Here is a 55,015-nt window from a genome sequence, read left to right on the forward strand (position 1 = left end):
GGAGGAGACGTCGTTGCGCACGTCGAGGCCGAGCGCGTCGCGGTAGAAGGCGAGCGAGTCGTCGAGGTCGTTCACGGTGATGTGGCAGTAGCGCAGTGCGATGGTCATGCCGCCAACGTTAGGCCGCGGCTCTGGGGCCCGCTTCTCGGATCCTGTTCGGCTCGCCCGGTCCCTCCCGTGCCGTCCGCATGCGCACCGGGCGGGTGTTCACCTTGGCCACGCAGGCCGGCATGGCCGCGACGGCCCGGTGCTCCCGGGCACGGTAGGCGCTCGGCGGCTCGCCGACGAGCTCGGTGAAGCGCGAGCTGAACGACCCGAGGGAGGTGCAGCCGACCGTCATGCACGCGTCGACGCTCACGCCCGAGCGCAGCAGTGCCATCGCCCGCTCCATCCGGCGGGTCATGAGGTAGGTGTAGGGCGTCTCCCCGTAGGCGGCCCGGAACCGCCGCGAGAAGTGTGCCGGCGACATCAGCGCCCGGCGGGCCATCGCCGGCACGTCGAGCGGTCGTGCGTACTCCCGGTCGATCAAGTCCCGCGCGCGGCGCAGGTGCGCGAGGTCGGCGAGCTCCTCGGGGGTCATGGTTCGACGCTACCACCGGCCCCTGAAGCGGCCCCCACCTGCGGAAGGGGGCCGCATGCGGGGGCGGTGGCGAGCGGGGCGGTCACGCGCAGTGCAGCACCACCCGGGCGCAGTGGGCGTCGATCCGGGCGCCGCGCCGGCGCAGGCGGGCCTCCTGGCTCCCGGCGCGGACGGCGGCGGTGGCGATGGCCGTCGGGACGGTGGCGGCCCGGACGGCGAAGGTCTGGCTGCCGGTGGTCCCGTCGGCGGTCCTGGTCGGCATGGTGACCAGCCAGAGCGGCAGCACGGGTGTGTAGACGCCGTTGCCTTCGGCGGTACAGACGGGGTCGGCGGGCGGTGCGTCCGACGCGGGCGAACCGGCGGCCGCGAAGACGGCGGCCGGTGAGGCGGCGGCCGGGGCGGCGGCCGAGGGTACGGCGGCGGGGGCCGTGTGCGCGTCGGTACGCGCGTAGCAGGGGTCGAGTGCCATGGAGGCGGCTCCTGGTGCAACGGATCGGCCGGCCCGGTGGGGGGACCGGGCCGTGTGGCCGGGCTGCCGGGGCCGCGGTCGTAGGCGCGCCGGTGGGGAACGGCGGGCCTGCCCGGGCGCGGGCAGAGGCCTTGCGGGGTTCGGCCGTCGGAGGCGATCGGAGGGTCGCTCGTGCCGCTGCGGGCCGTCCGGCCCGAGGGTGGCGGGCCTGCTCCGGCGGTCCCGGGCCGTTGGCCGGGGGCGACCGAAGTCTCTGCAGGGCACGATAACCCGATTCGACGGCCTGAGCCCGCAAGCCGCCGCGGCGCGGACCATTCCGTGACCGCGCGCAGCGGGGACCTCACCGGGCGCGTTCGGCGGCGCGTCGCGGCGGCGCGGTGGCCGCCCCGGACGTCGGCCCGCTCCTGAGCCGAAAACGGCGAGGCCCCCCGCCCGGCCCTTGCGGATCTCGAAGGTCATTGCACTTCCCGGCAGGGGTGTTGCAACGATCCCTGGACCTCAAGGTTCTCCCGGGCGGGGGGCCTCGCCGCGTTCGCGGCTCAGCAGCGGACGCTGCGCTCGCAGGCGAGGTAGTGCTTGGTCTGCGTCTCGATCGCGTTGGCGCGGGCGTCCACCTTGTCAGCCTCGCGGTAGAGGCCCACGTGGCGCAGCGTGGCGGCCTGCTGGCGCAGCTCGGCGACCTGGCTCCGCAGTTCCTGGATGTTCACCGTGACGGCGCCGCCGGCGGCCATGGCCTGGACGCCGGACCGGGTGACGGCCGGGGCGGCCTGGGCCGGTGCGGCGGCGAGGAGCAGGCCCCCGCGACCACGGTGGAGACGGCGAGTGCGGACATGCGACGAAGCATGTTTCCCCCTCGTTCTCTTGCTGTTCTTCCCTGCGATGGCCATCCGTCGAACCGATGACCGGTCAGTAGTGTGCGGGGTCGTGTCCGATGGTCGGACACTGCGATCCGGATCGCGGTCGTGAAGGCCCGCGCGACGGTGGCGGGCCCCGCGCCGAGCCCTCCTCCGACCCCGCCCACCCCGTCGAGGGCGGATCATCGGCGCACGTCGTCGGCGCGGACCTCTACGATGTCCGCCATGAACCCTGGGGGGCCGCAGCCGCGGCTGATCGACGGCCGCTTCGAACTGCTGGAACGCCTCGGCGGCGGCGGGATGGGCCTGGTCTGGCGCGCCCGCGACAATGCGCTGTACCGCGAGGTCGCGCTGAAGGAGGTGCGGCCGCCGGACCCGGCGATGGCCGCGGCCGACCCCGACGGAGCCGACGAGCTCCGCGAACGCGTGCTGCGCGAGGCCCGCGCACTCGCCCGACTCCAGCACCCGAACGTTGCCGTCATCCACCACATCGTCGACACGCCCGAGCACCCGCACCCCTGGCTGGTGATGGAGCTGGTCAGTGGCGGCAGCCTCGCCGACCGGATCGCCCGCGGCCCGCTCACGGTCCCCGAGGCGGCCCGGATCGGCCGGGGCGTCCTGGCCGCGCTGCGCGCCGCCCACGCGGCCGGCATCCAGCACCGCGACGTCAAGCCCGGCAACGTCCTGCTCCGCCCCGACGGCACCCCGGTCCTCACCGACTTCGGCATCGCCGCCATGCAGGACGCCACCGCCCTCACCGCGACCGGCGCGTTGATCGGCTCGCCCGAGTACATCGCCCCCGAGCGCATCCGCGGGGAGGAGGGCAACCCGTCCTCCGACCTGTGGTCGCTCGGCATGATGCTCTACGTCGCCGTCGAGGGTCACCACCCGCTGCGCCGCGCCACCACGCTGGCGACCCTGGCGGCCGTCCTGGACGAGCCGCTGCCGCCGCCCAGCCGCTCGGGCGGGCTCGGCCCGGTCCTGGCCGCAGTCCTGGCCCGCGACCCGAAGCTGCGCCCGGACGCGGACCAGCTCGACCGGGCGCTCGCCGCCGCCGAACAGGGCGCGGCCCCGGTCGCCCAGGCCGGCCCGGCCTGGGCGCCGACCTTCCTGGACACCCCGCGCCCGGGCGGTGCCGCGCCCGCCGTGCCCGGCGTCTTCGGCCCGCCGGTCGACGGCGCTCCGTCCGGGCCGTGGACGGCCCAGGGGCCGACCGGCGCGCCCGGCCCGGCGCACCCGGCCGGCGCGACGTACCCGATCGGTTCGGTCGGGTCCGCCGACCCGATCGGCCCGACCCGTGCCGGCGGTCCTGCCGCACCCCGTCCGGCGAAGCGCGGTCGCGCGGTCGCCGCGGTCGCCCTCGGCGTCGCCACCGTGGCGGTGGCCGGTGTGCTCGCCTGGTCGCTGAGCCCGGACGACGACGTGAAGCACGGCGGGGCCGCCCAGGTCGCCGGCGGCCCGGCCGGGTCCGCCTCCGTCGCACCGGGAGGGTCGGCCGACACAGCCGCCCCCTCGGCCGGCCCGGTCACCGCGTCACCGGCCAAGTCGGCCGCGGGCGGATCGGGAGGCGGCGCCGACACCCCGGCCCCTGCGGACCTCCTCACACCGGACGGCGTCCGTGCAGTGGTCGCCGCGGTGACCGCCGCGGCCGGCAAGTCGACGGTCAAGGACCTCACCGTCTACCCGGGCTACGCGATGGCCCAGGTGCCGACCGCGGACCCCCGTGCCTACGAGTGGTTCGACTACCGGGACGGCAAGGCCACCCGCCGCACCCCGGGCGGCCCGATGGGCACCAGCAAGACCGCCGACCTCGCGAAGTACGACTGGAGCGTCATCCCCGCCCTGCTGAAGAAGGCCGAGGAGACCCTCAACGTTCCCGCCCCGACCAGTAGATATCTGATCATCGGGCCGGACATTCTGGACGGCACACCGACCATCCGCGTCTACCTCGCCAGTGCCAACGGGATCTCCGGCTACCTCTCGGCCGACGTCGCCGGCAAGATCAAGCGGAGCTTCCCCGCCTAGGTCCCGCCTGCACTCCAGTCACACCCCGCGATCCGGTGCGATGACCCTGCGAGGTCGGCAGCGAGGTGTGTCGTGGAGGTGGCGTACGGCGGCAGGCCATCGGTTCGTCGGTGGTCAGCCGATGTCGTCGGCGGGGCAGGCGAGGCCGTCGCCCTCGGCCCGGCGGTCGGGGACGCCGGCCGGGGCGACCTCGTGGGCGCGCGCACCGAGGCCGGGCCGGGCGGCGCGCTGCTGGTGAGTGCGGCCGTCAACGCCACTGGTCTCCGGGCGGTTCAAGCGGTGAGCAGGCGGAGGCCGAGATCTGCCGCGTCGAGGTCGGTGAGGTCGCTGTTGCGCTCGGCCCACCGGCCGGAGTCGAGGTCGTCGCCGAGGCTTCGCACCGCCCGCTGCTCGGCCTCCGGCCCGACCCTCGTCCACACCGACATCGCACGGCGCACGCGATCCTCCAGATACGCCCCCGGCCGGCGCCAGTACGCCTCGAACAGGCCGTCAGCGCAGTCCCAGGGGATCGGCACCGGCTCAGCGCGTGCGCCGATCGCGTCGGCCATCCCAGCAAGCGGGGGGAAGCCTGCCAGGACGGCGGCGAACTCGGGCAGGTAGTCGCGGGCAAGCCAGAACCGGTCCTGCCATCCGGGCTCGTCGGTGTCGAACGTGAGCACCACCACGCGGCGGGCCACGCGCCGCATCTCGCGCAGCCCCGCTATCGGGTCCCCCCAGTGGTGGACGGTGGAGACGGCCATCGCGACGTCGAAGGACTGGTCCTCGAACGGCAGGCTCTCCGCGGCGGCGGCCACGCACGGCGCCGAGCCGGCAGGCCGCTGCTCCCGCATGACCGCCGACGGCTCCACCGCGGTCACGTCGCGATCAGCAGGCTCGTAGGAGCCGGTGCCGGCCCCGACGTTCAGCACCGTCTGCGCGTCCCCGAGCGCGTCCCAGATCTGCGCCGCGATCCGCGGCTCGGTACGCCGTGTCGCGGTGTAGGCGCCGCCGATCGCGTCGTAGAGCCGTGCACCGAGCATCTCCAGTTGCTCCTCCGGTGTCACGTTCAGTCCCTTCGCTCGTGCCTCAAGTTCCCTGTCGATGGCCGACACCATGGCGTCAGCGCGATCACGCCGCTCCAGCAGCAGGCCTCGCAGCCGGCGCAGGTGCGCGACCGCGTCGGTGGACGGGTCGCCGACCAGTTCCGCAACCTCTCGCAGTCCGAAGCCCAGCCGCCGATAGGCCAGCACCTCCCGCAGCCGCTCCACGTCGCCCGCCGAGTAGGCCCGGTACCCGGCCGCGGTCCGCGCCGACGGCCGAACGAGCCCGATCTCGTCGTAGTGATGCAGCGTGCGGACGCTCACGCCGGCCAGCGCGGCCACGCGTCCCACAGTCCAGTGATCTTCCACGGCACCGACTATGCAGCCTGACGCCACGTCAGAGTCAAGAGCGTCCTTCGCAGGAGCAGGAGCAGGAGCCGGACGCGAAGCGGCGGTCCGGGGCGACTCCTGCAAGCCGAGCGACGGTCCGGTCCGGAGAAGGTCCCCGAAGCCGACGCACCGGCGGAGCTGCACGAGCGGATCGAGATCACCGAGGCGCTGGAGGACAACTGCCGGCGGCCCGCCCCGGCCGTCATCGGTCCGCGTCGAGGGCGAGGTGCAGGTCGAGACGGGAGCCGGACCGGGAGTTCGGCATGGAACTGGATCCCACGTCCGGTCCGGTCGCCTTCTACGCTCGCTCCTAGCGCAGACGGACCGGAGCGCAAGCCGCTCCGGGCACAGACCGCTCCGAGTACAGGCCGATCCGAGCCGGACCGAGACGAAGGGACCTCCGCGGTGATCGTCATCGCCCACCTCAGCGACATCCACATCGACAGCGGGCAGCGCAGTCTGGACCGCACCCAGGCGGTCATGGACCACCTCGAAGCCCTCCCCTACGACCTGGACGCCGTCCTGGTCACCGGGGACATCGCCGACCACGGCCTCCCCGCCGAGTACGAGCGGGCGCGTGTGGTGCTGACCTCCCGTCACCCGGTCCTGGTCTGCCCCGGCAACCACGACGAACGCGCCGCCTTCCGCCGGCACCTGCTCGGTGAGCGGGAGCCCGTGGGAGCGGCGGCGCCGATCGACCGGTTGCACCGAGCGGACGGCTTCGCGCTCGCCCTGTGCGACTCCTCGGTGCCCGGCAAGGACGAGGGCTTCCTCGCGGACGAGACGCTGGCCTGGCTGGAGGGGGCCCTCGCCGACACACCCGGCGACGTGCCCGTGCTGGTCGCCTTCCACCACCCGCCGGCCCTGTTGCACCAGCCGTTCATCGACGGCCTGCGCCAGTCGGGGCGGAGCGGCTCGCGGCGCTCGCGGACCGTCACCCCCGCATCGCGGCCTTCCTGTGCGGGCACGCCCACACCCCGGCGGCGTCCACGTTCGCCGGTCGGCCGCTGCTGGTGGCGCCGGGCGTGGCTTCCACCCTCCGGCTGCCCTGGGAGCACCGCGCCCACCCCGAGGACCACGTCCACCTCGACCAGCCGCCCGCGCTCGCCTTCCACGTCCTCGACGACGAGGGCCGGCTGACCACCCACTACCGCTGCGTCGTCCCGGACGGCCGGGCACAGGGCTGACGAGCCACGCCGGCCGCGCGTCTGCGCCCGGAGGCCTCCTGCCCGGGCCGCCGGGCCGCCGGGACCTCGAAAGCCCGGTGTCCGAGGGCGACCGCCCCCGGACACCGGGCCGTGCGCTCAGACGCCGGCCGGCACCCGGACCACCGTGGCCTCGCCGAGCCGGTTGTGCCGCTCCTCCCAGGACTCCAGCGCACTCCGGCAGGCGTGGTCGAGGTGGCGGAGCCCGGTCAGGTCGAGGTGGACGATCCGGTCGGTCGGCAGCCGTTCCAGCGCGTCCAGGAGCCGGGGCAGCCGCAGGAAGGTGGCGTTGCCGGTCAGGGTGACCAGGACCGTCCCGTCGGAGCGCTCGTCGACGCCGACGTGCAGGTGCGAGGTGTCCCAGGCGCTCTTCAGCACCGACAGCAGCAGGCCGAGCAGCACCCCTTCGAAGAGGTTGGTCGTCACGATGGCGAGCGCCGTGACCGAGAGGATCAGCGCCTCCCCGCGGTGGGCCCGCCAGAGCGGCACGAGGGCCTTGACCGGCACCAGCTTGGCGCCCGCGTGCACCAGGACGCCGGCCAGCGCGGCGAGCGGGATGACCGAGAGCGCGGCGGGGAAGAGCGCGGCGAACAGCAGCAGCCAGAGACCGTGCAGCACGCGCGACGCCTTGGTCCGCGCCCCGGCCTGGACGTTGGCCGCGCTGCGGACGATGACGGCGGTCATCGGCAGCGCGCCGAGGACGCCGCAGACGGTGTTGCCGACGCCCTGGGCGACCAGTTCCTTGTCGTAGTGCGTGCGCGGGCCGTCGTGCAGCCGGTCCACGGCCGCGGCGCTGAACAGGCTCTCGGCGGAGGCGATCAGGGCGAAGGCGACGATCGTCCCGAGGACGCCGAGGCTGCCGAGCGCCGCGAGTTCGGAGCCGCCCGGGAGGCTGACCACCCCGGCCAGACCGGCGACCTCGACCTTGGCCACCGACAGGTCGCACAGGGCGGTGACGGCGGTCGCAGCGGCGACCGCGGCCAGCGGCGCGGGCACCAGCCGCACGCGCGCCGGCAGCCGGGGCCAGAGCACCAGGACGGCCACGGTGCCGGTGCCGATCGCGGCGGCGGTGATCCCCTGAGGCGAGGTCGCGGTGTCGAGGAGCAGTCGCGGCAGGCCGGCGAGCTTGCCGGGGCCGTCCTTGGGTGCCTTGGCGTCGGCCATCGCGTAGAGCTGACCGGCGATCAGGACCAGGCCGATCCCGGCCAGCATGCCCTGGACGACCGAGACGGAGATGGCGCGGAACAGGCGGCCAAGCCGCAGTGCGCCCATCGCTATCTGGAGCAGCCCGGCAGCGGCGGTGATGACGCCGAGGACGGCCAGGCCGTGCTCCTGGACTGCGGCGAACACCAGGACGGTCAGCCCGGCGGCCGGCCCGGAGACCTGGAGGCTGCTGCCCGGCATCAGGCCGGTGAGCAGGCCGCCCACGATCCCGGTGACCAGGCCGAGTTCGGCCGGAACACCCGAGGCGACGGCCACGCCGACACAGAGCGGCAGCGCGACCAGGAAGACGACGAGGGAGGCGGCGAGGTCGGTCCGCAGGGCGGAGAGTCCGGGCGTGCGGGGGCGGCCCGGCGGGCCGGGGGAGAGGTCGGCGGTGGGCCGGAGGGCAGGACGGTGAAGCATCTGGTCCTCGGTCGGGTGACGGAGTGGGCGGGCGGTCGACGGGGGCCCGCTCGGAGCGGGGAGGAACACCCCGCCCCGAGCGGCAGGAGGGTGCCCGCTCAGAGCGGGAGGAAGAGGCCGGAGTCGGCCCGGTGCGCCAGCACCAGCCCCGTGTGGATCTCGTAGAACCAGCCGTGGAGCCTGACCTGGCCGTCGATCAGCCGCCGGGCGATGCCGGGGTAGCCGCGCAGTCGGTGCAGCTGCGCCAGAACGTGCCGCTGCACCGGTCCGGCGACGGTCGGGTCGAAGACGTCGGCCTCCTCGGTGCGGAGCTCGCCGGGGTCCGCGTTGCGCAGCCAGGCGCGGACGGCGGGCGCGGTGCTGAGGTCGTCGCCGCGGACGACGGCCCCGACGGCCCCGCAGTGCGAGTGGCCGCAGACGACGATGTCGCGCACTCCGAGCACGTCGACGGCGTACTCGATCGTGGCGGTCTCGCCGGAGGCGGCGTCCGCGCGGTACGCCGGGACGATGTTGCCGGCGGTGCGCAGTTCGAACAGGTCGCCGGGGTCGGCCCCGGTGATCAGGCTGGGCACCACCCGGGAGTCCGAGCAGGTGATGAAGAGCGCCTGCGGCGACTGGCCGGCAGCGAGGCCGGTGAGCTCGCGTCCGGCGAGGCCGGCGCGCTGCGGGAAGGCGCGGGCGCGGTCGATCAACGGTTCCATGAGGGCGTGCCTCCTTCTGCCCCCTCGCCGTGGTTCGGCCGGGGCGGGCGGTCGGGTTGGGCGGGGGACCGTCAGAACAGGCCGGCGGTCCGGGGCGCCGGCCGCGGCGGCCGGGCACGGCGGATCCGCGCGCCGCCTGACCGTCGGTGACCCCCCGGTGACCTGATGCTGCGTCAAGAGTCAGTAAAACACGGGTATGGGGCAGGCAAAAGCCGTGCCTGGGGGGAATCTGTGCCGGTCCGGTTAACATCCTGTTACCGCGTCGTGCTGGTGTGTCGCTGCGGGACGGACGTTCGACGGGCCGGGTGCTCCGCTGGGTCCTCGCCGCCGCAAGGGCGGGAACCGTCGCTCGCGTGCAGCGATCCCTCGGGTGTGGGGCCGGGCCCGCGTCCGTTCTTCCGGCGGGTTCCCGAAGGGCGAGGCCGGCAGGAGCCCTGTACATCTCGACGCGCGGGGCGCCGCCGGGCTCCTGGGTGCGGAGTTCCTGGCCGTGCCGGAGGCCGGATGTGCGCGTCTGGTCGGGTTCGGCGCGGCGTGCGGGCGACGGCGGCGAACACCGACGACGGGAACGAGTCGTGCATCGTGACGCAGGGTGCCGAGCGCAAGCAGTTCCGTCCCGCCTGAGCGCCCTTCGCGGCGGCCGCGGGCCTCGGCTCGGCGGACCGGCGGCGGGAGGGGCCTGGTCGCGCTCGGGGGTTCGCGGCCAGGCCACCTGTTCCCAGCATGCGGTCGGGTGGCCTGGCGGTCCACCGGATCGCGCCCGTCGGGGGACGCGGCGACCCCGGGTGGGGCGAAGCGGGGTCGCCACCCGGGGCCGGGGTCGGGGTCGCTGTGTCTGTGCGTGGGGGGCGGATCAGGCCTTCAGGAGGCGACCCGAGACGGCCAGCGTGACGCGGCGCGGGGTCAGGCTGCTGGCGATCGTCGAGATCCGGTTGCCGAGGCCCGCGACGACGCTGGGCGGCGTCTTGCCGCGCTCCAGGGCGCGCCGGGTGGCCGTGACGACCTGTTGGGCCGTGGCCATCCGGCCCACGGCGGCGTTCATGCTGCCCGCGACGTCGAAGAACTCGGTCCGGGTCGCTCCGGGCGAGACGGCGAGGACGCGAAGCGCCGAGGCGCGGGTCTCGTAGGCCACGGCCTCGGTGAAGCTGAGCACGAAGGCCTTGCTCGCCCCGTAGACCGCCATCGCGGGGGTCGGCTGGTAGGCGGCGGCGCTCGCCACGGTGACCAGGGCGCCCCGGCCGTCGGCCGCCATCTCCGGGAGGAAGGCTCGGGTCAGCTCGGCGACGGCCGTGATGTTGAGCTGGATCATCTGGTTGATCTGCGCCGGGTCCTGCTCGGCGAACGGGCCGTAGCTGCCGAAGCCGGCGTTGTTGATCAGCGTGTGGACGGTGATCCCCCGGGCGTCGAGTTCCGCGCGCAGGCCGGTGCCCGCGCCGGGCAGGGCGAGGTCGGCGGCCACGGCGGTGGCGCGGACGCCGTAGCGCTTCTCCAGCAGCTCGGCCAGCTCCTCCAGCCGGTCGAGCCGCCGGGCGACCAGCACCACGTCGGCGCCCCGCTCGGCCCACTGATGGGCGAACTCCACGCCGAGACCGGCGCTGGCGCCGGTGATCAGGGCCACAGTGCCCCGGTAGGTCATAGGCATGATCGGCTGCTCCACTTCCACGAGACTGTCTCCGCGGGGCTGTGTACGGGCGCACTCCGGGCGGCCGCTTCGAGCGGTCTGCTCCGAGCGGGTCCGTGCGGACTGCCCCGCCATCAATGTAGGCAGTGACATCATTGTAGTCAACGACAACATCGGGAGAGGGAGATCGCCTTGGCCGACGGGTCCTACCATCACGGCAACCTCCGGACCGCCCTGCTGGAACGCGCGGAGGCCGTCCTCGCCGAGTCGGGCGCCGACGGACTGTCCCTGCGGAGCCTGGCCCGCGACCTCGGCGTGAGCCACGCGGCCCCGTCGCGCCACTTCCGGGACCGCCGGGCCCTGCTGGACGCGCTCGCCGTCAGCGGCTTCGCCACCCTCAACGGATCCATGCGCGCCGCCGCCGAGGCCCCCGACCGACCGGTCACGGCGCGCCTGGCCGAACTCGGCCGTGCCTACCTCGGCTTCGCCGTCCAGCACGCGGCCCTGCTCGACCTGATGTTCACCGCCAAGCACGCCGAGGACTCCAGCAACGAGCTGCGCGAACTCGGGCACGACTGCCTGGGGATCGTGGCCCGGCTGATCGCGGAGGCGCAGCAGGCCGGGGCCGTCCGCACCGGGGACCCGGTCCGCCTGGCCCTGGTGGCCTTCTCGGCCACCCACGGCCTCGCCATGCTGGCCGTCGGCTCGCTCCTCGACGACACCCCGCTCGCCGACGCCACCGACCTCACCCTGGACGTCCTCCTGGCCGGGCTGCGCCCCGACCCCGCCGCCACGCCCTGACCGGAGGGCCACGCGGGACCTCGGTTCCGGTTCGCGCCGGGTGGAGCGCCCTGAGGGCGGGGGTTGCCTCCGGGGGAGTGCGGGTCGAGGCTGGAGGGGTGGGACGGCCCGCGCGGCGCGGTCGGGCGGGCCGGGCAGGAGACCTGACGGGAGTCGTCGCCGGTGAGCGGGCGGCAGCAGCAACCAAGTGGCCACCGGGCCGTGGCGCACACGGCGGACCTGCGCGTCGAGGCGTGGTCGCCGACGGCCGAGGGGTGCATCCGGGAGGTGGTGCGCGCCGCGGTCGAGGCCTTCGCCGACACCTCCGCGGCCCGGGCGACCGGCGAGTACGCGTGCACGGTCACGGCGGAGACCGACGAGGACCTGCTGGTGTCCGTCCTGGAGGAGGTCGTCTACCGGATGGACGTGGCCGGGGAGATCCCGCTCGACACGGAGCCGGGACCCATCCGGGTCGCCGGCGGCCGCCGGTCGCTGGCCGTCCGGTTCCGGATGGCGGACGCCGGCACCGCCGAACCGGTCGGCGCGGTGCCCAAGGCCGTGTCGCTGCACGGCCTCCGCCTGCGCGCGGGCCCCGGCGGGTGGACCTGCCAGGTGACGCTCGACGTCTGAGCCCCGACGAGCCGGCCCGCGCCGGACGGGCCCGCGCCGGACGGGCTCACGCCGGACGGGCTCACGACGAAGCAACCGGAAGCGGATCGGGAGGATGGCACTCACCCTGGCGCTGGCCGGCGACACGATGCTCGGACGCTCCGTCGCGGTCGAGCTGCGCCGCTCGCCGACGCCGCAGACCCTGTTGGCCCCCGAGGCGCGGGAGGCCCTGGCCCGGGCCGACCTCGTCCTGCTCAACCTGGAGTGCTGCCTCTCCGCCCGCGGCGCGCGCCGGCCGAGCCCGTTCAAGGCGTTCTTCTTCCGTGCCCCGCCGGTGGCGGCCGAGGTCCTGGCCGAGCTCGGGGTGGACTGCGTGACCCTCGCCAACAACCACGCCCTGGACTACGGCTACGACGCGCTCGCCGACACCCGCGCCCTGCTGGAGCAGGCCGGCGTACAGGCGGTCGGCGCGGGCCGGGACGCCACGGCGGCCCGGGAGCCCGCCGTACTGGAGTCGGGCGGGGTACGGCTCGCCGTGGTCGCCGCCACGGACCACCCGAAGGACTGCGCGGCCGCCGCGGACCGCCCCGGCGTGGCCTTCGCCGACCTTCGACGGCACGTGCCGGACTGGCTCACCGACCGTGTCGCCGGCGCCGCCCGGGACGCCGACGCCGTGCTGGTCACCGTCCACTGGGGCCCGAACATGACCACCCGGCCGCCGGCCCACGTCCGCCGGGCGGCGCCGGAGCTGCTGGCCGCAGGGGCCACCCTGATCGCCGGCCACTCCGCCCACGTGTTCCACGGGGTCGCCGACCGGGTCCTGTACGACCTGGGCGACTTCGTCGACGACTACGCCGTCGACCCGGTGCTGCGCAACGACCTCGGCCTGCTGTTCCTGGTGACGCTGGACGGGCCGGACCGCGCGCACCTCGCACCGGTCGGGCTGGAGGCGGTGCCGCTGTTCCTGGACTTCTGCCACACCCGGCTCGCCCGTGGCGAGGAGCGGGAGTGGATCCGCGAGCGGTTCACCGCCGCCTGCGCCGAGTTCGGCACGGAGGTGGGCGAGCGGGCCGGGCGGCTCACGGTCGACTGGAGCTGACGGAGAGGTGAGGACGATGGAGATCGCGCTGGTCCAGGAGAGCCCCTACCGCTTCCGCATCGAGCGGCGGGAGCCGATGCACGTGCCGGGCGTGGTGTTCGCGTCCCGCGAGCTGCTGCCGCAGGCCGCGGGCGACAAGGCGCTGGAGCAGGTGGCCAACGTGGCGACCCTGCCCGGCATCGTCCGGGCGTCCTTCGCCATGCCGGACGTCCACTGGGGCTACGGCTTCCCGATCGGCGGCGTGGCCGCCACGGACGCCGACGACGGCGGGGTCGTCTCACCCGGCGGCGTCGGCTTCGACATCTCCTGCGGCGTACGGCTGCTCGCCGCCGGCATCGACCGCGCGGAGCTCGGACACGACCGGCTCCGGCGCCTGATGGACATCCTCGACCGCACCACCCCGCGCGGCCTGGGCGGCGGCGGACTGTGGAAGCTGACGGGCACCGAGGAACTGGACGACCTGCTGGTCGGCGGCGCCCGCTACGCCGTCGAGCACGGCCACGGCGTGCCGCGCGATCTGGACCGCTGCGAGGACCGCGGCGTCCTGGTGGGAGCCGCCCCGGGACAGGTCAGCAGCCGGGCCGTGGAACGCGGCCTCCACCAGGTCGGCAGCCTGGGGAGCGGCAACCACTTCCTTTGAGGTGCAGGCCGTCGACCACGTCCACGACCCCGCCACGGCGGCCGCGTTCGGGCTGCACACCGGCCAGGTCTGCGTCATGATCCACTGCGGCTCGCGCGGCCTCGGCCACCAGGTCTGCACCGACCACGTCCGTGCCATGGACCGGGCCCTGCACCGCTACCGGATCTCCGTCCCCGACCGCCAGCTCGCCTGTACGCCCGTCGACTCCCCGGCCGGGCGGGACTACCTCGGCGCGATGGCCGCCGCCGCGAACTACGGCCGGGCGAACCGGCAGCTGCTGTCCGAGGCCGCCCGCCGGGCGTTCGCCGATGCCGCGGAGGCGGGCCTCTCGCTCGTCTACGACATCTCCCACAACATGGCCAAGATCGAGACCCACGAGATCGACGGGGAGCCGCGCCGGCTCTGCGTCCACCGCAAGGGCGCCACCCGGGCCCTGCCACCGGGCGACCCGGAGTTGCCGCCCGGCCTCGCCGCGGCCGGCCAGCCGGTGCTGGTCCCCGGCACGATGGGGACCGTCTCCTACGTGATGGTCGGCCTGCCGGGCAACGGCGCCTTCCACTCCGCGTGCCACGGCGCCGGCCGGGTCTGGAGCCGCCACCACGCACTGAAGACGGTCCGCGGCGAACGGTTGCGCGACGACCTGGAGGCGCACGGCATCGCCGTCCGCCCGTCGTCCTGGCGGGGGCTGGCGGAGGAGGCACCCGAGGCGTACAAGGACGTCGATGCGGTCGCCGTCGCCACCGAGGGCGCCGGCCTCGCCCGGCCGGTCGCCCGGCTGGTGCCGCTGGGTGTCGTCAAGGGGTGAGCGGGCGGCCGATCCGGCTCCCCGCCAGGCTCCGTCCCGGTTGCGTCCGGCCCGGTGCCCGCGGCGGCCGGCTACCCGGCCCGCGGGGGGCGCCGGGCGGCGGCGATCCGCTCCGCGACGACGGCAGCGTCCTCGGCGACCCCGAGGAAGGTGGCGGACTTCCTGGTCCGTTGCCAGGGCACGCCCATGAAGTGCAGCCCCGGCACCACGGTGCTGGAGCCGTCCCGCTGGAGTGGGAAGCCCACACCGTCGAAGGCGCCCGGGAAGCCCGTCCAGCTCGCGAAGTCGGGGCGGTAGCCAGAGGTGAACAGCACCGTCCCGACGCCGGCCAGGTCGAGTTCGGTGACCGGATCGGCCCGGAACGGCGCCGGTTCCGGCAACCGGGGAACGCGGCGGCCGGCGCTGGTCAGGCAGTCGGTGATCATCGCGCGGATGTCGTTCCACCGCGCGTCCGCGAAGGCGACGGACGCGGGGAGATCGTCGGCGAAGTGCGCGACGCCGTCCCGGGCGCCGAGGAAGTGCCCGGCCAGGGTGACGCCGAGCCCCTGCAAGGTCCGGTAGTTGAGGTCGTGCCCGCCGTCCCGGCCGCTGCACTGCGGATTGGCCAGCAGCCGCATGCTCCGGTCGGGCAGGTCGGAGAGCCGGGTGGTGAAGAACGGCGTTTCCACCAGCCAGGCGACGATGTCCCGGCCCTCGACCCGGCGCGGCATCCACGGTGCCCGCCCGCAGGCCAGGTGGACACGCCGACCGGCCTCGGCCAGCTCCTCGGCGATCTGGCAACCGCTCTGCCCGCTGCCGACCACGAGGACCCCGCCGGCCGGCAGCCGGTCGGGGCGGACGTACTCCTCGGCGTCGATGACGTGGGTGGATGCGGGGAGGGTCGTCCAGGAGGGCGGGCGGTAGGGCCGCTGGTAACCGCCGGAGGCGAGGACGAGCTGGCGTGCCCGGACCGGGCCGGCCGAGGTGGCGAGCCGGAACCCGCCGCCGGTACCCGGGCCGCCGTCGGCGCGGGTGACCTCCACCCCCTCGCGTACCGGCGCCCGGAAGCCCGCCGCGTAGTCGGCGAGACGGCGCACGATCGCGTCCCGCGGCAGGAATCCGTCCGGATCGTCGCCGGCGTACGGGGAGCCCGGCAGCCGCATCGTCCAGTTGGGGATCACCAGGCAGAAGCTGTCCCAGCGGCGGCGCCAGCTCTGGCCGACACGGCCGCGCTCCAGGACGACGTGTTCGACGCCGGCCCCGCCGAGCTCGTGGCTGAGCGCGAGCCCGGCCTGGCCGGCACCCACGATCACCACGTCGTGTTCCTCGGGACGAGCGCGGCTCTCCTCGCCGCGGGGTGCCGCGGTCAGGTTCGGGGCAGTGGTTCGGCTCGGGGCGTCCATGGCGGTTCCGGCGGTTCCGGCGGTCCGGTCCGCGGCAGGCCGCGGACCTGTCGTGACCCCTCCGATTCTTCCCGGCCCGGGTACCCGCCGCCACCCGGCTCCGGGCTACGGCGGACGCGGCGTCCGCTCGTCGCGGGGCCCGCCCGGCGCCGCCGTCAGCCGCCGACGGACAGCTCGTAGTAGCGCCCGACCGTCGTGAACCCGAGCGACGTGTAGAGCGCCAACGCCGAGCCGTTGTCCGCCCTGACGTTGAGCGCGACCTCGTCGACCGTCTCCATCAGCCGCCGGCAGACCTCCGCGACCACGGCCTTGCCGACGCCCTGCCCCCGGACCCGCGGGTGCGTCGTGATGTTGCCCAGGGCGGCGATCCGCTGCGCGGGCGACCACACGTGCACGCCCGCGACCGCCACCAGCTCCCCCTTGTCCCGGACGCCGACGTACTGGCCGGTGTCGAGCATGCGCGGGTCGAACCAGTTGCCCGGATAGGCCGTCTCGTAGAGCCCCAGTAGCTCGGGCAGGTCGGCGCGGGTCAGCAGCTCGCCGCGCGCGTCCTGGCGCAGCAGTCGAGCCCGGTCGGTGAGTGCCATCTTGAGGTGCAGCCCGCGCGACTCGGCGCCCAGCCCGGCGACCAGCAGCTCCTCCGCCCCCTCGGTGACGTGTGCGTAGAAGCGCCGGGGCAACAGACCCGTCAGACCGTCGAGCAACTCCCGGAGCGCGCCCACGGCTTCGGGCCGCTCGAAGGCGAGCACCGTCGGCGGGCCGCTCGCGCCGTGGTAGACCAGCGCGACGCTGTCGCCGAGGCGGTACCAGCCCGTCCAGGGCCAGAAGAAGTCGTCGAGGTCGCCCAACTCGTAGGCGTGCAGTGCCGGGTCGCGGCGCAGCAGGTCGGCGAGCTCGGCACGGTCGTGAACGGCGGTGGGTATCACCCGGTCGATCATAGTGCCGCCGTTGTGCCGGTCGGGCGGCCGCCGAGCAGCCCCGATCGGGTACCGGGCAGGGCCGCACGGGCCTGCGGGCGGGAGCGGCAGGTCGACGCGAGGGTCATGGCGGCTCTCCAGCGGTGGCGGTGCGGGCCGGGGCAGGCGTCGGCCCCGGTCCGCTGCCGGAGGTCGCACGCGCAGGCCCGCCGATGCCTCCTCCGCCGGACCGAACCACCCCTCCCGCGCGGGGGCCTCACCCTGATCCGGCCTCCCCTTCGTGGCGGATCCCCTTCCGCAGGAGATCCGTGATCCCGAGGATCTGGGAGGTCCGGGCGGAGCCGAGGTCGATGAGGTAGGCGCCGGTCAACCGTCCGTACTCCCAGTCGACTTCGACAGAGGGGAGGATGGCGCCGCCGAGCGCGAGGACGGCGGGCAGGTCCTCGACGGCGAGGGCGGCCTCGCGGCGCTGCTCGGCGGTCGCGCGGTCGAGGGTGGGGCCCATCACACCACCCTCTGGGGACGGGCCGGCTCGAAGGAGCGCCAGGCCCGGTCGGCTGCGGTGAAGGAGGAGAAGCCCTGGAGGGCACCGGAGTCGTCGCGGAGCCACACGCCTGTGTGCTCGTTGCGCACCCGGTAGAGCCCGGCGGCCCGGTCCCAGCGGATCCCGTATCCGGGCAGCCCGGTGGACGGCTCGGGCGAGCAGTCGTCATGAGCACTCTCCGGGGTCGGAACTTCACTTTCCGTGCTCATGCCGACGCGTGGGCGGTTAGCATCGGAAGTGGTAGTCGACTTGACCTCGGAGTCGAGGAACGTTGGGGGAACGGCCGTGAACAAGAAGCAACTTGACCCGTCGTCCGGCCCATGGGCCCCCTTCGGCGTCCAACTCCGCAGGTCGCGGGAGGGACGTGGCCTGACGCAGGCCCAGCTGGCGCGCAAGTGCAAGTACGACCCGTCGTACGTGTCGTTCGTCGAACTTGCGCAACGCCCCCCGAGTGAGCGGTTCGCCGCCCGGCGGACACCGTCCTGGAGACCGGCGGCACGCTGTCGCTGATGTACTGGCAGCACCGGCACACGGCCCTGGTCCCGGGCTTCCCCGAGTACGCCAACTACGAGTCGCGGGCCACAGAGATCAGGCAGTTCGAGATCAACGTCATTCCCGGACTGCTCCAGATGCCGGAATACGCTGCGGCGCTGGAAGCCGGGCACGTGCGGCAGGGGAGCGCGACCCAGGAGCAGGCCGAGGAGCGCGTGAACTTCCTGATGACCCGGCAGCAGTGCTTCGAGCGGACACCGCCTCCTCTCTTCCATGCGGTCTTGGACGAGAGCTGCATTCGGCGGCCGATCGGAGGCCGAGAAGTGATGATCGCCCAGCTCCTGCACCTGGAGGAACTGTCTCAACAGCCGAACGTCGCCATTCAGGTGGCCCCCTTCAACCTTGGTGAGGACCGGCCGTTCATGCGTATGGTCTTCCTCCTTACCATGCCTGACCGCAGGGTGCTCGGATACTCGGAGAATGAACACCGTGGGTTCCTCGATCGTGACGCTGAAGCCGTCCTCCCGCTGGTCAAGGGCTACGATCGGCTTCAGATCGAGGCCATGAACCAGGCCGACTCGATGGCGATGATCCGATCGGTACGGAGGGATTTCGAATGGACGTCGATCTGACGGAAACGCGCTGGAGGAAGAGCTCCTACAGCGGGGGCGGCGGGGCGTGCATCGAGGTGGCCGACGGCTTCGCGGGTGTGATGCCGGTCCGTGACTCCAAGGACCCCGAGGGCCCGGCCCTGTTCTTCGCCGCCTCCTCCTGGCAGTCCTTCGTCGGGGCCGTCCGCGCCGGCGAGTTCGGCGCGGTCTGAGCTTCCGCAGGCCGTCCCCGCCGCCCGGAGCCCCGGCGGCGGGGCGGTGTGCAGCACGGGCTATCGGAGCCGGCGGACCGTTCTGAGCGTCCCCGCCGCACACACAGCCGTGGTCAGCGCCAGGCCCAACGGCGGTGCCTGCGCCGCTGCCCAGGGCGCCGGACCGTGCTCCGGGACGACGTGGGAACCCCGCGGCGCTCGGGCTCCGGCGGCTGCGCGCGGCGACTTCGAGGAAGGTGACGGGGCGGGCGGGCGACCGCAACTCGTCGGCATCGGACGACCGCTCCACTCGTCCGGAACGCGATGTCGCACTTCCGCCAGCGTCGGTGGTGGGGTCCGCGAGAGAGTCGGCGACGGTTCGCGTTCCCGATCGCGGGCCCGTCCGTCCGGCACTCCGCGAAAGGCTCAGCGCATGCACGTCGTCCCCGGGCTCAAGGTCCTCTACTTCGGAACGCCGGTGGTGCTGATCAGCTCACTCAACGAGGACGGCACAGCGAACCTCGCGCCGATGTCCTCGGCGTGGTGGCTGGGCCAGTCCTGCATGCTCGGTCTCGGCAACAGCGCCCAGACCACGGCGAACCTGTTGCGGGAGGGCGAGTGCGTGCTCAACCTGCCGTCGTCGACGATGGTCGATGCAGTCGACCGGATCGCGCTCACCACGGGGAAGCCGGCCGTGCCGGACCACAAGGCGAAGCAGGGCTACCGGTACGTGCCGGACAAGTTCTCGACCGCACAGCTGACCGCACAGGCGTCGGATCTGGTCCGGGCGCCCAGGGTTGCGGAATGCCCGGTCCAGCTGGAGTGCAGGGTCGTCTCGGCCCATCCTTTCGGCGGTCCCGAGCCGCGGGCCACCGCCTTCGAGGTGGAGGTCCTCCGCGCCCATGTCGAGGAGGACCTGGTCATTCCGGGGACGCACTACGTGGACCCGCTGGGCTGGGACCCGCTGATCATGAAGTTCTGCGAGTTCTTCGGCGGGGGACGCAACGTTCACCCGTCGAGGCTCGCCGAGGGCTGGAACATGCCCCACCAGCTCCGGTCGACGCCCGTCTGAGGTCGAGCCGGTCGAGAGGGATCGGCCGCGGATGCGCGCCTGGTCCGGCCCCCACCGGAGCCCCACAGGCCCCGACGGGGTCACCGCGACCGGTCCGCCGGCCGCAGGAGCCCGAGCCGCCTTGTCGTCACTGACCCACGCTCCCGTCCGAAGGAGGCTAGGCCCCGTCGGGAAGCGGGGCAGCGGCGGGCCGGCCGGGTGTTGCGGGGGCCGGGTCGTGGCTCGGGCGGCGGGTGCGCTCCGCCCAGGCGGCCACCGGCGGTCCTGCCGCGCCCACGGCCGCGAAGAACGCGCCGAGCAGCAGCCAGCCGGTGTGCCCGAGTCCGAGGACCGCGGTCGTGAGGACGACCGGGGCGAGGGCCTGCCCGGCGTCGAAGCCGACGCCGAAGAAGCCCTGGTACTGCCCCTGGGCGTGGTCGGGGGCGAGACCGAAGCCGATCGCGTAGCCGCCCGAGGACTCCCACACCTCTCCGAGACTGTGCACGACGACGGCGAGGACGGCGAGCGCCGGCGCGGTCCAGACCGGGACGTCCGCGGTCAGGGCCATCAAGGGACAGCTGACCAGGAAGAGCAGCCCCGCGATGCGGAACGCCCGGCCGCCCTGGCGCGGGGTCTCCACCCGGGAGCCGATCCTGCTCTGGAACAGCACGCACACCCCGCTGTTGACCGCGTAGACGGCTGCGACGGTCCAGCGGGGCGCGTCGGTGTGGGCGGAGAGCCAGACCGGCAGCAGCAGGGAGACCGTCTGGTACTGCAGGCCCATCGCGCCGTAGAGCGCGACGAACGACACGTACGGCCGGTCGGTCAGCACGGCCCAGCGGTGGTGCTCCTCGGGCCGGGGCAGGGGCGGGTAGTCGGGGACGCCGACCAGTGCGAGCAGGCCGGCGCAGGCGAAGCTGGCGGCATTGGCGACGATGAGAGCGGTGTATGCCGTGCGGGTGTCGGCCGCGAGGGCGAAGGCCGCACCGAGGGTGCCCAGCACCACGCCGAGATTGACGAAGGTGCGGAGCTTCGCCCTGAAGGCGGCCGGGCGTTCACCGCCGGCGCGGGCGATGAGCGCGCCGCCCGCGGCGCCGGCCGCCGTCGCCGCCAGCCGGTCCAGGGTGGCGAGGAGCGTGAACGTGACCCAGTCGTCGATGAGCACGAAGGCGGTCATCGTCACGGCCTGCACCGTGAGGGCCGTCAGCCAGACCGTGCGCGGCCCGTACCGGTCGGCCAGGTTTCCGGCCGGGATCCCGGCCAGCAGCCCGACCAGCCCGGCGATCGTGAGGCCGACACCGACGCGTGCGGCGGGCAGGTGCACCACGAGCGTGAAGTAGAGCACCGAAGCGGTGTTGAACAGCCCGTTGCCCACCCGATTGACGAAGGTCGCGGCGATGAGGGCACGTTGCGGGTCACTCGGCGTCAGTAAGCCGGACATCCGCCGTGCGGGGCTCTTCCTGATCATGAGGAGCAGGCTAACAACGCCCTCCACGCGCTCTCCGCACGGCCTTCGCACGGCCCGGGCCGTGCGCCGCACCACCCCCACGGACCCGCTCCGGGTGATGCGGTGGCTCAGGTCTGGCCGGCGTCATGCGGTGAGGATGATCTTGCCCGTGACGGTGCCGGACTCCGCCAGACGCAGGGCCTCGGCGGCCTGGGTGAGCGGGAGCCGGGCGGCGATGGGCGCGGTGATGTCGCCGCGGCGGAGGGCGGCGAACACCTCGGTGAGGTCGGCGTCGAGCCGGGCGCGGAAACGCTCCTTGGCGAGGGCGCGGCCGGCCCAGACGTTGTAGAAGGAGGCGCTGCGACCGTTGGGCAGGGTGTTCCAGAGCCAGGTGCGGGCGAGGATCTTCAGGACCGGCCACTGCTTGGACCCCGTGTCGTCGCGGGTGGAGGCGCTGCCGTAGGCGACGAGCGAGCCGCCGGGGGCGAGCAGGTGCCAGGAGTCGACGACGCTGCGCCCGCCGACGTGGTCGAAGACGGCGTCGACGCCGCCGGGCGCCAGCTCCCGTACCCGGGCCGCGACGTTCCCGGCACGGTAGTCGACCGGGATCACGTCGAGCTCGCGCAGGGTGTCGTGGTGGCGGGCGGACGCCGTGCCGATGACGGTCGCGCCCGCGGCCCGGGCGAGCTGGGCGAGGATGGAACCCACCCCGCCGCTCGCGCCGTGCACCAGGACGGTCTGGCCGGCCCGCACCCGGGCCCGGCGGTGCAGCATCTGCCAGGCGGTGATGCCGTTGACCACGACGGTCTCCGCCTCGGCCGCGGTGAGGCCTTCGGGGACCTCCACCGCGTCCGCCGCGTCCAGCACCACGTGGCTCGACCAGCCGCCGACCTTCACCAGCGCGGCCACCCGCCGGCCGGTCAGGCCGGCGTCGACGCCCGCGCCGGTGGCGAGCACCCGGCCCACCAGGTCGTAGCCGGGGACGAACGGGAAGGGCGGCTGGTCGTAGTACCGGCCGCGACGCATCTGCTGCTCGGCGAACGAGACGCCGCTCGCCTCCATCGCGATCACGATCTGCCCGGGGCCGGCCTGCGGCACGCGGCCGTGACGGATCTCCAGGCCCTCCGGCGCCACGACACCGGGAAGTACGACCTGGACCATGTGGTCGGTCTCCATGACCGCCCCCTTTCGTAGAGGTTGTTCTGTTCGTTAGAAGTTATAACTTCGATCTCCGGTGAGAGTCAAGAGGGAGAGTGATAGCGTCTAACGGGAGCGTGGATGGGATGGTCGAGAGGTCTGGAGGCGCAGTGCCCGAGTCGGATGCGAGGACCCCCCGGGAGCGCTACCGCGCCCAGGTGCGGGACGAGGTCAAGCGGCATGCGTGGGAGCAGATCGCCACGGCCGGGGCCTCGGCCCTGTCCCTGAACGCCATCGCCAAACGGATGGGCATGAGTGGCCCGGCCCTCTACCGGTACTTCGCCAACCGCGACGAGCTGATCACCGAGCTCGTCCGCGACGCCTACCGCAGCCTGGCCGACACCTTCCAGGCCCGCGCCCAAGCCGGTGCGGATCTGGCCGACCTCGCGCGCGCCCTGCGTGGCTGGGCCCTCGACGACCCCCAGCGGTACCTCCTCGTCTACGGCACGCCCGTGCCCGGCTACCAGGCTCCGCCGGACACCGCGCAGATCGCGTCCGAGATGATGGCGATCCTGCTCGACGCCGCGGCCGCGGTCGAGGTGTCGGCTGCGGATGCGGTCGCGACGCCCCTGGGCGAACACCTCGCCGACCGTCGTGCCTGGGCCGGTGGGCACCCTGCTCCGGTGCCGGCCCTCCGTCGGGCCCTGGCCTTCTGGACGCGACTGCACGGCGTGCTGTCGCTGGAGCTCGCCGGCCACTTCACGGGCATGGGATTCGACCCGGCCCGGCTCTACGCCGCCGAGGTCGACACCCTCACCGGTCGCTGACCGGGCGTCGGGCGCCGGGCCGGACGGCTGTGCGGCCCGGCTTCGGTGTGCGTCGAATCGATGCGGAAATGCATTTCTGGAGCGGAGGATTCCTCCTCTCTGTACGGTTCATCGGTGTACGAAGTTGGCCGAGAATGCTCTCCCGCCGCCCCTGTCATGAACGCATAGATTTGGGGCTGCCCTGCTGAGCAGTGGGGTTCGGGTTTCATGTTTGACCACGTAGCAAGGGAGAGCAGATGAACCTGTCCATGCGCCGTTCCCTCGGTGTCGCCGTCGCTGCCGCGGCCGCGCTGGTCGCCACGATCACGCCCGCCCTGGCCGCCACCACCACGGCCGAGAGGGTGGCGATCAACCGTACGGACTGCAACCGGAACGACTACCTCGAAATCCACAACAATGGCGGCCGCGACACCCTCTGCTTCGCGAACGCCGGCGAGGTTCCCGTCGCCATCTACGGTGCGAACTGGGTCGAGTCCGGAAACAATGCGGTGACCTTCCAGTTCCAGCGGAATCTCAACGACCCGCGGCTGGAAACCGTGACGCTCAACAAGTGGGCCCAGTGGAGCCCGGGCCAGGCCTCCATCCACAAGATCATCTGGATCAAGATCCACTGACGGTCCGTACCGGAGCACACACCTGAGCGGAGCGGGACGGCCGCCGCCGTCCCGCTCCGCCCCGCCGGCCGATCGCCGAACTCCTGTGGCGCTGCCCGGACCCTCGCCCGGCGAACCGGCCGACCGCCGCGGACCTGGCCGGAGTCTTCGATCCCGCCACCCCGGGGCCGTCCCGCCCGACTCCGCCTCCATCCTCGACAACCTCGCCGTCCGCCTGGGCGGCCTGGGCCGGCTCGAAGAGGCCCGCGCGGCCCACGCGGAGAGCACGGAGATCTGGCGGGCGCTTCCCGAACCGCTGCGCCGCCGGTACGAGGGGGACCTCGTCCTGTCCAACGCCGTCGGCTCCTGGCCGGAGCGCCCGGGCGGAGGCGACGCCTGACGGCGGCATCCGGCCTCCCGGCCCGGCTCAGGCCTCCGCCGGGCGGTGGACGCGCCGGGCCACCAGGAGGGCGGCGAGAGCGCAGGCCGCGGCAGGGAGGAGCATCGCCACGGCCGGCGAGCCGTCGTCGGCGTGGGCGCCGCTGCCGATGAAGGCGCCCGTGGCCGCGACGCCGAGGCTCGCGCCGACCTGGCGGACGGCGTTGAGCAGGCCTCCGGCCGCTCCGGCGGTGCCCTCGGGGGCCGTGTTCACCACGGCGGTGACCAGAGCGGGCAGGGCGAACGAGACGCCGAAGCCGGCGAGCAGCAGGCCCACCGCCAGCAGCGGGTACGGCGTGCCGGCCGACACCGCCGCGGCGAACACCGCGCAGCCCGCGGAGAGCAGCGCCAGCCCGCCCAGGACCGGCCGCCACGGGCCGACCTTGGCGACGATGCGCCCGGTGAGCAGCGGGTTGAAGCCGGGCGGCAGGGTCATCGGCAGGAACGCCACCCCGGCCATGGTCGGCGACAGCCCCAGCGTCTGCTGCAGGAGCAGCGGCAGCACGAAGAGCACCCCGAGCATCGCGAAGTTGACCGCGGCCCCGGCGAGCAGGAGCGTCGGCATCCCCCGGGTGCGCAGCAGGACGGACTGCAGCACCGGGGCCGGGCTGCGGCGCTCGCGGGCGGAGAAGGCGATCCCCGCAGCCGCCGTGCCGGTGGCGGCGCAGCCCGCGTGCGTCCACGCGCCGGAGCCCAGGGCGATCAGCGCGTCGGTGAGGAGCGCGAGCGTCGCGCACGCCGCCAGCTGGGTCCACCAGTCGATGCGCCGCGCGCCCTGCGGGCAGCGCACGGCCGGCCCGGCCACCAGGGCCAGTACCAGGACCGCCAGCGGGACGTTCACGAGGAAGACGGCCCGCCAGCCGGAGAGGTCGACCAGGACTCCGCCGGCCATCGGCCCGAAGGCCATCGCGCAGCCGCTGACCGCGGCCCAGACGGCGACCGCGCGGGCGCGCTCCCGGGGCACCGGGTAGAGGCGGGCGACCAGCGCCGTGCCGGCCGGGACGGAGGCCGCGGCGGCGGCGCCCAGGACGGCGCGCAGCAGTACCAGCGTCCAGAGGTCGGGCGCGAACGCGGCGAGCAGCGAGCCGGCGCCGAACGCGGCGATCCCGAACCGGAAGGCCCGGTGTGCGCCGAACCGGTCGGCCGCGGCGCCGGCCGAGAGCAGCAGCGCGCCGAAGGCGACGCTGTAGCCGGTGACGGCCCACTGGAGGCCGGCCGTCGAGCCGCCGAGCGATGCGGCGAGGTCGGGTTCGGCCACGGAGAGCACGGTGGTGTCGAGCAGGACCATGAAGTAGCCGAGGGCGACGCCGAGCAGGGCACGGGCGCGCCCCGGGGCCCGGGGTGGCGAGAGCGGCGGGGTGGGGGCAACGGTCGTGGTCATCGGGGATCTCCGGGTGGGGGAAGGGACGGGGGGTGGATCGGCGGCCCACTCTGCTCCGCCACCACCGCCCGCTCCACCGCCCCGGCCTCACGCACCGTTCGGGATATCCGAATGCGCTTACGATGGGCCGGTCGAGGAGGAGGGGAACGTGGAGCTTCGCCAGTTGCGCGTGTTCGAGGCGGTGGTGGTCCATCGCACGGTCACTGCCGCGGCCGCCGCCGTCGACCTCGCGCCGTCCTCGGTGTCGGAACAGATCCGCGTGCTGGAGCGGAGCCTGGGCGTAGCCCTGTTCGACCGGGCACCGCGCGGGATGACCCTGACCCCGGCGGGCGAGCGGCTGCTGCCGTGGTCCCGGAGCCTGCTCGACCAGGCCGAACAGGCCCGCCGGGAGGTCTCCGCCGCCCGCTTCGTGCTGCGCCTCGGAGCGCTGGAGACCATCGCGGTCACCCACGTACCCGCGGTCCTGGCCCGCCTCGCCGAACGCCGGCCCGACCTGGACGTCGCCCTCCACACCGACGGCGCGCGTGACGGCCTGCTCGGCGGGGTCGCGGCCGGCGCGCTGGAGGCGGCACTGATCCTGGACACGGCGGGCCCGCTCGGCGAACTCGGCTTCCACCTGCCGCCCGCGCCGCTGGATCACCTCGACCTGGAGGACGTTCCGCTGCTCCTCGTCGCCGCCCCCACGCACCCGCTCGTCGTCGCCTGCGCCGAACCCGGGGCGGGCCCGCTCAACCGCGCCGACCTCCGCGGCCAGCGGCTCCTGGTGAACACCCCCGCCTGCTCCTTCTGGCTCGCCGGCGAGCGCCTGCTCGGCCAGGCGGTGGAGCGCGTCCGGACCGGCGGGGTCGCCGTCACCCGTGCCTGCGCCGAGCAGGGGCTCGGCATCGCGCTGCTCCCGGAGTTCGCCGTCCGGGCCGAGCTCGCGGCCGGATCCCTGGTCCGACTCCCCATGGTGTCAAAGGAGTTGCAGCTCCATCTGCGCCTGGTCTGGCGGTCGGACCGGGAGTCCGTCCCGGGCCTGCGCGAGGTCCTCTACGCCGCGGCGGTGTGACGACGCGTGGTCGGCGGCGCTTGCCGGACGCCGTGCCGGGCGTCAGACCCGAATCCGCAGGTAGTGATCGGCGGCCAGCCAGTTGATCTCTGTGCTGGCCGTCGGCGCGGGTCCGGCGCGTGCGGGCAGGACGATGTCCCGGCTGGCGCGTCGGGTGGGCGGCTTTCCAGGGCTGGTGCGGGTGGTTCGGGCCCGGTCGGGCGGGCCGGTCAGACGGCTGGGAGGTGCCGGTGAGCGCGGATCCGGGCGAGCGTGTTGGCGATCAACTCACCTGCCGTGGCGGTGAAGTGGAGTTCGTGGCGACGGGCGGTGATCGTGCAGCGGGCGGCCCGGCGGATCAACAGGCGACGCACGGTCGCGATGCGGCGCCGGGCCGTGTCCAGCGGGCTGAGCATCTGCAGCCACGCGGTGAGGTTGTAGGCCAGCAGCGCGCCCCACATCCACATGCTGTTGACCGCGTGGGAGCCGGACGGCAGATGGTTCAGGCCGGCGCCGTGGGCAGTGTCGCGGAACAACTCCTCGATCCGGGTGCGGCGGCGAAACTCCCACTCCGCCACCGCGATCTCCTCGTCCAGGTCCAGGTTCTCGTTGGTGGCGATGAACGAGTAGGCATACGCGGTGTCGGCGATGCCGTCCAACACGAGGGCGAGCTGGTCCTTGCCGACGGTGCGCGAGCGGCGCGAGCGCGGGTCGGCGGACAGTACGGCGGCGTCGTAACGCACCCGGCGCGCGATCACCCGGGTGCCGTCGGGCCATCCGGTGGGCACGTAGTCCAGCAGTGCGACCTGCGCGCCCGGGTAGTCCAGAGCGTCGGTCCAGTCGTCCTCGTGCACGCGGGCCACCGCCCGCCACAGTGGCTGGCTGCGCGGGACGCCGAGTCGGAACAGGCATCCGCGGACGGCGATCTTCTCGGCGACCCTGCCCGCGTAGTAGCCCGAGTCGCCCTGGAACAGGACCGGGCCCGTCGCGCCGGCCGCGCGCACCGCGTCCACCGCCCGGTCGACCTGGCCCGGTGCGTGGGTGCGTCCGTCGGAGCGGCCGTCGAGCAGGTCGGCGGCCAGCACGGTGCCGGTCTGGGCCCAGTGCGCGGCGTGTACCCGCCCGGCGATCTCGCCCTTGTAGGAGCGTACGACCTGCTCCTTGCGCACCGAGTAGACCTCGACGTCCTTGGCGTCCATGTCGATCGTCACCCGCCCGGCTAGCACCCGGGCCCGCTCGCCGACCGGCAGCGCGGACAACGCGCTCGCGGTGACCTGCGCACACCCCGCCTCGATGCCCTCGCGCCGGGCCTGGTCGAACCGGGTGGCCAGCGTGGCGGCCGTCGTGGACGGCGGAACGGGCGCGGGCAGCAGAGCCTCACCGACCCGATCGGCCCGCAGCCGGTCGAAGCCGACCAGATGGTCCTCGCCGGTCAGCTGCACCACAGCCATGGCCAGCGCGAACTCCCCGCCCGAAAGTCCCCGATCACGTGCTTTGACCGGCCCGATCCCCGCGTCCAGCGCGGCGGTGACACCCAACGCCCGGTCCAGCTCGGCCACCAGCACCAAGCCGCCGTTCTCCGTCAGCGACCCGTCCGGCACACCCACCCGCGCCCGCAACCGGCTCCAGCGACGGCCGGGGGTGCGGGAGGTGGTACGGCGGCGCGATATCGTCTTCACTCGACAGGTGCACTTTCACGTTTGAGCTGGTCACGGCGTAGGAACCTTGATCTTCTCAAACCGGCAGTGCACCTGTCGTCGTATCAGCTACCAACCGCTTCCACTACCTGCGGATTCGGGTCAGAGGACCCGCCACAGTGCACACGCGAAGACCGCCGTCACCCACGTCCACAGCACCGAGAGGCCGACGTGGCCCAGGGTGCGGAGGGTGTCGCCGCGCCAGAGCCGGGGCGAGAACACGGTGAACTGGAAGAGCCAGCGGGCGCCCCAGAACACCGTCTGGCCGGTCAGCAGGGCGGTGCCGAGCGGGGTTCCCGCGAGGAGTTCGCGGCCCAGGAGGAGCGGCAACAGGCCCAGCAGGACGCAGGTCAGGCCGATGAAGAAGAGATGCGCATAGGACACTTGACGGGTCATCAGACTCGTCCCGGCCAGATCGGAAGGCCAGTCGATCACCCGGGGCAGCAGTGCGTGGAACAGCCCGAGGCCAACCAGCGCAGCGCCGACCAGCCGCAGTTGGAACTCCACGTCGAGGAGGTCGAGGAATCCGTTCACGCCCCGGACCTCCGGAAGACGAAGGCGGTGACCAGACCGGCGATCCGGCGCTCCGCGGCCGGCCGTAGGCCCGCCTCGGCCGCGTGCGCCAGCCAGGTGGCACGCGGCAGGAAGTGCCAGGCGCCCGGTCCGAAGACGGCGGTGTTGGCGGCGTTGCGTAGGTGCTCGACCAGAACGAGCGAACCGCCCGGCCGCAGCACCCGGGCCACCTCGGCGAACAGCGCGGCGCGGTCCGCGGGCCGGCGCAGCTCGTGTGCGGCGAACACGGCGAGCACCGAGTCCTGCGATCCGGACGGCGCGGGCAGCGCCCCGGGCCGGGCGGGCAGGCTGCCGGGTGTCGGCGGGACCCGGCGGCGGGCACGGCGGATCGAGCCCGTGGTGGTCAGGGCCGGGTCGTAGAGGTCCGCGATCCGCTGCGGGGCGGCGGGGTGGCGCGCGGCGATCGGGCGGCTCGCCTCGTCGAGACCGGTGGAGACCACGAGGTGGCGTCCGGGGCCGTCCGGAAGGAGCTCGTCGAGCCAGGCGTAGCCGTGGAGTTCGGAGCGGTCGTAGACGCACCACGTCGCGGCGGTGCTGGCGACGAGCAGCCCGCCCGCGGCGACCACCCCGGCCCGCGCGAGCAGGGCGGCGGGCGGCGGCAACCGTCGGGCCAGCGCCCAGCCGCCGGCGGCGGTGAGCGCACCGGCGGCGTAGAGCGGCCAGTTGTAGCGGATCACCTCGGCCACGCCGGAGGGTCGGGGGTCGGGGGCGGCCACGGTGACCGCGGCTCCGGACGGGGCGGTCGGCTCGGCCGGGGCTGTGGCGCCGCCATCGGCCCGAGCGCCGGCCGGTCCGGGGGTGCTGATCATCGGAGGCTCCCGTCGAGGGCGCGTCGGCTGCCCGCCTGCCAGCCGTAGTCGAGGTCGGCGACGTGGAACGCATTGGCGAGCACCGGCCGGCTGCCGGCCAGCGGTCCGTGGTCGAAGAAGGTCAGCCGCGGCACCTCCACCGCGACCGGCACCGGCTCCCAGTGCGCGCGCTCGGCCTTGACGACGATCATCGAGCGGGTCTGCGGCTCGTACTCGAAGGTGTAGGGCAGCGGGCCGGCGAACCGGCGCGCGGCCCTGGCGTCGGCGAACGGACTGCCGGGCGGCAGCGGCGCCGGACCGTCGGCGAGGTCGGCCCGCACGTGCAGATCGGCCCGGCCGTCGACACTGACCACCTTGAACTCCAGGGTCCGCCCGACCACCCGGCTGCCGATCCGGGCGAGCCGGTAGTGGTAGCGGGAGAACAGGTTTCCGCCCGCCGCCATCACCCGGCTGCCGGTGTCGCTGCGCAGTATGCGCAGGCCGCGCATGGTGCGGCCGCCGGGGGTGGGGAAGCGTGTGAAGACCCGGTAGCCGGTGAGGACGGTGTCCACACCGATCGCGGCCGGCAGCCCGGTCGGGCGCAGGCTGCGGGTGTCCACCAGGGCGGCCGCGACGAAGCCGTGCTCGGTTCCCTCCGGGTCGGTGTAGGTGTCCAGCCGGAGCCCGGGCGGGACGAGCGGCGCGAGCTGCTCGGGCGGCAGCGCGTAGGTGAGCACGAGCGAGTGCGCGAAGTGGGTGCGCATCGGGAAGGGGTGGCGTTGCAGCAGGTGTCGCATGGTCAGGACCTCCGGGTCGCGGTACGGGAGACGGCGGGCGCGGCGTCGGGGGTGGCGCGGCGCCCGGCGCCGGGGGTGCGGCCGGGGGCGTTCGGCCCGGTGTTCACAGGTGGACCACCCGGACCACGCCCCAGAGCAGCGAGCGGTCCTCGGCGGCGGCGCCCGGGCCGGCCGGCCCCGGCTCGCGGATGCTGCGGAGCACGGCGACCCCGCCGGGCCGCACGGCACGGCGGACGGCGGCGCGCAGCCGGCGCGCGAAGGCGGGCCCGGGCCCGTCCAGCACGTTGGAGAGCGTGACGGCGTCGTAGTGTCCGGCGGGGGAGCGCTCCAGGTGCTCGACCACGTCCGCGAGGAGCAGCCGCACGATCGGGACGGCTCCGGCGACGTCGACCTCCTGCCCGGGGGCGGGAAGATCCGTCCCGGGCAGCTCGCGGCCGAGCAGAAGTCGCCACGCCCAGGGGTTGGCGGCGTTCGGATGCCGGGCGAACCCGCGGGCGAGCCGGGCCCGCAGCACGGCGTCGAAGCGGTGCGGAACGACGCAGCGGAACGCCGGCCGGAGTCCCACGGCCAGCGCCCCGGCCGGTCGCAGCGCGGCGGTGAGCAGCAGCCGGATGCCGGGCCCGTCGAGGCTGCGCCGCCAGTGCTCGTCCTGCGCGGCCGGGTCGTCGAGACGCACGAAGCGTTCCACCTCGGACTTGCGCCAGGCGGGCAGCAGCGCTCCGGCGGTGGCGCGTCCGGCGGAGAGGAGCCGCTCGGCCGTCCCGGCGGCGGCCGGGGCGCCGTAGTGGAGGCGGGCGCGGGCGTAGTCGAGCTGGGCGGGGTTGATGTCGACGGCCGTCACCTGGTGGCCGGCGGCGGCCAGGGCGGCGGCGGTGTCCCCGGCCGAGGCGATGCAGAGCACCCGGGCACCGGTGCGGGGCGGGGGGAAGGCGGCCAGTTCGACCGCCGGGTCCTCGTACATCCGGCCGAACAGGATGCGCGGACCGCGGGGTCGGACGGCCAGCAGGCGGCCCTCGCTCCACGGGGTGGCCGGCCGGGCGGTGTCGGTGGCGCTCATACGGCGGCCGCCCCGGCGCGCGTGGCGGGGGAGGTGCCGGCGCCGCGGGCGTCGGCCGGTACACGGTGCGAGGCGGCGACCGTCCAGACCAGGGCGAGGAACACGAGATCCTGGACGACCAGTCGGCCAGGCTCGGGGATCTGATCGGCGCCGACGAGCAGCCCGCCGGTGTTGAAGGCGAGCACCAGCGTGGTCTGCACCAACGCCGCGACCCGCGGCCGGTAGCCGCTCAGCACCCAGGCTCCGAGGGCCAGTTCCGCGAGCCCGATGCCGATCAGCAGCGCGTGGGCGGCACGGTCCGGCAACAGAGGCAGGCCCTCGACGATGGCCCGCTGGTCGGCGCGGCCGGGGACGATCTTGCACCAGAGGCCCTCGTACCCCCACATGAGCGCAACGGCGAGGGTGGCGCAGCGGGTCTGCCAGGGTGTCGGCACGGCGGACGGTCCTTTCTGCCGCCGCCCGGACGGGACGTCGCCTGGGCGCGGCGGGGCACGACGGAGCAGGCCGGAGCCCGTGATCGGGGCCGGTCGTCTCCGTTCGTGCCCATCATGGCGCACGACTTTGAACATGTTCAACTCTGGGTCGCGTGTCGCGGGACCGGCCGTCGGCCCCCAGGGGACGGGCGCCTGGTGCGCCACCGCCGGGGCGGCGGTACTACGCTGGCGGCGCCGTCTACTGGGGAGCGTCCGGGAACGTGTTCGTGAAGATCTGCGGTCTGAGCACCGCTGCCGATGTCGCCGCGGCCGTGGCAGCCGGTGCCGACGCGGTCGGGTTCGTCCTCACCGACAGCCCGCGCCGGGTGGAGGCCGGGCTGGCGCGGGAACTGGTGACCGCGGTGCCCGAGAACGTCCTGACGGTGGCCGTCTTCCGGGAGGAGCCGGCCGCGTACGTGAGGGCGGCCGTGGGGGCGGCCGGGGTGCGGGCCGTGCAGCTGCACGGAAACCATCCGGCGGCCGCGTTCGCCGAGCTGTCCGACCTGGGACTGCCGCTGATCCGCGCCACGTCGGCGGCGAAGGCGGCCGGGGCGGACTGCGGGGATCTCGGCGAGGAGCTGCTGCTGATCGACGCACCGGTGCCGGGGGCCGGGGAGCCGTGGGACTGGGCGGAGCTCGGCGCGAAGCCGCCGGCCGGCAAGTGGCTGCTGGCGGGCGGGCTGAGCCCGGCGAACGTCGCTGCGGCCATCACGGCCGCAAGCCCGTGGGGCGTGGACGTCTCCAGCGGGGTCGAGATCCGGCGCGGGGTCAAGGGCCCGGCGCTGATCGCGGAGTTCGTCCGCGCCGCCAAGTCCGCCTGAAGGCCAGGGGCCCGCGGGCGTGGGCCATGCGGACCACCGCCGTCCGGGCCCGCCCCCGAGATTCCGCGGTGGAACGGCGCCGTCAGGCGGGGCCGCGCCGACAGGCTGTTGCCGAGCCGAGCCGAACTACGCAGGGGCGGCGGCGACTCAGTCGAACCGGATGTGCTTGGCCCCTGTCCAGGCCCGGCGAAGGCGCCCGCGAAGCGCGCTTTCGGTGTTCGGGGCGAGCGTCAACCCGGAAGAGCCGGCGACGCGCTCGGCGACCTGAGGGATCGTGAGCCGATCGGTCCACAGGTGCTCGGCGAATTCGGCCTCGCGCAGGCGCTCCAGGCACACGTCGAGTCTCGACAGGGCGAAGCTCTCCCGGCGCAACGGGGCGTCCCTTCCGGCGACGAACCGCACGGCGTGCCCGAAGCCACGCTCGTGCAGCCGGCGCAGCACCGTCCCGCGCTCGGCCAGCAAGGCGAAGTGTCGAACGTCATGGCCGCGCTCCCGCAGCCGGCCGACCGTCTCGCGGAAGTACGCCGGCTCCACCACCGTCATCGGCGCGATCACCACGCCGTCGTGCTCGGCGAGGGTACGGTCCAGCACCTCGAAGACACCCTGCCGCCACGCGGGGAGGTCCTGGAAGTCCCCGCGCAGCGACGGGGGCGTCATCCGGTGCAGACCGAAACCGACGTGTTCGGGGTCGCAGATCACGCTGCCGGCAAGCCGCCGCTGGATCTCGTGCGCAGTCTGTGTCTTCCCGCCCCCGAAGGGGCCGTTGATCCACAAGAGCATGCACGGAATCTACCGCGTCGATGCGGCAACGGAGCCGGGCCCTCCCGGGCCGGGTCCGTCAGCGACCCCGCCCGGGGAGGGCCGCCCTCCGTGCTGTTGCGAACGGACGCAGTGCCTCTCCGTCGTGCGGAGAAGTCTGGACACCCGATCTGCCGACGCAGGGCCACTTGAGTGCGCCTCGCCCGACCGGAGCGCTCCGGTCGGGCGAGGTTCGGGCACCCTGCGGCCGAGTCCCGGCTCGTTCCGAGGCGAACCCCGGTCGCGCGGCCGGTGGGCGTCAGGCGTCCGGGTTCGTGCCCTGCTGGACCTTCTTGATCCGGTCCGCCTCCAGCGCGGTGAACTGCTGCAGCGTCTTGTGGTCGCGCTCGTCCTCGTCCAGCTCGATCAGGGCCACGACCGTGCCGACCCGCATCGCCATGACCGAGGCGACGGCCCCGCCCGGGGCGTCGCTCGACTCGGTTGGCCGCTCGAAGCCCTGCGACTGCTCGGCGGCCGCCTTCAGGGTGATCCGGCGCGCGTTGCTGTCGTCCTTCTCCAGCGAGGTCACCATCGCTTCGAAGACGGGGCCTGCATGCTCCGTGGTGTCGAAGGTCAGCAGGGTGAACCGGATGTCGTTGTCGGGGTTGGAGGCCAGCTCGTACCGGACGGTCCCACCCAACTCGACACCGGAGCAGCTGATGGACAGCTTTCGCCGGCAGTCGCTGGAGATCTCGGTGTGCTCGATGACCTTCGGCGGCTTCGCACCGGGGGCGAGCCGCCACCCCGAGGGGAGCGAGGCCGGGCTCGGCAGCGCGTCCAGCACCTGGTCCGGCTGTGACAGCGCCACGTTGGCCCGGAACGCCGCCCCGCCGTCGCCCGAACTGCACGCAGCCGTCCCCAGGACGAGCGCGGCGGCCGCCCCCGCCAGTGCGAGACTCCGCCCGTGCCGCATCAGCCTGTCCATCAGGGTGCCCCCGTTTCGTTCTTCACCTTGAAGATCAGCAGCGGATATCAAATCACATGATCATCGGGCGTTCTGGCTGGCCATCAGCGCCGAGGCCGTGGTCGGGACGGGCCGGATGCGCGATCCAGGGCGTGAACCGCTTCCGGGTGGCCGGTGGCCCGCGGATGCGCCGCCACCACGCCGCCACCACGCCGCCACCGACGGCGACCGCCTGCGGCCCACCCGACGTCGCGCCCTGCCGGACGTCAGGCCCTGCCCCTCAGTGACCGCTCCCGGCTCCGTCTTCGACGTCGCAGCCCTCCACACCGCTCCGGCCGGCCGCTTGGGCACCCTCCCCCGGGACCGGGGACCCATGGATCGGCGGGAGCCGCGGCTGTCTCCGATGCCGAAGGCGCGGTGGGGAACGTTCGCTCGATCCCCCCGTTCGGGGTGGTCATCGCGTCACCGCCGAGCTCGGGCCGAAGGTGTCGGCAAGGCTGGTCAGGACGGAGCCGGACCAGCTGCTCTTCCCGAAGACGCCGACCGGCACGGCGAGCACGCCGTACTCGCGCCGGAGCGTCTCCGCCGGAATGTCAACCGGGAAGAAGTAGTTGCCGGGACAGGTCCGGGTGGCCGTGGGAACCGCCGCGAGCACCTCGTCCGGCAGTCGCTCGAACAACCGCTCGGCCCGCGTGGCCAGTTCGTCGGCGACCTGCCGGGGCACGTCGCCGTGCTCGGTCAGCAGGCGGTCGGCGAGGTTCAGCTGTGCCGGTGACGGCGGATCCGCCCGGAACGCATCGGCCAGTTCGGCCAGTTCGGCCTGTGCCGGTCCCAGCAGGACCACACCGAAGGTGCGTGGCCACAGCCACCCCTTGGTGACCGAATGCAGCAGGACCGCACAACCGGTGTCCAGCAATCGCCGTGTGCCGGCGTCGAACGGCGCTCCCAGGTCGTAGACGCTGTCGATCAGCAGGCGGCGGTGCGGCGATTCCTGCAGCCACGAAACCACCGCGTCGCACTCGCTGTCGGACAGGTATCGGCCGAGCGGCTTGCTGGGGTTGGCGAGCAGCAGGTATTCGGGCCGGTCGTCCGCCGGCGACCTCGGCAGGGTCGGCGCCGGAAGCGTCGGATAGGACGCGGGAGCCAGTCCCGCAGCGCGGGCCAGCTCGAAGTAGACCGGGTACACGTCGCCGGGCAGCCACAGCCGCGCCTGCACGGCGCGCAGCCAGTGGAACACCACGCCGAGCCCGTGCCGGACCCCTCGGCAGACCATGGCGTGGCCGGACCGGTCTTCCGGCAGTTCGAAGCGCCGCAGCCAGGCACGGGCTAGATCGCACCGGTGCACCGTGCTCATGCCGGTCGGTGGTTCCGGTCGGATCGGAGCAAGCGCCCGGTACACGTTGGTCTCGGCGGCGTCCAGAAGCGACGAGGAGGCGTCGAGTTGCCGCTGCCGGTGTCCCTGGAACTCGTCGAACCTCATGCCGTCGCACCTTCCGGCACGATCTCGCTGGCCCGGTCCTCCAGGGAGGCGTAGCAGCGTCCGTCGGCCAGGACGTTCCAGCTGCGTGCGACGCCGTTCGTGCGTTCCCAGAGCAGGCTCGGCTCGGTGTAGGCGGCGATCCGCATCGGCCGGCCGTCCCAGCTGCCGTGGTAGACGGGCGCGCCCCAGGGCAGGCGGCTCTCCAGTTCGAAGCCGTTCTGCTCGGCGAACTCCGTGACGACGGACAGCGATATCTGGTGCTCCCGGCTCCAGACATTGGCGGCCCGGTCGAAGTAGAGCGACTCGGTGCTGGTGGAGACGTAGAGCTCCTTGAAACAGACCTCCTCGACACCGAGAGCCACGGCCCACGAAAGGTAGTCGGCGACGCCGGCCGCGTCGGCCACGCCACCGTGCTGGAGCACGCAGATCAGCCGCATCCGCAGCCCCGGCCAGCGGTCACGTTCCGTGCGCCAGGTGTCGACCACGGAGCTCACCGGCGTGCGCAGCATCATCAACCGCTCGCTGACGGCGTCGTCCTGATGGTGGCGGGAGACCGCCAGCACGCTCAGGCCTGCGGAGCTCAGGGCTGCCAGTCGGCCGGCCCGGTCGGCGTGCTGCCCCTTCGCCAGGCTGTGCGCGTTGGTGATCAGGACGACCTTCGGGAAGGCCGCCGAGCAGGCGGACACCAGGCGCAGCTGCTGTTCGAAGGGTATGAGCGTGGGCTCCCCGCCGCCGGTGATCACCACACGCTCGGCACCCGCCGCACGGGCGCGCTCCAGCCAGTGGGCGACCGTGTCCCACGGGACTCGTGCCGGCGCCTGGTCGCTGGAGATCGAAGCCGAGGAGAAGCAGAACGAACACCGGGCTTGGCAGGCGGAGGCGACGGGCAGAACCGAAAGCGAGCGCGGTCGCAGGTCGGCGTAGCGATGCAGTGCCGATCCGTGCAGGTGCAGGGAGGCCGCCATCGCATCCTCGACGGTTGTCGGGCGCAGGGTGAACTCGTCGCCCACCTGGTCGAGCTCGTGGACCGCTGACAGCCGGATGCGAGCCTCGTGCCATTCCATGCCGAGGCCGGTCGACGCGTTGGGCACCAGTCTGTCGGGGTCCACCATGGTTTCCAGCACCAGGAGCCGGTCACCCGGGACGGCGAGACGGTCGAGCAGACGTCGCGCCTTGCCGATACCGATTCCCAGCTCCGCACGGGTCAGCAGATGGAACCGGTCGGGATGGGTACTCTCCGGAATTCCCGCCTTGCCGTAAGCGAATGCGTACTTGTCGAAGCCCCTGGCGAAGTTCGACAGCACGATGACGTGGAAACGCTGGTCGCGGTGGTTCATCCCGTCATCATGCATGAACGAGCCCGACGGTCGCCCGGGATGAGGGGCCGTGACCTCCCCTGGCATCCGACCGTCGAAACGGTGGTGCGGCCTTCTGGCCTCCGGCAGCGGCAGACCCGTACCTGCCGAGCGTGGTGCGCAGCTCGTGCGGGTCACCGGCAAGCCTGGGGCGATGCGCTCCCCGATCCGCTCCCGTAGACCCTCAGGGGCCGGTCAGCGGCCGCGAGGCGGCGGGAGGCGGGACGGACCTCGGCCGCCATCGGACAGGCCGGCAACGCGGCGACCTCCCGCACCCCTGTCGCCCCGTCAGCGCATCCACCCGGATGCGCGCCGCTCGACCCCCATCCTGCTCGCCCCGCGCGCGGGCGGACCTGCCGGCCCTGCTGGCCGCCACGGATGATCCGTGGTGGGACGTGCGGTGCGGCGACATGCGAAGTCTCGCCCGGAGATAGAGTGGTGCCGCTTCGACTCCTCCGCGGCCACCGAGGTCACGGACGCCGAAGAGCCTGCCGAATGAGATGCGAGGGAAGCTTGTGACGGGGCGACGCACCGAGTCGGTGGACTTGCCGATCTCCTTCGACCGACCGCTGCGCCTGTTTGCCTACATCATCGGACACGGTCAACTCCTGCTGCGTGGCGAGCAGGACGTCGAGGCCGGGCTGCCGACCACGGTGGAGGTCCTCTTCAAGGACGTCGGCGCACTCTCGGTCCGCGATCACTACCGGGCGCTGACCGTGCGACTCGCCTCCCCTGCGGAGGAGGAACGGCTGCGGGCCGCGGATCCTCGTCCCTGGCACGACTGGCGCGCGTTCATCCTGGAAGCCGAGTCCGGTGGCAACGGCCATGTAGTGGCCGGTGCGATGTACTGGGCGGAGAGTTCCTCGCCCGTCGGCTACAGCAGCTTCCTCATCCCTGAGTACGACCTGCCCCGGTTTCGACCGGACCGTCCTGCGCCGGCCGAACCGGCCACCGTCTACACCGCGTCTCCGTGCGGTTGAGGCGCGTCAGGCAACTGATCTCGTAGTAGGTCGAGGCGGCTGACGGACGTGGCACGGGAACGGGTGGAGTGGCGGTCCCGGGGCGGACCGGCCGCCACGGTCCACCTCGCCGTCGACGGCCGGAGCCGGTAGCCGCCGATCGTGGGTGCTGTTCTCCGGCCGAGCGGTGTTCGCCTGCCGAGGGGCCCGTGTGACGCCCGCGCAGCCGGCCGGCCGCCGGCTACTCGGGGGCGTCGGCGCGAAGGGTCAGGTCGAGGAGGCCGGGGAAGCGGGCGTCGAACTCCTCGCGGCGCAGCCGGTTGAGCCGCTTGGGGCCTTGGTCGCGCTGTTCGACCAGGCCGGCCCCGCGCAGGACCGAGAAGTGGTGGCTCTTCGCGGCCCGGCCTACCGGCACGTCGAAGTTGCTGCAGCTGAGCGCCCAGTCGGGATGGCCGGCCAGGTCGCGGATCAGCTGGAGGCGCACCGGATCCGCGAGTGCGGACAGGGCCGTGAGCAGCGGGACGTCGTCGGGGTGCGTGTGCACGGGCGCCGTGCGGTGACTCGCGCCTTCGGTCTGCTCCGGCATTCCGATTGCCCTCCTCCGGTCAGTGTTCGACAAGCATCATACAGTGCTAGTGTTCGCTGCTGGTTGAACACTCATGGAGGGGTGGTTCTGCACATGCGTGCGATCGAGTTCCAGGAGTACGGCGGTCCCGAGGTGCTGCGGCTCGTGCAGGCCGCGGCACCCGAGCCGGGCCCCGGCCAGGTGGCCATCGAAGCCGTCTGGGCGGGGGTGAACTTCGCGGACGTCAAGGCGCGTGCCGACGGGTACCGGGTCGCGTCGCTGCCCTACCGCCCGGGTCTGGAGGTCTCCGGGCGCATCCGGGCGGTCGGAGCGGGCGTCGAGGGTCTGCGGGCGGGGCAGGAGGTCGCCGCGCTCCTCGACGGCGGCGGCTACGCCGAGGTGGTGCTCGCGGAGGCCGCGGGGGTCTTCGCGTTGCCCGAAGGGCTGGACCTGCGGACCGCGGCCACGCTGCCCACCGTGCTGCCGACCGCGCACGCCCTGGTCCACGAGGTGGGGCGGTTGCAGGCCGGGGAGAGCGTGCTGGTGCACGGTGCGGCGGGGGGAATCGGCACGGCGGTCGGCCAGTTGGCCCGGGCGGCCGGCGCCGGTGCGGTGTACGGGGTGGCCTCCGGCGAGGCCAAGGCCGACTACGCGCGCAAGCACGGCTACGACGAGGTCTTCCGGCCCGACACGTTCGAGACGGAGGTTCGCCGGGCGACCGGCGGCAGGGGCGTCGACCTGGTCCTGGACCCGGTGGGCGGGGACACCCTGCGCCGCGGCCTGGAGGCCTTGGCCGTCTTCGGGCGCCTGGTCTCCTTCGGCAACGCCGGCGGCGCCGAGCCCTGGAAGGCCGGGCAGGGGGAGTTGTACGCCGAGGGCCGCTCCGTCGGGGGCTTCTCCGTGCTCGGTCTCGCCCAGTCCGCCCCGGACGCCCTGCGTGCGCTCACCGACCGTGCCCTGCGCACCGTCTGCGACGGCACGGTCGTCCTTCCCGTCACCGCCGAGTTCCCCCTGGAGGACGCCGCCGGCGCACACCGGCTCATCGGCGGACGCGGTTCCACGGGCAAGCTGCTGCTGCGCATCACCGGGTGACCGCGGACTCCCGCATACGACGGTCCCCGGCGCCTCGGCCCGAAGTCGAGGCGCCGGCCTGGCCGGGTCGTGGTCGCCGGCGCGGGCGGCAGGGCAACCCGGAGACCTCCGACTCGGGACACCGGGACAGCGTCCAGAGGTGGTCGCCGGTGCCGCCGTAAGCCCAGCCGGATCCACAGCAGTCGTACACGGTCAGCGGCAGACCGTTGCGCTCGCCGCCCCAGTTGGCGACGGCCAGGCACGGCGTCGGAGTGGTGGGCACCAGGGTCTGTACGTTCATCAGCACCCCGTGGCCGGGGTAGTCCGAGGACGGCTGGAAGACCCATTCCTGGTTGTCCCCGCTGCCCGGGGAGCAGGTGTACATCCCGACCTGGGTGCCGGGTCGACCACCCCGTGGTTCGGCACGTCCGTGCACTGGCCGCTCTTGATGTTGCGGATCGTGAAGGCCGGCATGCTGTGGTAGACGTTGCCGTCGTGGTCGAAGCTCCACTGCTGATTGTCGTTGCTCGACCCGTCGCACCGGTACTGGTACACCTTGGTGCCTACTCCGCGCCGTGGTTGGGCAGGTCGGCGCACCACCCCGAGGCCGGGTTGTGCAGCGCCCCGGGGCTGTTGGCCTGAGCAGGAGCCGAACTGGCCGCCACAGCTGCCGGCACCGCCACTGCCGCGGCTGCGACCCGAGCCGATCGCTTCGTCGTGCCTCCGGCTGCGTGAGGGATCGGAGCGTCAGTTCGTTATCCATGCACGTGACTTGGTTATGCCATGAGCCGTCCGGGGGTGGCGGAGTGTCCGATTCTCCCGGCCGCCTTCGCCGATCTCCGGCGGGCTGTGGCCGGCCCGTCCGGGCTGAATGGGTGCGCAGCCGGTCCCTGCCGTAGAGCGCCATCCGCTGACGGGAAGTGATCCGGCGCAGTGTCTTCGTCGGGGCGGGGTGACGGCCCTCGCGGGCGGCCCGGGCCGGTTCGGCGTTCGTGCAGTGCAGGTCGCACGGGCGCGCGCCCCGTGCCGGGCCGCCGAGGAAGTGTGCACCGACCGCCGGGTGTCAGTCGGTCTATATATTCAGTCTGTCGACATATGCAGAGAGATGGCCTATGTTGATCCGCGTGGCGGGCCGCCGGCTCCGGAGGGACGGACGAGCCGTTGGGGGCGCCCGTCGTTCACGCATGGTCCGGCATCCGCAGGGCCGTCCGCTTTCCGTGGGAGGACAACAGTGCAACACCGTTCCCGTACGCCCGGACCCAAGCTGCTCGGTGTCGCGATCGCCGCCGTGCTCGGCCTCGGCGCCGGCGCGCCGCCGGCATTCGCCGGCCCCGCCGCGCAGCCCGCCGCCGGACCGGCCGGGGGGCCGTCCGCGGACGCCGACCCGCTGCCCGAGCTGGTCGCCGGGTCGGGGACCGCTGCACCGCGGCTGGTCACCGGACTGGCCGACGCGGCCCCCGGCGACAACCCGGCCGAGGCCGCCCGTACTCACCTGGCCGCCCATCGGGACCGGTACCGGGTCGACCCCGCGCAGCTCGCGGAGGCCGGTACCGAGCGTGCGGCGGACGGTCGACGCACCGTCAAGTTCGAGCAGCGGCACGGCGGCATACCGGTCTTCGGCGCCAGGTACCTGGTCCACTTGGTCGGCGAGGGCGCCGGACAGCGGGTCGAGTCGGTCGGTGGAAGGTTCTTCACCGGCCTCACCGCCCCGACCGCGCAGACGGTGCCGGACGAGGTGGTGCGCCGACTCGCGATCGGCGCGATCCAGGACCCGGCGACGCGCGAGGGCGCCGCCGCCGAGGACCACGGCCTGGTGGTGCTGCCCGGTGGAACCGGCCGGCTCGCCCGCCACTTCACCGTTCGCGGTGCCGACCCGGCGCTCTGGGCGGCCAGAGCTCGCGAGGTGTTCGTGGACGCCACCGCCGGCCAGGTGCTCCTCACCTACGAGGTCCGCGCCCCTTACCCGCTCGGCGTCCCGGCTGCCGAGGCCGCCAAGGCCTCAGCGGCCCCCGGCGCCCCCGTCGCCGGTGTCGAACCCGCTACCGGCACCGCTCCGGACGCGTTCGGCCGCCCTGCCCAGGTGAACATCGGTCGCCTCCCGGACGGCACCTACCAGCTCGTCGACCTCACCCGCCCCGCCGCCGTCACCACCTACGACGCGGCCGGGCGGGACGTCATGGACTTCGACCGCAGCCTCCCCGCCGACGCCCGCCCGGCCGCCTCGGCGAGCCCCGACTTCCCGGCCTCCACCGGCACCAGCGGCGCCACCGACGCCCACCTCAATGCCGCCGCCGTGTACGACTTCTACCGTGACCGCCTGGGCCGCGACGGGATCGACGGCAAGGCCGGGCCGATCACCTCCGTCGTCAACGTCACCAGCTTCGGTGAGCCGTTGGAGAACGCCTACTGGGACGGCGAGAAGATGATCTACAGTGGTGGCAGCGGGAAGCGCCACCCGTTCTCCGTGGCGCGCGACGTCGCCGGACACGAGATGACCCACGGCGTCGTCAAGCACACGGCGGGGCTGGTCAACCTGGGCCAGTCCGGCGCACTCGACGAGGCCGTCGCGGACTACTTCGGCAACGCGATCGAGGTGACCAGCCGAGGCATCCCGATGACCGACCCGAGGGCCGCGCTGCTCGGCGAGGACCTCTGCCGCACCGGCACTCCGGAGGCCTGCGCCGACCGCCGACTGGACGACCGCCGCACCACCGTCGCCGACTACGTCGGTGCACCGGCCGGTGTGGACAGCGGCGGAGTGCACCTCAACTCCACCATCGCCTCCGGGGCGTTGTGGGACATCCGGCGGACCCTCGACCCGCTCCTCGCCGACCGCCTGGTCTACCGCGCACTCACCGAGTACCTCACCCCGCTGGACGACTTCGTCGACGCCCGCAACGCGGTGCTCGCCGCCGGTCGCGCGCTCGGTCTCAGCCGCGCCCAACTCCGTACCGTGGCCAATGCGTTCGATGCGCACGGGATCAAGGACGGCTGGCAGCGGCGGATCGGCGTGGACAGTCGCCCGCTGCTGCGCGAGCTCTCCACCGAGGGTGTGGCGCCCGATGTCGCCGCCGGTCGCTGGGTGGCGGCCACCGCGGGGAAGGGCGCCGAGGGCAGCATGGCCGTGTACGCGGGAGCCGTCAGAGGCTCAGCCGAGCCCGCCCGGCTCAGTCCGGAGGACGGCCGCTCGCACGGCTGGCCCGCGACTGACGGTACGACCGCCGCGTGGGTGGCCATGGGCGTGGGTGCCGACGGCGCCTGGGGCATGGAGGTGTTGGCGCGACCGCTGGACGGAGGCCCGGTGCGCAGCGTCCACCGCGCGGTGAACCAGTTCGTCGGCGATGTGCGGGTCTCCGGGGGCGACGTGGCCTTCGTGGCGAACGGCCCCGGCACCGGGCAGGCGGGGCCCGTGCTGTCCCGCGACGGCGCCCCGGCGGTGCGGATACCGCTGCCCGACGGCCACCGTGCCTCGGACCTCTCGCTCAAGGACGGCCTGCTCGCCTGGACGGAGAGCTGGCAGGCCGGCGAGCGGACGGTGAGCGCGCCGACCGCCTACTCGATCGCCGCCGGCAGGGTCGTCGCCCAGTACGTGGCGGACGACGCGGCGTCCGCCGACCCCGGGACCGCGGTCGGCAGCACCCGTCTCGCCGGCGGCCGGCTGCTCTGGGTGGAGACGCCCGGTGACCCGGCGAAGAGCAGTACGATCCGCTCCGGCGCCCTGGACGGTTCCGGCGTGACCGACCTCCTGCCGGGCGGCACCGCCGAGCCGCGCCGGATCACCACCCTCACCGCCTCCGAGCGGGTGGTCACCTTCGGTGCCGCCGGTGGCCGGGTCACCGGTGGCACGAAGAACGCCGATCTGCCCAAGCTCTGGCAGCTGCCCCTCGCCGGCGGTGCTCCGGAGCGGGTCTCCTGCAACCGGGGCGGCCAGTACGCCCCGGCGGCCGACCGGGGCGCTCGGGTGGTCTGGCTGGACGCCACGGCGGGTCGCACCGATCTGGTCGTGCGCGAGCGCGCGGCCGGGACCTGCTGACTGGGGGACGGCTGTTCCCGGGCCCACGGTGCCCGTCCCCGAGCCCTCGACACCCCGTCCGCTGCCGTGGCGCTGCGTCAGGCCACCGCCGTGGCGCAGTGCTGCCGGCTCGGGGACGACCAGTACCGTCTGCACCGGGTCGCCGCGCCGGCCGCCCGACGCCGGATCGACGTACTGGCACCGGCACCCGCCCACTTCGGCCACCACGCACGAGCTGGCCGTCGGGCTCGGCATGGCCGCCGGCACCGCCCTCGGCGTCGGCGGACCTGACGATCGGGCCCCACCGTCCTCCCGGAGACCGGGAGGACGGTGGGGGCACCACGGCGGCGGGCCGCATCCCGGCGGTGCTACAGGGTGTGGGCCAGGTGGGTGGTCAGCAGGCGGGTGAACCGGGCCGGGTCGGGCAGGTCGCCGCCCTCGGCGAGAAGCGCGCCGCCGTACACCAGCTCGGCGATCTCCGTGAGGGAGGGGTTGTCGGGGTTGGCCGCGTGCGCCGTCCGCAGGGCGGTGATCAAGGGGTGGCCGGGGTTGAGTTCCAGGGTCCGCTTGACCGGGGGCATCTGCTGCCCCGTCGCCCGGTACATCTTCTCCAGGGTCGGCGAGATGTCGTGGGCGTCACCGACGATGCACGCGGCGGAGGTGGTCAGCCGCGAGGACAGGCGGACCTGCTTCACCTGCTCGGACAGGGCCGTGGTCAGCCACGGCAGCAGGGCGGCGAAGTCGGCCTCGCGCTGCGTCTTCTCGGGGTCGGCCTCCTGGTCGCCGTCGGCCGGCTCGTCGAGGTCGACCTGGCCCTTGGCGATCGACTGCAGCCGGTGCCCGTCGAAGTCGGGGATCTGGTCGGCCCAGATCTCGTCGATGGGGTCGGTGAGGATCAGGACCTCGTAGCCCTTGGCGGTGAAGGCCTCCATGTGGGGGGAGTTCTCCACCGTCGCGCGGGTCTCGCCGGTCAGGTAGTAGATCGCGTCCTGACCGTCCTTCATCCGCTCGACGTACCCGCGCAGGGTGGTGGGCTTCTCCGGGTCGTGGGTGGAGGAGGCCGACACCAGCTCCAGCAGCGCCTGCGCGTTGTCGGTGTCCTCGACCAGGCCTTCCTTCAGCACCCGGCCGAACTGGTCCCACAGCTTGCCGTAGCGCTCGGAGTCCTTGGCCTGCATGTCCTTGATCGCGCCGAGGACCTTCTTGACCAGACGCCGGCGCACCGCGCGGATCTGGCGGTCGTGCTGCAGGATCTCGCGGGAGATGTTCAGCGACAGGTCGTGGGCGTCCACCACGCCCTTGACGAAGCGCAGGTAGTTCGGCATCAGCGCTTCGCAGTCGTCCATGATGAACACCCGCTTGACGTACAGCTGCACGCCGCGCTTGGTCTCGCGGGAGAACAGGTCGAACGGCGCCTGCGAGGGGATGAACAGCAGCGCCTCGTACTCGAAGGTGCCCTCGGCGCGCATGTGGATGGTCTCGGCGGGGGCGAGCCAGTCGTGGCTGATCTGCTGGTAGAACTCGTGGTACTCGGTCTCGGTCACCTCGGTGCGCGGCCGGGCCCACAGCGCCTTCATCGAGTTGAGCGTGTCGACCGCGGGTGCGGTGTCCCCCTCGGCGTCGGTGCGCTCCGCGGCCATCCGGATCGGCCAGCGGATGAAGTCCGAGTACTGCTTGACGATCTGGCGGATCTTCCACGGGGCCAGGTAGTCGGCCAGGCCGTCCTCGCCGTCGGCGGGCTTGAGGTGCAGGGTGACCGAGGTGCCCACCGGCAGGCCGTCGACGGCCTGGATCTCGTAGGTGCCCTCGCCGTCGGACTCCCACTGGGTGCCGGAGTCGGTACCGGCCCGCCGGGTGCGCAGGGTCACCTTGTCGGCGACCATGAACGCGGAGTAGAAGCCGACGCCGAACTGGCCGATCAGGCTCTGCGCCGTGGCGGCGTCCCGGGATTCCTTGATCTTCTCCAGGAGGCCGGCGGTGCCGGACTTGGCGATGGTGCCGATCAGGTCCACGAGGTCGTCCCGGCTCATGCCGATCCCGTTGTCACGGACGGTCAGCGTGCGGGCCTCCTTGTCGACCTCCAGGGCGATGTGCAGGTCGGAGGTGTCGGCCTGAACGCTGGAGTCGGCCAGCGATTCGAGCCGCAGCTTGTCCAGTGCATCGGAGGCGTTCGAGATCAGCTCGCGCAGGAAGATGTCCTTGTTCGAGTAGATCGAGTGGATCACCAACCGGAGCAACTGGCGGGTCTCGGCCTGGAATTCCAGCGTCTCGACACTACTGGTCACTCTGGGGTCCCCCTTCGGGACGAAAACGACGGTTGACGGGTGCGGCACGCGGTCCGGGCGGACCCGTGCGCACAGGGAGATGGTAGGCGGCCGGACGGATCGCCTGCTGAGGCCGCGTCGGTCCGCGGGCCGCCGGGGCGGCGGGGCTCACTCGCCGCGCAGCTCCTCGATGACCGGGGCGAACGCCTCCATGGCGGGCTCCACGACGGTGATGTACGTGAAGCCGTACCGCTCCCGCTGCGCTCGCAGCTGGTCGGCCATCTGCCGTACCGTGCCGATGAGGAAGGTCGGCAGTTCGAGGGCCGCGTCCTCGGCGAGGTCCGGGATGGTGAGGTAGGGGATGCTGCGGAGGGCCGGCCACAGGGCGGCCCGGCGGTCGTTGGTGGCCACGACCGTGTAGATCAGGAGGTTCAGCTCGGCCGGCTCGGCGCGGTCGGCGGCGAAGCGCCGGTACGCGCCGACGCGTTCCTCCAACTGCGCTGCGGTGAGCATGATCGGCCTGCCGTCGGTGTCCGCGCGGCCCCCGGTGAACGCGGCGATCTCGGCATGCCGGGCGGTCAGCTTCAGGACGCGGTCTCCGTTGCCGCCGACCAGGAGCGGCGGGCGAGGTCGCTGCAGCGGCTGCGGCGCGTAGTCGCCGGAGCCGTACAGCTTGTCCAACTCCTCGATCGTGCGCCGGAGGTGGTCCACGCGCTCGCCGGGCGTGCCGAAGGGCAGGCCCGCCGCATCGTGCTCCGCCTTCATGTAGCCGGTGCCGAGCCCCAGTTCGAGGCGGCCGCCGGTGAGCTGGTCCGTGGTGGCGACCTCGCGCGCGAGCAGCGCCGGGTTCCAGAAGCCCGAGTCGAGCACGAACGTACCGAGCCGGGGCCGCTCGGTGGCCTCGGCTGCGGCGACCAGGGAGGGGAACGGTGCGGGCCTGCCCAGGTGGTCGGAGACCGTGATCACGTCGTATCCGAGCAGCTCCGCCCTGCGGCACTTCTTGCGCCACCGGTCTCTCGCCGCGGGGGTGAGCAGAGTGACGCCGAAGCGGAACGAGCGGGCCATGACGGCTCCTCGGGTGTCGATGAAGGTGAACTGGACTGGCTGCGCCCGCGCCCGATCGGCAAGCACCGCCCGTCAGTCCATCACCTGCGCATGATCGCCGCCACAGCTTTGGTGCGAGACGGATGCAGCGCGGGTTCGCCGATCCCGCGGGCTCCACCGCGCGGCGGCTCCTGCCCGCCGTGCCGTGGAATCCGGTGCGGAGTGCGGTACGGAGCGGAGCGCGGGGTTCGGTGGCGTCAGGCCAGTGCGACGACCAGCAGGGCGAACGCGGTGACGATGACGGCGACCCGCAGGTAGTGGAGACGGTCCCAGCGGCCGAGCTGCTGCCGCCAGTCCGCGGGGGCGGTGTCGCGGGTCCACCGGGCCGCGCGGGAGTTGATCGGGACGAGCAGGGCGATCGACATCACCACGCTCAGGACCAGGAGTCCGGCGGCCGTGACGACGAGCCCGGTCCCTGCGTCGCCCCGGGCGGTCGCCGTCCAGGTGGCGCCGAGCAGGACCGAGCCGATGTACCAGAAGGGCATCACCCGGCCGAGGATGCGGGCCCCGTCGCTGCGGGCGGCGAGCCCGCCATTGTCCGGCAGCCGGTCGAGGATCGGGTTGACGAAGACCGCCACCGCGAACTCCACGCCGACCATCAGACCGACGACCACCACGGTGACGACGGACAGTGCGTTCTGCATGTTCCCTCCTGAGCCTGACAGTGGACCTAGCGGCGCTAGGTGGTGAGCCGATGCTAGGTGCTTGGATGATCGAATGTCTAGCGGCGCTAGGTCTCCGAGCCGGGGTCACAGGTCACCCGGTCGCCGCTCGGCCCCCTGGGGAGGGGAGCATGGGCGGGGACCGGTCACGTCCACCGGGGGCCTCCACCCGGCTGCCGTCAGGCGTTCCCGCCGGGACCGGGCCCCGCCCCCCGCTCCCAGGCGTGGTAAGCCTCGACCGCCGTCGGCAGCGTGGGGAAGATCCGGTCTCGGCCGACCGACCCGGTCAGCCCGTACGCGTCGAGGTCGTCCAGCAGGTCCTGCTTGACCCGGGCCAGCGCGAACACGATCCCGCGGTCGGCCAGCTCGCGCCGCAGGGCGTCCACCGAGTCCAGTGCGGTGATGTCCACCTCGACGTTGGCCTCGGTGTTGAGCACGAACCACCGCACGGGAGCGGGCTGCTCGGCCACGGCGGCCAGGGCCCGGCGCCGGAAGTCCTCGGCGTTGGCGAAGAACAGCGGCGAGTCGTACCGGTAGACCACGAGCCCCGGGACGGTCCGGGCACGCGGATGGTCGTCGACGTCGTGCATCCCGGCGAGACCCGGCACGACGCCCAGTACGGCGTCGTGCGGCCGGGCCACCCGGCTGAGCAACTCGGCCACCGAGAGGCCGACCGCCACCAGCACGCCGTACAGGATGTCCAGCGCCAGCACGCCGGCGAGGCAGCCGACCGCGAGCAGCAGTTCGCGGCGGCGGAAGTGCGCCAGCCGGCGGAACCCGGTGACGTCGATCATCCGGATCGCGGCGTACACCACCAGGGCACCCAGCACGGCGTCCGGGGTGTCGCGCAGCAGCGGGCCCACGAAGAGGAGCACGGCGACCACCGCCAGGCCGGCCGACAGACTGTAGACCTGGCTCCGCCCGCCCGCCGACCGGGCCAGCGCCGTCCGGCTCGCGCTGCTGCTCACCGGGAATCCCTGGAAGAACCCGGCGCCGAGGTTGACCGCGCCGAGGGCCAGCAGCTCCTGGTTGGCGTCCAGCCGCGCCTCGCCGCCTGCGCGCCCGGTTCCCGTCGGCCCGGTGCCCGTGGGTTCGGTGCCCGTGGGTTCGAAGTCCGGGGGTTCGAAGGCGCGCGCGGTGAGGATGACGTCGGTGTAGCCGACCAGCAGGATGCCCAGGGCGGGCAGGGCCAGCCCGCGCAGGTCGGCGAGGTCCGGCACCTTCGGGTGGGGCAGCCCGGCCGGGATCTCGCCGATCACGGCGAGGCCGTGCTCGCCGAGCGATGCCGCCGCCGAGACCGCCGTGCCGAGGATGACGGTCAGTAGCGGGCCGGGCAGCCGCGGGGCGAAGCGGGCGACCAGGAGGAGCAGCAGCAGGGTGGCGGCACTGAAGCCGAGCGTGGGCAGGTCGACGTCGGAGAGCTTCGACAGGAACGACGACAACTGAGGGAGGAAGCCTTCGCCCTTCACGTCCACGCCGGTGAGCTTGGACAGCTGGTCCACCATCATGATCAGCGCCACGCCGGCCAGGTAGCCGATCAGCACCGGCTGGGAGAGCAGGTCTGCGACGAAGCCCAGCCGGGCCAGCCGCGCCAGTACGCAGAGCAGGCCGACCGCGATGGCGAGCGCGGCGGCCAGCTCGGCGTAGCGGACGGCGTCGCCGTGGGCCATCGGCGCCACCACGGTGGCGGTCATCAGCGCGGTCGTCGATTCGGGTCCCACCGACAGCAGGCGGGAGGAGCCGGCCAGGGCGTAGAGGGCGATCGCGGGCAGGATCGCCCAGAGCCCGGCGACCGGCGGCAGCCCGGCCACAGTGGCGTACGCCATGACCTGCGGCACGAGGTAGGCCGCGACGGTGGCCCCGGCCACCAGGTCGCCCCGCAGCCAGTCCCTCCGGTAGCGGCGGAGCCGTGAGAGTCCCGGCAGGGTCGGTACCACGCGGCGTCACCACTGTCCGGGGTCATCGGCAGCCATCAGGCCTCCTCTCCGTCGCCCGCCCGGCCCGGCCGCCGGAGACCGGCCCGGGGCGCGAAGCCGCGAGCCGGGAGCCGCGAGCCGGGAGCCGCGAGCCGGGACCCGGCAGCCGGCGGGCCGGCCGGGACCGGTGGGGATCGCGCGACGCGGTGTGGTCCGGTCCCTTCGGACCGGTCCGAAGGGCCATCATCGGGGAAGGAGGAGCGGGAACGGGGGAGGAGGAAGGAGTCGCAGATGGTGTCGTCGGGGTACTCCCGCGCTCGGGTGCTGGCCTGGTTGGCCCTCGTCGCGGTCGCGGGCTCGTTCACGGTGCTGTCCGCCGCCTCGGGCGCGAGCGCGCTCCTGGTGGTAGTGGTCGGGGTGGCCGGGCTGGCCGGTGCGGCCGCCGGGCTCTGGCTCGCGGTGTCACGGCGCGGGGCGGTCCGCGCCCTCGGCGTGCTGTCGGCGGTGTGCGGTCCGGCCGCCGTGCTGGCGGTCTGCACCGCGGTGGGGCTCTGGACGGAGGCGCTGGCCGCCCTCGCGCTCTGGACCGCCGGGGGAGCGTGCGCGCGCTGGGCGCTGCGTCAGGTGCGGCCGCCACGCCCGATGCGCGCCGTCCGGAGCCGGCCCCCGGCCCGGCCGGTCCTGATCATGAACCCGCGTTCGGGCGGCGGCAAGGTCGGCCGCTTCCGTCTCGTCGAGCGGGCCGAGGCGCTCGGCGCCCGGGTGGTCCTGCTGGACACCACCGGGGGTGTCCGACAGGACGTCAGCGAACTCGCCCGCCAGGCGGTGGCGAAGGGGGCCGACCTGCTCGGGGTGGCCGGCGGCGACGGCACCCAGGCCCTGGTGGCGGAGGTCGCGGCCGAACACGGGCTGCCCTTCCTGGTCCTGCCCGCGGGCACCCGCAACCACTTCGCGATGGACCTCGGCCTGGACCGCGCCGACCCCTCCCGCACCCTGGCCGCGCTCACCGACGGCGAGGAACTGCGGGTCGACCTGGGCCGGGTGAGCGGCCGGCCCTTCGTCAACACCGTCTCCTTCGGGGTGTACGCGCAGGTCGTGCAGAGCCCCGAGTACCGCGACGCCAAGGCCGGCACCGCGCTCGACGCGATGCCCGACCTGCTGCTCGGCTACTCCGGGGCCCGGCTGGACGTCCGGGCCGACGACGCCCGACTGGCCGCCCCGCAGGCGGTGCTCGTCAGCAACAATCCGTACGCCGGGCCGCAGCCGCTCGGCGGCGCCCGCCGGCCCCGGCTGGACCTCGGCACCCTCGGTGTGGTCGGCATCCGGGTGGAGAGCGCCGCGCAGGCCGCCGAGCTCGCGCTGCGCGGCACCAGGGCGGCCGGGCTCGACGTCCGCACGGCGCGCCGGGTGACCGTCCTGGCGGACCGGCCGACCCTCCCGGTGGCCGTCGACGGCGAGGCGCTGTCGCTGCCCGCCCCGGTCGACTGCGAGGTCCGACCCGGCGCGCTGCGGGTGCTGGTCCCGCGGGACCGGCCGGGCGTGCCGGTCGCACGCGAGAGCCCCGACTGGCGCTGGGTCGTGGCGCTCGCCCTCGGCCGCCCGCTGCCGACCGCCCAGACACCCCCGGCCGGAGGGACGTCTCCGGTCGACCCGGCGCGGAACGCCTGACGACAGAGGCGCCGGGTACGGCCCGGGACGGTCCGTCCGTGCCGCTGGCGGTCCTGCCCGCCGGGCCGGGTCCGGACGCAGGGACGCAGGGACGCCGGGACGCCCCAAGGATGTCAGGCCTGCACGGTGGGCCGGACGACGATTTCGCTGATGTCCACGCCGTCGGGCTGTTCGATCGCGTAACCGATGGCGGAGGCTATGGCGGAGGGGGGCATGGCGATCTCGTCGCGCTGCCGGAGGGCGGCGGCCGCCGCCTCGGGGCTCCCGCCCCTGCCCACGCCCTCCGTGTTGGTGAACCCCGGCGAGACCAGGGTGACCCGCAGGTCGGGTCCCGACTCCTGCCGCAGCCCCTCGGTCAGCACCTTCACCGCCGTCTTGGTGGCCGCGTAGACGGCCTGAGGCGACTTCACGACGTAGGCCGCCGTGGAGGCGACGTTGACGAACTGGCCGGAGCGCTGCCGCCGGAAGACGGGCAGTGCGGCCCCGATGCCGTTCAGCAGGCCGGTGACGTGGGTGGCGACCATGGCGTCCCAGTCGTCCTGGCGCAGTTCGTCGAACGGCGAGACGGCCATGGTGCCGGCGTTGGAGACCAGCACGTCGAGTCGGCCGAAGTGGTCGAGCGCCGTGTTCGTCAGGAGCCTGAGGTCGTCGCGGCGCGTCACGTCGACGACGACCCCGACGGCCGTGCCGCCCTGCTCCGTGATCCGGTCCACCACCGCGTCGAGCCGGTCCGCCCGCCGGGCTCCGAGCACCAGGCGGGCGCCCCGTTCGGCGAGGTGGGTGGCCGTGGCCTCCCCGATGCCGCTGCTGGCGCCGGTGATCGCGACGACCTTGCCCTCGATGCCTGACACGATCGGGTTCCCTTCTCGGGGCAGGCGCAGTTCAGCGCCTTGGTCCGGAATGAAAGCGGGGGCTCCTCCACTTGACTCAGGCTAAGTGGAGGAGCCCCCGGTTGGCAATCGGAGGGTGCCGGAGAAACGCCGGACCGTCCGGGAAGCCGCGGCGAGGGAGGACGACGCCGACGGCCGACGGCGCAGCACGACCGCTTCGCGCCGACGCCCACCGCAACCGCGAGGAGAAGTGCGCGGCCGCCGTGCGCGCCCCTACTCCCCCTCCGTCTCCGCGGCCGGCAGACGGCCCGTGCGGATCGCCGTCAGCAGGGCGGCGTGGTCACGCTCGTTCTGGTCGGCGTAGGACTCCGCGAACCGGACCAGCGCCCGGTCGAAGACGTCGCTCTTGCCGAGGTAGGCGGCGATGGCGATCCGGTCCCCGGAACGCGCGTGGGCCCGGGCGAGCGTGGTGCCGCACAGCTCGCCGAACGCCCGCATCCCGCGCGGCACCATGTCCTCCGCCACCACGATGCCCTTCCAGTCGCGCAGCTGGCGCACGTAGAAGTCCCGGGTCCGGCCGTCGATGCCCTCGACCCGCTCCCAGCCGAGGAAGATGTCGCTGGTCGCCTGCATCAACCGCTGGCCCGACACCACCCGCTCGCCCTGGTTCCGGTACTCGCTCGCGCCGACGTGCGCGGCGAGCACGGACTCGTCGGCCTCCTTCGCCTGGAGGAACAGCGGGTCGTCGTCGTCCCGGCCGAGCAGCAGGAAGATCCAGCAGCGGGTGCCGACGCTGCCGACGCCGACGACCTTGCGGGCCACGTCCACCAACCGGTAGCCGGAGAGCAGGTGGCGGCGGTCCGAGGAGAGGGTGCGGCCGTAGCGCCCGACCAGTCCCAGGAAGAGCGACATCAGCGCGGACTGCTCCAGCGTCGGCAGGAAGTCACCGAGCGGGACCAGCAGCGGGGGGTCCGCGGCGATCCGCGCCTGACCGCCCACCACCTCGGTGAGCTTCCCGAAGGCCTGCAGGCTGTCCCGGGTGCGCGCCTTCGCCATCGCCTGGTCGAGGCCGCGCAGCCCGTGCCGGGAGACCCGCCCCTCCGCCAGCTCCCGCAGCCGGTCGGCGTCCATCCGGGTGTACCAGACGTCGAGGTTGTGCATGCCCGCGAAACGGCGCATCGCCTCCCGGTAGGAGCGGACCGTCGCCCCCACGATGGCCGCGCGCTCCGCGTCCTCGAAACCGTTCGCCCGCGCCGCGATCACCAGGCTGGACGCCAGCCGCTTCACGTCCCACTCCCAGGGGCCGGGCAGGGTCTCGTCGAAGTCGTTGATGTCGAAGACCAGCTGGCGCTCCGGTGATGCCAGGAGCCGGAAGTTCAGCATGTGGGCGTCGCCGCAGAGCTGTGCCCGGATCCCGGAGTCAGGGCTGTCCGCGAGATCGGACGCCATGATCGCCGCGGCGCCCCGGTAGAAGCGGAACGGGGACTCGGACATCCGCCCGTAGCGGATCGGGACCAGCTCCTGCACCCGCCGGGCCGACTGGGCCTCCAGGATCGCCAGCGGATCCCGGCGCTGCGGGCCGGGCCGGTACTCGGCGTGGGCGGAGCGGGGCGCCGTCCGGCGCGCCGCACGGCCGGACGCCGCACGCTCCGCGGGGGTGGCGTGCTCCGCCGACCGAGGCTGCTTCTGGCCCATCGACGACCTCCTGGTCAGTGCTGGCCGGCCGGGCCGACGGAGCCCCGACGGGCGGGAGGCCCGGGGGCGGGGTCGCCCACCTTCCTTCGATCATCGCCGCGGCGGGCCGATCCGGCCTGCCGGGGCTGCCGGGGCGCGGGGGCGCGGGGGCAGCCGCCGGGCCGGGCGCCCGGCACCGTGCCACCAAGCGTCCCCGGATCGTGCCGCCGGCCGCCGATGCCTTGACCCGGGCGGGTACGCTCGTCGGGTGAACTCCTACTGGCACGTCGTCCTGCCACCGCTCGGCGCCTGAGCGGGCGCACCCGCCGACGGCTCGACCCGCGAGCCCGGCCGACCTCCTGAGGCGGCGGCCCCTCCCGCGACGCCGGACGCCCCGCTGCGGCGTCCCGGGCCGGTACCGTGCGCCCGTTGCGAAGCCAGATCCCATCGACGGTCTCGACAACGGAAGTTCACACCTGTGTCCCACCACGTCCCCACCCGGGCACCCGCCTGCTCCGACGCCCCCGCACGCCCGAGCACCCACCCCGCCCCCGGCGGGACGCCCCCCTCCCGCGAGAGCGCCCGCCGCTCCCTCGGCGGACCGCCGGCGGTGGTCTTCGCCGCCCTGCTCTGGGGCACCACCGGGACGGTCGGCTCGCTGGCCCCGTCCGGTGTCCCGGCCGCCGCCGTCGGCGCGGCCGGGCTGGCCCTCGGCGGCCTGCTGCTGTTCCTCTCCGCACCCGGGGCCCGCACGCTGCCGAAGCGGTGCACCGGCACCGAACGTCGACTCCTCCTGCTGGGGGCACTGGCGGTGGCCGGCTACCCGGTGACGTTCTACCCGGCCGTCGCCCGCACGGGCGTCGCCGTGGCCACCGTGATCGCGCTCGGCAGCGCCCCCGTCCTGACCGGCCTGCTGGCCTGGCTCACCGGGCGGGCCCGGCCGACCACCCGCTGGATCTGCGCCACCGCGGCGGCCGTCGCCGGCTGCGCCGCGCTGGTCCCTGGACCGTCGGCGGGTGGCGGCGGTACGCCCGTGGACCTCGGGGGTGTCGTCCTGGCGGCCCTGGCCGGCCTCTCCTACGC

Annotated in this window: 54 protein-coding genes and 1 pseudogene (2 of these 55 cut by a window edge); 21 read left to right on the forward strand and 34 right to left on the reverse strand. The window is 73.8% G+C overall.

Annotated features, from left to right (window positions below):
* The 4 genes from ACF9IK_RS34830 to ACF9IK_RS34845 all read right to left on the reverse strand — a co-directional run.
* Positions 1–108 carry the 5' portion of a VOC family protein gene (locus tag ACF9IK_RS34830; RefSeq protein WP_395298049.1) on the reverse strand. The gene continues 303 nt to the left of window position 1, outside the view, so the window shows 108 of its 411 coding nt (coding positions 1–108); it begins with the start codon at positions 106–108; the stop codon falls past the left edge of the window.
* A 10-nt stretch (positions 109–118) separates the two neighbouring features.
* Positions 119–580, reverse strand: a complete 462-nt coding sequence (locus ACF9IK_RS34835) for a helix-turn-helix transcriptional regulator (protein ID WP_395298050.1) — start codon at positions 578–580, stop codon at positions 119–121.
* An 82-nt stretch (positions 581–662) separates the two neighbouring features.
* The gene (locus tag ACF9IK_RS34840; RefSeq protein ID WP_395298051.1) at positions 663–1,049 is read right to left on the reverse strand and encodes a hypothetical protein; all 387 of its coding nucleotides are present in this window, start codon (positions 1,047–1,049) and stop codon (positions 663–665) included.
* Positions 1,050–1,588: 539 nt separating this feature from the next.
* Positions 1,589–1,780, reverse strand: a complete 192-nt coding sequence (locus ACF9IK_RS34845; protein ID WP_395298052.1) for a hypothetical protein — start codon at positions 1,778–1,780, stop codon at positions 1,589–1,591.
* Positions 1,781–2,128: 348 nt separating this feature from the next.
* Between ACF9IK_RS34845 and ACF9IK_RS34850 the strand changes: the two genes are divergently transcribed.
* On the forward strand, positions 2,129–3,928 hold the full coding sequence (locus ACF9IK_RS34850) for a serine/threonine-protein kinase (protein ID WP_395298053.1): 1,800 nt from the start codon (positions 2,129–2,131) through the stop codon (positions 3,926–3,928).
* Positions 3,929–4,042: 114 nt separating this feature from the next.
* Here ACF9IK_RS34850 and ACF9IK_RS34855 read toward each other — a convergent pair whose 3' ends face one another.
* Together ACF9IK_RS34855 and ACF9IK_RS34860 are read right to left on the reverse strand one after the other, a co-directional pair.
* Positions 4,043–4,204 (reverse strand): hypothetical protein, encoded by a 162-nt coding sequence (locus ACF9IK_RS34855; RefSeq protein ID WP_395298054.1) that lies wholly within the window; start codon positions 4,202–4,204, stop codon positions 4,043–4,045.
* Positions 4,201–5,298: a MerR family transcriptional regulator gene (locus tag ACF9IK_RS34860; protein WP_395298771.1), complete on the reverse strand. Its 1,098-nt coding sequence runs from the start codon at positions 5,296–5,298 to the stop codon at positions 4,201–4,203. Before ACF9IK_RS34860 ends, ACF9IK_RS34855 begins: the two co-directional genes overlap by 4 nt.
* Positions 5,299–5,742: 444 nt before the next feature.
* On the opposite strand from ACF9IK_RS34860, the pseudogene ACF9IK_RS34865 reads away from it, so the two are divergent.
* A pseudogene (locus ACF9IK_RS34865) lies at positions 5,743–6,524 on the forward strand (metallophosphoesterase).
* A 117-nt stretch (positions 6,525–6,641) separates the two neighbouring features.
* Here ACF9IK_RS34865 and ACF9IK_RS34870 read toward each other — a convergent pair.
* The 3 genes from ACF9IK_RS34870 to ACF9IK_RS34880 form a co-directional block, all read right to left on the reverse strand.
* Entirely contained in the window at positions 6,642–8,168 is a 1,527-nt protein-coding gene (locus ACF9IK_RS34870; RefSeq protein WP_395298055.1) for a SulP family inorganic anion transporter, read from the reverse strand.
* 98 nt (positions 8,169–8,266) lie between these two features.
* The gene (locus ACF9IK_RS34875; RefSeq protein WP_395298056.1) at positions 8,267–8,869 is read right to left on the reverse strand and encodes a carbonic anhydrase; all 603 of its coding nucleotides are present in this window, start codon (positions 8,867–8,869) and stop codon (positions 8,267–8,269) included.
* An 853-nt stretch (positions 8,870–9,722) separates the two neighbouring features.
* On the reverse strand, positions 9,723–10,511 hold the full coding sequence (locus ACF9IK_RS34880; RefSeq protein WP_395298057.1) for an SDR family NAD(P)-dependent oxidoreductase: 789 nt from the start codon (positions 10,509–10,511) through the stop codon (positions 9,723–9,725).
* A 171-nt stretch (positions 10,512–10,682) separates the two neighbouring features.
* Here ACF9IK_RS34880 and ACF9IK_RS34885 point away from each other — a divergent pair, with 171 nt between their 5' ends.
* The 5 genes from ACF9IK_RS34885 (at position 10,683) to ACF9IK_RS34905 (ending at position 14,423) form a co-directional block, all read left to right on the forward strand.
* A complete protein-coding gene (locus ACF9IK_RS34885; RefSeq protein WP_395298058.1) occupies positions 10,683–11,291 on the forward strand; it encodes a TetR/AcrR family transcriptional regulator in 609 nt (202 codons plus the stop codon).
* Between the two features lie 201 nt (positions 11,292–11,492).
* Positions 11,493–11,900, forward strand: coding sequence for an archease (locus ACF9IK_RS34890; RefSeq protein ID WP_395298059.1), 408 nt, complete (start codon positions 11,493–11,495; stop codon positions 11,898–11,900).
* Between the two features lie 94 nt (positions 11,901–11,994).
* Positions 11,995–12,978: a CapA family protein gene (locus tag ACF9IK_RS34895; protein ID WP_395298060.1), complete on the forward strand. Its 984-nt coding sequence runs from the start codon at positions 11,995–11,997 to the stop codon at positions 12,976–12,978.
* Positions 12,979–12,994: 16 nt separating this feature from the next.
* Positions 12,995–13,618, forward strand: coding sequence for an RtcB family protein (locus ACF9IK_RS34900; protein WP_395298061.1), 624 nt, complete (start codon positions 12,995–12,997; stop codon positions 13,616–13,618).
* A 1-nt stretch (position 13,619) separates the two neighbouring features.
* Positions 13,620–14,423 carry an RtcB family protein gene (locus ACF9IK_RS34905; protein ID WP_395298062.1) on the forward strand — a complete coding sequence of 268 codons (804 nt, stop codon included), beginning with the start codon at positions 13,620–13,622 and terminating at the stop codon, positions 14,421–14,423.
* A gap of 71 nt (positions 14,424–14,494) precedes the next feature.
* Here the strand turns inward: ACF9IK_RS34905 and ACF9IK_RS34910 are convergent, their stop codons facing one another.
* The 4 genes from ACF9IK_RS34910 to ACF9IK_RS34925 form a co-directional block, all read right to left on the reverse strand.
* Positions 14,495–15,718 (reverse strand): NAD(P)-binding domain-containing protein, encoded by a 1,224-nt coding sequence (locus ACF9IK_RS34910; RefSeq protein ID WP_395298063.1) that lies wholly within the window; start codon positions 15,716–15,718, stop codon positions 14,495–14,497.
* 242 nt (positions 15,719–15,960) lie between these two features.
* Positions 15,961–16,731: a GNAT family N-acetyltransferase gene (locus ACF9IK_RS34915; protein WP_395298064.1), complete on the reverse strand. Its 771-nt coding sequence runs from the start codon at positions 16,729–16,731 to the stop codon at positions 15,961–15,963.
* 247 nt (positions 16,732–16,978) lie between these two features.
* A complete protein-coding gene (locus ACF9IK_RS34920) occupies positions 16,979–17,227 on the reverse strand; it encodes a hypothetical protein (RefSeq protein WP_395298065.1) in 249 nt (82 codons plus the stop codon).
* Positions 17,227–17,475 (reverse strand): hypothetical protein, encoded by a 249-nt coding sequence (locus tag ACF9IK_RS34925; protein ID WP_395298066.1) that lies wholly within the window; start codon positions 17,473–17,475, stop codon positions 17,227–17,229. Before ACF9IK_RS34925 ends, ACF9IK_RS34920 begins: the two co-directional genes overlap by 1 nt.
* Here ACF9IK_RS34925 and ACF9IK_RS34930 point away from each other — a divergent pair.
* The 4 genes from ACF9IK_RS34930 (at position 17,474) to ACF9IK_RS34945 (ending at position 19,632) form a co-directional block, all read left to right on the forward strand.
* Positions 17,474–17,776 (forward strand): helix-turn-helix domain-containing protein, encoded by a 303-nt coding sequence (locus tag ACF9IK_RS34930; protein WP_395298772.1) that lies wholly within the window; start codon positions 17,474–17,476, stop codon positions 17,774–17,776. The genes ACF9IK_RS34925 and ACF9IK_RS34930 overlap by 2 nt on opposite strands.
* A complete protein-coding gene (locus tag ACF9IK_RS34935; RefSeq protein ID WP_395298067.1) occupies positions 17,776–18,390 on the forward strand; it encodes a DUF5753 domain-containing protein in 615 nt (204 codons plus the stop codon). The genes ACF9IK_RS34930 and ACF9IK_RS34935 overlap by 1 nt, the downstream gene beginning before the upstream one ends.
* Entirely contained in the window at positions 18,375–18,581 is a 207-nt protein-coding gene (locus tag ACF9IK_RS34940; RefSeq protein WP_395298068.1) for a DUF397 domain-containing protein, read from the forward strand. The genes ACF9IK_RS34935 and ACF9IK_RS34940 overlap by 16 nt, the downstream gene beginning before the upstream one ends.
* A gap of 412 nt (positions 18,582–18,993) precedes the next feature.
* A complete protein-coding gene (locus ACF9IK_RS34945; RefSeq protein ID WP_395298069.1) occupies positions 18,994–19,632 on the forward strand; it encodes a flavin reductase family protein in 639 nt (212 codons plus the stop codon).
* 157 nt (positions 19,633–19,789) lie between these two features.
* Here the strand turns inward: ACF9IK_RS34945 and ACF9IK_RS34950 are convergent, their stop codons facing one another.
* A complete protein-coding gene (locus tag ACF9IK_RS34950) occupies positions 19,790–21,079 on the reverse strand; it encodes an MFS transporter (protein WP_395298070.1) in 1,290 nt (429 codons plus the stop codon).
* Between the two features lie 123 nt (positions 21,080–21,202).
* Positions 21,203–22,234 (reverse strand): medium chain dehydrogenase/reductase family protein, encoded by a 1,032-nt coding sequence (locus ACF9IK_RS34955; RefSeq protein WP_395298071.1) that lies wholly within the window; start codon positions 22,232–22,234, stop codon positions 21,203–21,205.
* A 107-nt stretch (positions 22,235–22,341) separates the two neighbouring features.
* On the opposite strand from ACF9IK_RS34955, the gene ACF9IK_RS34960 reads away from it, so the two are divergent.
* The 3 genes from ACF9IK_RS34960 to ACF9IK_RS34970 all read left to right on the forward strand — a co-directional run bounded on the left by ACF9IK_RS34960 (position 22,342) and on the right by ACF9IK_RS34970 (position 24,015).
* Positions 22,342–23,022, forward strand: coding sequence for a TetR/AcrR family transcriptional regulator (locus ACF9IK_RS34960; RefSeq protein ID WP_395298072.1), 681 nt, complete (start codon positions 22,342–22,344; stop codon positions 23,020–23,022).
* A 236-nt stretch (positions 23,023–23,258) separates the two neighbouring features.
* Entirely contained in the window at positions 23,259–23,636 is a 378-nt protein-coding gene (locus tag ACF9IK_RS34965) for a beta/gamma crystallin domain-containing protein (RefSeq protein WP_395298073.1), read from the forward strand.
* Between the two features lie 85 nt (positions 23,637–23,721).
* Positions 23,722–24,015, forward strand: a complete 294-nt coding sequence (locus ACF9IK_RS34970; RefSeq protein WP_395298074.1) for a tetratricopeptide repeat protein — start codon at positions 23,722–23,724, stop codon at positions 24,013–24,015.
* Positions 24,016–24,042: 27 nt separating this feature from the next.
* On the opposite strand, the gene ACF9IK_RS34975 is transcribed toward ACF9IK_RS34970, so the two are convergent.
* Complete coding sequence (locus tag ACF9IK_RS34975) at positions 24,043–25,434, reverse strand: MFS transporter (protein WP_395298075.1); 1,392 nt, start codon at positions 25,432–25,434, stop codon at positions 24,043–24,045.
* A gap of 148 nt (positions 25,435–25,582) precedes the next feature.
* On the opposite strand from ACF9IK_RS34975, the gene ACF9IK_RS34980 reads away from it, so the two are divergent.
* A complete protein-coding gene (locus tag ACF9IK_RS34980; protein WP_395298076.1) occupies positions 25,583–26,485 on the forward strand; it encodes a LysR family transcriptional regulator in 903 nt (300 codons plus the stop codon).
* A gap of 209 nt (positions 26,486–26,694) precedes the next feature.
* Here the strand turns inward: ACF9IK_RS34980 and ACF9IK_RS34985 are convergent, their stop codons facing one another.
* The 6 genes from ACF9IK_RS34985 to ACF9IK_RS35010 form a co-directional block, all read right to left on the reverse strand.
* Positions 26,695–28,143 carry an IS1380 family transposase gene (locus ACF9IK_RS34985; RefSeq protein WP_395292443.1) on the reverse strand — a complete coding sequence of 483 codons (1,449 nt, stop codon included), beginning with the start codon at positions 28,141–28,143 and terminating at the stop codon, positions 26,695–26,697.
* Between the two features lie 120 nt (positions 28,144–28,263).
* Positions 28,264–28,695 (reverse strand): hypothetical protein, encoded by a 432-nt coding sequence (locus tag ACF9IK_RS34990; RefSeq protein WP_395298077.1) that lies wholly within the window; start codon positions 28,693–28,695, stop codon positions 28,264–28,266.
* Positions 28,692–29,543, reverse strand: coding sequence for a class I SAM-dependent methyltransferase (locus tag ACF9IK_RS34995; RefSeq protein ID WP_395298078.1), 852 nt, complete (start codon positions 29,541–29,543; stop codon positions 28,692–28,694). Before ACF9IK_RS34995 ends, ACF9IK_RS34990 begins: the two co-directional genes overlap by 4 nt.
* Entirely contained in the window at positions 29,540–30,319 is a 780-nt protein-coding gene (locus tag ACF9IK_RS35000; RefSeq protein ID WP_395298079.1) for a DUF2071 domain-containing protein, read from the reverse strand. Before ACF9IK_RS35000 ends, ACF9IK_RS34995 begins: the two co-directional genes overlap by 4 nt.
* Before the next feature lie 103 nt (positions 30,320–30,422).
* Positions 30,423–31,376, reverse strand: a complete 954-nt coding sequence (locus ACF9IK_RS35005) for a DUF3419 family protein (protein ID WP_395298080.1) — start codon at positions 31,374–31,376, stop codon at positions 30,423–30,425.
* Entirely contained in the window at positions 31,373–31,810 is a 438-nt protein-coding gene (locus ACF9IK_RS35010) for a DoxX-like family protein (RefSeq protein WP_395298081.1), read from the reverse strand. The genes ACF9IK_RS35005 and ACF9IK_RS35010 overlap by 4 nt, the downstream gene beginning before the upstream one ends.
* A gap of 260 nt (positions 31,811–32,070) precedes the next feature.
* Here ACF9IK_RS35010 and ACF9IK_RS35015 point away from each other — a divergent pair, with 260 nt between their 5' ends.
* Entirely contained in the window at positions 32,071–32,670 is a 600-nt protein-coding gene (locus ACF9IK_RS35015; RefSeq protein ID WP_395298082.1) for a phosphoribosylanthranilate isomerase, read from the forward strand.
* A gap of 147 nt (positions 32,671–32,817) precedes the next feature.
* On the opposite strand, the gene ACF9IK_RS35020 is transcribed toward ACF9IK_RS35015, so the two are convergent.
* The 4 genes from ACF9IK_RS35020 to ACF9IK_RS35035 all read right to left on the reverse strand — a co-directional run bounded on the left by ACF9IK_RS35020 (position 32,818) and on the right by ACF9IK_RS35035 (position 37,189).
* Positions 32,818–33,450: an AAA family ATPase gene (locus ACF9IK_RS35020; protein WP_395298083.1), complete on the reverse strand. Its 633-nt coding sequence runs from the start codon at positions 33,448–33,450 to the stop codon at positions 32,818–32,820.
* A gap of 277 nt (positions 33,451–33,727) precedes the next feature.
* Complete coding sequence (locus ACF9IK_RS35025; RefSeq protein ID WP_395298084.1) at positions 33,728–34,393, reverse strand: hypothetical protein; 666 nt, start codon at positions 34,391–34,393, stop codon at positions 33,728–33,730.
* Positions 34,394–34,826: 433 nt separating this feature from the next.
* A complete protein-coding gene (locus ACF9IK_RS35030; RefSeq protein WP_395298085.1) occupies positions 34,827–35,852 on the reverse strand; it encodes an aminotransferase class I/II-fold pyridoxal phosphate-dependent enzyme in 1,026 nt (341 codons plus the stop codon).
* Complete coding sequence (locus ACF9IK_RS35035) at positions 35,849–37,189, reverse strand: radical SAM protein (RefSeq protein ID WP_395298086.1); 1,341 nt, start codon at positions 37,187–37,189, stop codon at positions 35,849–35,851. The genes ACF9IK_RS35030 and ACF9IK_RS35035 overlap by 4 nt, the downstream gene beginning before the upstream one ends.
* A gap of 518 nt (positions 37,190–37,707) precedes the next feature.
* Here ACF9IK_RS35035 and ACF9IK_RS35040 point away from each other — a divergent pair.
* Positions 37,708–38,187, forward strand: a complete 480-nt coding sequence (locus ACF9IK_RS35040) for a hypothetical protein (RefSeq protein WP_395298087.1) — start codon at positions 37,708–37,710, stop codon at positions 38,185–38,187.
* 220 nt (positions 38,188–38,407) lie between these two features.
* Here ACF9IK_RS35040 and ACF9IK_RS35045 read toward each other — a convergent pair whose 3' ends face one another.
* A complete protein-coding gene (locus ACF9IK_RS35045; protein WP_395298088.1) occupies positions 38,408–38,752 on the reverse strand; it encodes an ArsR/SmtB family transcription factor in 345 nt (114 codons plus the stop codon).
* Positions 38,753–38,845: 93 nt separating this feature from the next.
* On the opposite strand from ACF9IK_RS35045, the gene ACF9IK_RS35050 reads away from it, so the two are divergent.
* Entirely contained in the window at positions 38,846–39,823 is a 978-nt protein-coding gene (locus tag ACF9IK_RS35050) for a quinone oxidoreductase family protein (protein ID WP_395298089.1), read from the forward strand.
* Here the strand turns inward: ACF9IK_RS35050 and ACF9IK_RS35055 are convergent.
* Complete coding sequence (locus ACF9IK_RS35055) at positions 39,813–40,187, reverse strand: RICIN domain-containing protein (RefSeq protein WP_395298090.1); 375 nt, start codon at positions 40,185–40,187, stop codon at positions 39,813–39,815. The genes ACF9IK_RS35050 and ACF9IK_RS35055 overlap by 11 nt on opposite strands.
* 846 nt (positions 40,188–41,033) lie before the next feature.
* Between ACF9IK_RS35055 and ACF9IK_RS35060 the strand changes: the two genes are divergently transcribed.
* Entirely contained in the window at positions 41,034–43,835 is a 2,802-nt protein-coding gene (locus ACF9IK_RS35060) for a M4 family metallopeptidase (protein WP_395298091.1), read from the forward strand.
* Between the two features lie 347 nt (positions 43,836–44,182).
* Here ACF9IK_RS35060 and htpG read toward each other — a convergent pair whose 3' ends face one another.
* The 4 genes from htpG to ACF9IK_RS35080 all read right to left on the reverse strand — a co-directional run bounded on the left by htpG (position 44,183) and on the right by ACF9IK_RS35080 (position 49,781).
* On the reverse strand, positions 44,183–46,099 hold the full coding sequence (gene htpG, locus ACF9IK_RS35065; RefSeq protein ID WP_395298092.1) for a molecular chaperone HtpG: 1,917 nt from the start codon (positions 46,097–46,099) through the stop codon (positions 44,183–44,185).
* A gap of 147 nt (positions 46,100–46,246) precedes the next feature.
* The gene (locus ACF9IK_RS35070; protein WP_395298093.1) at positions 46,247–47,143 is read right to left on the reverse strand and encodes a TIGR03621 family F420-dependent LLM class oxidoreductase; all 897 of its coding nucleotides are present in this window, start codon (positions 47,141–47,143) and stop codon (positions 46,247–46,249) included.
* Positions 47,144–47,379: 236 nt separating this feature from the next.
* Complete coding sequence (locus ACF9IK_RS35075; RefSeq protein ID WP_395298094.1) at positions 47,380–47,826, reverse strand: anthrone oxygenase family protein; 447 nt, start codon at positions 47,824–47,826, stop codon at positions 47,380–47,382.
* Positions 47,827–48,023: 197 nt separating this feature from the next.
* On the reverse strand, positions 48,024–49,781 hold the full coding sequence (locus tag ACF9IK_RS35080; protein WP_395298095.1) for a SulP family inorganic anion transporter: 1,758 nt from the start codon (positions 49,779–49,781) through the stop codon (positions 48,024–48,026).
* A gap of 270 nt (positions 49,782–50,051) precedes the next feature.
* Between ACF9IK_RS35080 and ACF9IK_RS35085 the strand changes: the two genes are divergently transcribed.
* A complete protein-coding gene (locus ACF9IK_RS35085) occupies positions 50,052–51,428 on the forward strand; it encodes a diacylglycerol/lipid kinase family protein (protein WP_395298096.1) in 1,377 nt (458 codons plus the stop codon).
* A gap of 113 nt (positions 51,429–51,541) precedes the next feature.
* Here ACF9IK_RS35085 and ACF9IK_RS35090 read toward each other — a convergent pair whose 3' ends face one another.
* Entirely contained in the window at positions 51,542–52,279 is a 738-nt protein-coding gene (locus ACF9IK_RS35090; protein ID WP_395298097.1) for an SDR family oxidoreductase, read from the reverse strand.
* Between the two features lie 252 nt (positions 52,280–52,531).
* Positions 52,532–53,953, reverse strand: coding sequence for a DUF2252 domain-containing protein (locus ACF9IK_RS35095; protein WP_395298098.1), 1,422 nt, complete (start codon positions 53,951–53,953; stop codon positions 52,532–52,534).
* A gap of 457 nt (positions 53,954–54,410) precedes the next feature.
* On the opposite strand from ACF9IK_RS35095, the gene ACF9IK_RS35100 reads away from it, so the two are divergent.
* Positions 54,411–55,015: the 5' portion of a DMT family transporter gene (locus ACF9IK_RS35100; protein ID WP_395298099.1), read on the forward strand. 397 nt of this gene lie beyond the right edge of the window; the window shows 605 of its 1,002 coding nt (coding positions 1–605); its start codon is at positions 54,411–54,413; the stop codon falls past the right edge of the window.

The sequence above is a fragment of the Kitasatospora hibisci genome (genome assembly GCF_043950205.1).
In the GTDB taxonomy this organism is placed as follows: Bacteria; Actinomycetota; Actinomycetes; order Streptomycetales; family Streptomycetaceae; genus Kitasatospora; species Kitasatospora hibisci.

Bases quoted from the DNA above. Each gene is read 5' to 3' on its own strand.
- ACF9IK_RS34835 (WP_395298050.1), bottom strand. From the start codon at position 580: ATGACCCCCGAGGAGCTCGCCGACCTCGCGCACCTGCGCCGCGCGCGG.
- ACF9IK_RS34840 (WP_395298051.1), bottom strand. From the start codon at position 1,049: ATGGCACTCGACCCCTGCTACGCGCGTACCGACGCGCACACGGCCCCC.
- ACF9IK_RS34845 (WP_395298052.1), bottom strand. From the start codon at position 1,780: ATGGCCGCCGGCGGCGCCGTCACGGTGAACATCCAGGAACTGCGGAGC.
- ACF9IK_RS34850 (WP_395298053.1), top strand. From the start codon at position 2,129: ATGAACCCTGGGGGGCCGCAGCCGCGGCTGATCGACGGCCGCTTCGAA.
- ACF9IK_RS34870 (WP_395298055.1), bottom strand. From the start codon at position 8,168: ATGCTTCACCGTCCTGCCCTCCGGCCCACCGCCGACCTCTCCCCCGGC.
- ACF9IK_RS34875 (WP_395298056.1), bottom strand. From the start codon at position 8,869: ATGGAACCGTTGATCGACCGCGCCCGCGCCTTCCCGCAGCGCGCCGGC.
- ACF9IK_RS34880 (WP_395298057.1), bottom strand. From the start codon at position 10,511: ATGCCTATGACCTACCGGGGCACTGTGGCCCTGATCACCGGCGCCAGC.
- ACF9IK_RS34895 (WP_395298060.1), top strand. From the start codon at position 11,995: ATGGCACTCACCCTGGCGCTGGCCGGCGACACGATGCTCGGACGCTCC.
- ACF9IK_RS34900 (WP_395298061.1), top strand. From the start codon at position 12,995: ATGGAGATCGCGCTGGTCCAGGAGAGCCCCTACCGCTTCCGCATCGAG.
- ACF9IK_RS34920 (WP_395298065.1), bottom strand. From the start codon at position 17,227: ATGGGCCCCACCCTCGACCGCGCGACCGCCGAGCAGCGCCGCGAGGCC.
- ACF9IK_RS34930 (WP_395298772.1), top strand. From the start codon at position 17,474: ATGCCGACGCGTGGGCGGTTAGCATCGGAAGTGGTAGTCGACTTGACC.
- ACF9IK_RS34925 (WP_395298066.1), bottom strand. From the start codon at position 17,475: ATGAGCACGGAAAGTGAAGTTCCGACCCCGGAGAGTGCTCATGACGAC.
- ACF9IK_RS34935 (WP_395298067.1), top strand. From the start codon at position 17,776: ATGTACTGGCAGCACCGGCACACGGCCCTGGTCCCGGGCTTCCCCGAG.
- ACF9IK_RS34940 (WP_395298068.1), top strand. From the start codon at position 18,375: ATGGACGTCGATCTGACGGAAACGCGCTGGAGGAAGAGCTCCTACAGC.
- ACF9IK_RS34945 (WP_395298069.1), top strand. From the start codon at position 18,994: ATGCACGTCGTCCCCGGGCTCAAGGTCCTCTACTTCGGAACGCCGGTG.
- ACF9IK_RS34950 (WP_395298070.1), bottom strand. From the start codon at position 21,079: ATGATCAGGAAGAGCCCCGCACGGCGGATGTCCGGCTTACTGACGCCG.
- ACF9IK_RS34955 (WP_395298071.1), bottom strand. From the start codon at position 22,234: ATGGAGACCGACCACATGGTCCAGGTCGTACTTCCCGGTGTCGTGGCG.
- ACF9IK_RS34960 (WP_395298072.1), top strand. From the start codon at position 22,342: ATGGTCGAGAGGTCTGGAGGCGCAGTGCCCGAGTCGGATGCGAGGACC.
- ACF9IK_RS34965 (WP_395298073.1), top strand. From the start codon at position 23,259: ATGAACCTGTCCATGCGCCGTTCCCTCGGTGTCGCCGTCGCTGCCGCG.
- ACF9IK_RS34975 (WP_395298075.1), bottom strand. From the start codon at position 25,434: ATGACCACGACCGTTGCCCCCACCCCGCCGCTCTCGCCACCCCGGGCC.
- ACF9IK_RS34995 (WP_395298078.1), bottom strand. From the start codon at position 29,543: ATGATCAGCACCCCCGGACCGGCCGGCGCTCGGGCCGATGGCGGCGCC.
- ACF9IK_RS35000 (WP_395298079.1), bottom strand. From the start codon at position 30,319: ATGCGACACCTGCTGCAACGCCACCCCTTCCCGATGCGCACCCACTTC.
- ACF9IK_RS35005 (WP_395298080.1), bottom strand. From the start codon at position 31,376: ATGAGCGCCACCGACACCGCCCGGCCGGCCACCCCGTGGAGCGAGGGC.
- ACF9IK_RS35020 (WP_395298083.1), bottom strand. From the start codon at position 33,450: ATGCTCTTGTGGATCAACGGCCCCTTCGGGGGCGGGAAGACACAGACT.
- ACF9IK_RS35025 (WP_395298084.1), bottom strand. From the start codon at position 34,393: ATGGACAGGCTGATGCGGCACGGGCGGAGTCTCGCACTGGCGGGGGCG.
- ACF9IK_RS35030 (WP_395298085.1), bottom strand. From the start codon at position 35,852: ATGAGGTTCGACGAGTTCCAGGGACACCGGCAGCGGCAACTCGACGCC.
- ACF9IK_RS35035 (WP_395298086.1), bottom strand. From the start codon at position 37,189: ATGAACCACCGCGACCAGCGTTTCCACGTCATCGTGCTGTCGAACTTC.
- ACF9IK_RS35040 (WP_395298087.1), top strand. From the start codon at position 37,708: ATGCGAGGGAAGCTTGTGACGGGGCGACGCACCGAGTCGGTGGACTTG.
- ACF9IK_RS35045 (WP_395298088.1), bottom strand. From the start codon at position 38,752: ATGCCGGAGCAGACCGAAGGCGCGAGTCACCGCACGGCGCCCGTGCAC.
- ACF9IK_RS35050 (WP_395298089.1), top strand. From the start codon at position 38,846: ATGCGTGCGATCGAGTTCCAGGAGTACGGCGGTCCCGAGGTGCTGCGG.
- ACF9IK_RS35055 (WP_395298090.1), bottom strand. From the start codon at position 40,187: ATGTACACCTGCTCCCCGGGCAGCGGGGACAACCAGGAATGGGTCTTC.
- ACF9IK_RS35070 (WP_395298093.1), bottom strand. From the start codon at position 47,143: ATGGCCCGCTCGTTCCGCTTCGGCGTCACTCTGCTCACCCCCGCGGCG.
- ACF9IK_RS35075 (WP_395298094.1), bottom strand. From the start codon at position 47,826: ATGCAGAACGCACTGTCCGTCGTCACCGTGGTGGTCGTCGGTCTGATG.
- ACF9IK_RS35085 (WP_395298096.1), top strand. From the start codon at position 50,052: ATGGTGTCGTCGGGGTACTCCCGCGCTCGGGTGCTGGCCTGGTTGGCC.
- ACF9IK_RS35095 (WP_395298098.1), bottom strand. From the start codon at position 53,953: ATGGGCCAGAAGCAGCCTCGGTCGGCGGAGCACGCCACCCCCGCGGAG.